Consider the following 46,864-nt stretch of genomic DNA (forward strand, 5'->3'; position numbering starts at 1 on the left):
TCGGCCTTGCGCTGCTGGCCGTTGGAGCCGTGGGCGCCTACAAGTTCCTGTCGCACGTGCAGGTGCGTTTCCAGATCTGGGCCGATCCGTTTAAGGACGCCCAGGGCCAGGGCTACCAGATCGTACAGTCGCTCTACTCGCTGGCTGACGGCGGCCTGGTTGGCGTCGGCATTGGCAACGGCATGGCAAACAACATCCCCGTCGTCGAGTCCGACTTTATCTTCTCGGCTATCGGCGAGGAAATGGGGCTTTTGGGCGGCGGCGCCGTGCTCATCCTGTTTATGCTTTTTGCCGTGCGTGGCCTCACCACGGCCGCCCGCGCCAAGTCCGACCTTGCCGCCTTTAGCGCGACCGGCCTTACGGCGGCCATCAGCTTCCAGGCATTCTTAATCGTTGGCGGCGTAACCCGCCTAATCCCGCTGACCGGCGTCACCCTGCCCTTTATGAGCCAGGGCGGCTCTTCGCTGCTGGCGAGTTTTATCATCGTCGCGCTGCTGCTGCGCGCCGGCGACGAGGCAACCGGACGCGAAGCCGAGCTCACCGGCACCGGCACCATGGCCGCCATCACCGATGACCAGGTCGCATCCGCCGCTGCCCCGACCGGTACGCGTTTTGCCAGCACACCTTCCTACAGCCACGGCAACCACTCCGCGGGTTCTCGCATGCGTCGTCGTCTGCTCGACACGCCTGAGTCCGGCGTGCTCGGCCGCGTTGCACTTGCCAACCGTCTGACTCGTGCCGTGTTTGCCTTTACGGCGCTGTTCGCCATCCTTATCGGCAACCTCACCTATGTCCAGGTCATCAAGGCAAAGGATTACCAGGACATGCCGACCAACAACCACACCATCGCCCGCTCCAAGTACATCCAGCGTGGCTCCATCATCACGTCCGACGGTGTGACACTAGCCGAGTCGCTGCAGCAGGAGGACGGCACCTACGCCCGTTCCTACCCCAACGGCAACATGGCCGCGCACGTGGTGGGCTACGTGAGCCAGCAATACGGCACCGCCGGCATCGAGAGCGTCATGAACGATACGCTCACCGGCTCCAAGGATTACTCCAGCTGGAACAACGCCATCGCGTCGCTCGCGGGGCAGACCCAGCCGGGCAATACCGCCAAGCTCACCATCGACTCGCGTATCCAGACGGCTGCCGAGCAGGCGCTCAAGGGCTTTAAGGGCGCTGTGGTGGTCATGGATCCGCGCACCGGTGCGGTCCTTGCGTGCGCGAGCTCGCCCACCTACGACAACACCAACATCGATGCGCTGCTCCAGTCGGGCGGCGGCGAGGACGGCTCTATGTACGACCGTGCCATGGACGCGCTGTACACCCCGGGCTCGACCTTTAAGGTCGTCACACTCTCCGCGGCGCTCGAAACCGGCACCGCCAGCCTTACCAGCACGTACCAGGCGCCCGGCTCCATGGATATTGGCAACGCGCCGGTCACCAACTCTGCCAACGAGAGCTACGGCACCATCAGCCTGCAGCAGGCCTTCGCCGTGTCGTCCAACGTCGTCTTTGGCCAGGTGGCAAACGAGGTCGGTGCCAGCTCGCTCGTCCAGTTTGCCAACGCCTTTGGCTACGGTCAGAAGCTCGGTCAGGATCTGACCACCGCGGCTTCCATCATGGCCGACCCGTCGCTTATGACCGAGTGGGAGACCGCTTGGGCAGGCGCCGGCCAGCCCGTCGGTATGGACCACACGCCTGGCCCGCAAACCACCGTTATGCAGAATTGCGTGATCGCTGCCGCTATCGCCAACAGCGGCGTGGTCATGGACCCGTTCTTTGTGTCCCAGATACTCGCCCCGGACGGAACCGTGGTTAAGACCACGCAGTCCCGCTCGCTGGGTCAGGCTGTCAGCTCTGCCACGGCCGACCAGGTCAAGCAGGCCATGCTCGCCGTCGTCCAGTCCGGTACCGGCACCGATGCCCAGATTCCGGGCGTCAAGGTTGCCGGCAAGACCGGTTCGGCCGAGACCGGCGGCACCAACGTCAACTCTATGTTTGTTGGCTTTGCACCTTACGATTCACCCACGGTTGCCATCTCGGTGGCCCTGGAGGATTACGACAAACACGACGTCGAGGCGGCCAAGATTGCCGGCATCGTCCTGACCGCGGCGCTCGCCGCACAGGGAGCGTGATGCCCGTGATCAAAGCGGATACTTGGGACGCGCCGCGGCCGATGAGCTAGCGGCAACGCGCCACACGGCCCCAGCGGCCATACATTTGGTACTACACACATCGTTGAGCGAATAGTTATGTTAGGAGCAGGAATGGAACAGAGGGTCCTCGGGGGAAGATACCTCCTCAAGGATAAGGTGGGAACGGGCGGTATGGCGACCGTCTTCCGTGCACAGGATCAGGTCCTCGACCGCACGGTTGCCGTCAAGATCATGCTGCCGCAGTATGCCGGCGACGCCACCTTCGCCGCCCGCTTTAAGCAGGAGGCCCAGGCAGCTGCCGGCCTGTCCTCCCCCTATATCGTGGGCGTCTACGACTGGGGCAAGGACGGCGACACCTATTACATCGTCATGGAGTACCTGCGCGGTACCGACCTTAAGAGCGGCATCAAGAGCCATGGAGCCCTCGACCCCAAAAAGGTCGCGCAGATCGGCTCGCAGATCAGCTCTGCGCTTTCGGTCGCACACAAGCACGAGATCATCCACCGCGACATCAAGCCGCAAAACATCATGGTGCTGCCCGACGGCAATATCAAGGTCATGGACTTTGGCATCGCACGCGCCAAGAACAGCCACCTCACGCAAGACAACAACGTGCTGGGAACCGCCCACTACGTCAGCCCCGAGCAGACCCGTGGTCAGGACCTCGGCCCCACCTCGGATATCTACTCGCTGGGCGTCGTGATGTACGAGTGCGCCACCGGCCGCGTCCCCTTTGACGGTGACGACGCTATCTCGGTCGCACTCAAGCAGGTCAACGAGCTGCCTATTCCGCCGAGCCAGATCAACTCCGGTGTCGACGCCGACCTTGAGCGCATCATCCTCAAGTGCATGGAGAAGGACCCGGCAAACCGCTTCCAGACCGCCGACGAGCTTCGTCAGGTGCTCAACAGCTACCTGTCGGGCCGTGCCGTCAACGTCTCGGAGCCCACGCGCATCATCGGTGCCCCCGGTGAGCTGGGCGCCACCAAGACTCGCGAGCTTTCCGATCAGACGCGCGCCATGGTGCGTCCCGTCTCGGGCGTGAGCGGCCAGAATACCGCCCGTAGCTCGGTTTCGGGCTCCACCGGCTCCTACGAGGTCGAAAAGCCCAAATCCAACAAGAACAAGATCATCGCCGCCGTGGTGGCAGCCGTTGCCGTCATCGGCATCGTGGTGGCCTTTGCCACAGGACTCTTTGGCGGCGAGCAGGTCACCGTGCCCGATGTGCTGGGCAAGGACCAGCAGACTGCCGTCGAGCTGATCAAGGAAGCCGGCCTGGAGGTCGGCACCGTCGACCAGAGCTACAACGACGACGTCGACGAGGGCAAGGTTGCCGAGCAGACCCCCAACGGCAACGCCAAGAAGCCCAAGGGCACGCGCGTGAACCTGGTGGTCTCCAAGGGCCCCAAGCCCTCCGAGAAGGTTGAGGTTCCGCAGCTCGTTGGCCTGACCAAGGACCAGGCCGAGGCAGCGCTGGCAAGCGTTGGCCTTAAGGGCAGCGCTTCCGAGGAAGCCAACGAAGCCGAGGAAGGCCAGGTCTTTGAGCAGGGCACCGATGCCGGCAAAGAAGTCGAGAAGGGCACGACCATCTCGTACAAGGTCTCGAGCGGCCCGGATACCACCTCTGTTCCCGATCTGACTGACATGACCGAGTCCCAGGCGCGCAATGCGCTCGACATGGCCGGCTTTGGCGTTAACGTGAGTTATCAGGAGAACGACTCGGTTACCGAGGGCACGGTGATTAGCTGGAACCCCAGCGGCAAGCAGAAGCCCGGCGCCACGATTACCGTCGTCATTGCCAAGAAGTCCGGCAAGGCGAGCGTTCCGGGCAATCTGTACGGTAAGAGCATCTCTGCCGCCGTCACCGCGCTCAACAATGCCGGCTTCTACAACATCGCGTTCTGCGACCAGAACGGCAACCCTGTGAGCGGCAACGAGAATGCCACCGTTACGGGCGTCTCCCCCACCGGCAAGCAGTCCACCGACAGCACGATTACGCTGACGGTTTCCATCTCCGGTTCCGGCGACGACTCCGAGTCTAGCAACTAACGTCGATCGCTTGTTGCTTCGAGCGGCTTAGACCGCAAACACATTCGCTCAGAAGCGCCCGCTTGCTCCCCCAGCAAGCGGGCGCTTTTCTTTTGACGCGGGATTGCCGCCCATGGATGAACGTGACTTTAAACCAGAAGAGCCCGGCACCATAGCGGTACCGGGCTCGATCAATCTCTGATGCCCCCGGGCGGATTCGAACCGTCGGCACCCGCTTTAGGAGATATGATTTAATGCTACCCCCTACTATTCACCAAGCATCATTGAACACCATATAACTGCAGATAAAAGACCCACTTTGCTTGCGTCCTACTGCTGGGCCTTTCATGAAAATAGGGACACCGAGCGCAACGCGTTGCGCTGAGTCCTGAGGCTGTTGCAATGAAAATGAGAATCAAGGCTTCGATAGCAGGATGACAACGCAGGCACAATTTGATTTTTGAAATATGGACGAATTCCTCGTCAGGAGGGTAAAATGGTGCCGACGGCAGCCCAAGTTGTAGAGAGCTGGGCAGAGCCGTTGCTTAATGAAGTTGGGTCATCGTCTTAGCGACGGTGGCCTTTCTTTTTGGGCTTCGAACCCTGCTTGAGTGCCTTGGAAAGGCCGACAAGGGCCGTGAGGAGCGAGACCATAGCGGTCAGGAGCTTCACGAGCTCGGTGAAATCGGTCATGGGCATCACCTCCCATCGGATGGAGGGCTCTGCCCGGCACGAGGACTGCCGACAGCGAGGATGATTTTATCAGAGTGGTTGACCCTCTCCGATCAATTCACGCTCCTCACCCTCGCGAAGAGTGCGGGCATGGCAGAATCGGCACTAAACGGCAGTGCGTTAGGGCACCGACGACGAGCTTTCAAAAACTAGCAAGGCGTATCGTCGTTGCGGTACCGGAATCGGCAAATCTCTGGTGCCCCCCGGGCGGACTCGAAAACTCCCCGCGGGGAAATTGGTGACGCGGGTGTCGACGGCCCGAATCCGCCGGCGGCCCCCACAAACCAGAAACGGCGCCGCTCTCGCGACGCCGTCATATTCCCTGGTGCCCCCGGGCGGATTCGAACCGTCGACACCCGCTTTAGGAGAGCGGTGCTCTATCCCCTGAGCTACGGAGGCATGTTGTACTAGTGTAGCAGATTTACTGCATCGCCATACACCCCATGACCAGACTTCAAAGTTGCGGTGGAATAGTTCCTGCCTAAAGCATCTAAAGCCGCATTTAAGAACTATTCCACCGCAACTTATGAGGGGCTAGTTGCCTTTGTGGAAGAGGTTTTTGATAACGGAGGGAATGCTCTTGGCACCCTTGGCGGTTACATCGATAAAGTCGGGCGAACGCACGAGCTTGTCCTCGTCAACGTACTTGCGCACCGCGCGAAGCGTCTCTTTGTCGTCGCGCGTCGAAAACGTAAAGTGACCGTTGTCCTTGGTGAAGATGGCAAAACGCGTGATCTTCTTGGTGCCGCGTAAAACCTCGGCGGCAATATAGTCGACCTCATCCCACGGGATTTGAATATAATCCTCGGGATTGCGCTCGTTGTAATACTCGAACGCCTTATTGCCCACCATCACGTTGCCGTGGCTGGTAAGCCCCATCAGGCAGGTTGCCGGCGTTGCCAGATCGACCGTGCTGTTCTGAGATTGCGCCATGCGCGCCTCGCCCTCCAAATAAAACAATCGGACCGCATCCAGTGTACCCACCGGGTGCGGTCCGTTTCAATGGCTCAAAAGCCCTTGCCTAGCAATTCTCGGTCTTAAGCCGAAACGTGCTTACATGAAGCCGCAGACGCGACCGATGATGCCGATGGCGAAGAGAGCCAGGATGATGACGATCGGGCTGACCTTCTTCTTGAGGAGCTTGCAGACCAGCAGGGTCAGGCACACGGCGGCAAGGCCGGGGATGAGCTGATCGAGGTTGGCCTGAAGCGTGGTGACCTTCACCTGATCAAGGGCGTTAGCACCGATGGAGTTATACATCGTCAGTGCTTCCTTGACACCCTCAGAACCGGAGGGCAGGTTAGCCCAGTCGATAAAGGCGCCAGCAGACTGCGTGACCTTGGAGACGACCGGGGTGAAGGAGATGGACACCCAGCGCTCGACCAGGGCGCCGATGATGAACATACCCAAGATGGAAGCACCCTCGGTGACCTTGCCCATCAGACCGCCGGAGAGGTCCTTGGCGATGGAGGAGCCGACCTTGTAGCCAAACTCCTGCGTGTACCACAGGAAGGCGTAACGGATGATGTTCCACGCAAAGAAGAACAGCAGCGGACCGGCGATGCTGCCGGACAGGGCCAGGGAAGCGCCCAGAGCACCCAGAATCGGGCGAAGGGTGAACCAGAAGGCGGGGTCGCCGACACCGGCGAGCGGGCCCATCATACCGACCTTGACGCCCTGAATGGCGACGTCGTCAATCGGGGCACCGTTGGCGCGCTCCTCCTCGAGAGCGAGGGTGACGCCAATGACGGGGGCGGAAACATAAGGGTGGGTGTTATAGAACTCCAGGTGGCGCTTAAGAGCGGCAATCTGGTCATCCTTGCTGGTGTAGAGCTTCTTGATCGCAGGGATCATTGCGAAGCACCAGCCGCCGTTCTGCATACGCTCGTAGTTCCACGAGCCCTGAAGGAACTGATGACGGAAGCAAACCTTCTTGCGGTCAGCCTTGGTGAGCTGAATCTTGTTCTCTGCCATATGTATCACTCCCCTCCTACTCGTAATCGTTCAGAATGTCGCCGAGCGGGTCACCGGAGCCGCCGCCCATGCCGCCACCCTGCTTGGCCAGATCCTTAAGGCCAAGGTAGATGAGGGCAAGGGAGATGCCGATGAGGCCAAGGGCGATCAGCGTGAGCTGAGGGATGGCAGCAAGGACAAAGCCGAGGATGAAGAACGGCCAGGTCTCCTTGGTGGCCATCATGTTGATGACCATGGCGTAACCGACGGAAGCGACCATGCCGCCGCCGACAGCCATACCGCCGGACAGCCAGTCGGGCATAGCGTTAAGCGCGTTGGTAACAGCCTCGGCCGGGATGATGCACAGAAGTACTGCCGGGATGGCGATACGAAGGCCCTGCATGAGGATAGCAGCGTACTGCCAGCGCTCGATGCCGGAGAAGTCGCCCTTCTCGGCGCAACCGTCCATGGCGTGAGCGATAGCGGTAGCCAGGGTACGGCAGATCATGGTCAGGAACAGACCAGCGACCGACAGCGGGACGGCGACGGCGATGGCGGCGGTAACGGCCTTTGCCGAATCGGTGGCGCCACCGTTGAGGGCGAGCACCATGATGATCGAAGAAGCGACCGAGGCCAGAGCGGCGTCAGGCGCGACAGCGGCGCCAACGTTAGCCCAGCCAAGGGCCATCATCTGGAGCGAACCGCCCAGGAGGATGCCCTCCTGAAGGTGACCGGTTACGAGACCGATAAGCGTGCATGCCACGAGCGGCTGATGGAACTGGAACTCATCCAGAATGCCTTCCATACCGGCAAGCAACGCGACAATCGCAACAAGCAGAATAGTGATTGCAGACATGTATCGGACCCTCCTTTACTATGCTTGAGCGGCCAGTTCGGCCTTAGCTTTCTTCAACATGGCGTCGAGATCCTCGGAGGAATCCGAAGGAACCTTGCGGACCTCGAACTTGACGCCCTTGGCCTTGAGGGCCTCGAGAGTCTTGACGTCGTCATCGCCCATAGCGACGGCGTTGGTGACGACGACCTTGCCCTTGGAGTGAGCCATGGAACCGATGTTGACTTCCTTGATGTCGACGCCGGCCTCGATGGCCTTGAGCAGATCCTGCGGGTTCTCGAAGAGCAGCATGGCCTTGGTGTCACCAAAGCGCGTGTCCTTGACGACCTCGGCCATCTTCTTGATGGGCACGACGTTGGCATGGACTCCCGGAGGGGCAGCCTGCTCGATCATGGTCTTGCGGAGCTCGTCGTGAGCAACGCCGTCGGAAACCACGATGATGCGGTTGGGGTTGATCTGCTTGGTCCACGTGGTGGCCACCTGACCATGAAGCAGACGGGTGTCGATACGGACGTGGGCGATCTTGATGTGCCCATCGCCGATGACCGTTCCCGGAGGGATGGCGCCTGCAGGAGCAGCGGCGGCCGCAGCCGGCTTCTTCTCCTCGGGCTCCAGAGACTCGGGCTTAACGCGCACGCCAGCCTTAGCCTCAGTCACGAGATGTTTTGCGATCGCATGTGCAGTGTTCTTTGCGTCAAAGCGCTGCGAATATGCCTCGATGAGCATAGGCAGGTTGACACCGGTGACGATAGCCCAGGAATCGTGGCCCTCGATGAGCCCGCTGATCTGGTTGAACGGCGTGCCGCCCCACAGATCAACGAGGAAGAGCACCTGCTCCTGGTCCTCGAAGGAAGCGATTGCTTCCTCGACCTTGGCACGGAAGTCGTCGGGGCCCATGCTCGGCTCGAGCGAGACCACGGCTACAGACGGCTGATCGCCAAAGACCATCGAGCCCGTCTGCTTGATTCCAGCAGCCAAGTCCCCGTGGCTAGCAAGAACAATACTTACCATCACATAACCTCCTTTTTGTCTACGTAATTCCTACACGACATGAAAGGAGTATACCTGTTTGCTTTGTGGAATTATAGCTAAAACTGCAAAAGGTTGGATTATTTGTTTAAACGTCAAGGTTTGTTACAAGTTGATTACTTTACTGCTTTTTGACTCATTACACGCCAAGGCGTCGCACATCAAACCATGCATTTTACAGATACAAACAGGCTGTTCATTAATATCGATTTTGGCAAGCGCGAATGCGCTTGTACTGCCGCTATTTTGTTTAAACAGACATAACTTGACTATTAGCGTGACTTATGCACTAGCGCAAGTAGTCATTGGGGACGTTCTTAAACGACTAGTCGTTGGGAACGTCCTTGATTGACTGGTCATGTAAGAGCGTCCCCAACGACTAGGGGCTAGACGATGTGGAGGGGGTTGGCGGCGTCGACGGCATCGGGGGCGTCGGAAGGGCCGTCGGGAACAGCGTCTGCCGGGTCCTCGTCGGGGGTCTCAATCTGCTTGATCATGACCTCCTGGCCCTGCAGCAGGTATGTCTCGCCGCTGCCGCAATGGGGGCAGATCTTGCCGTGCTCGACTGTCGCGTAGTCCCGGCCGCACGCCTCGCAATGCGTCACGGCCTCGACAGGCTCCACAATAAGCTCCGCGCCCTGCGTGATGGGCTTTTTATCTGCCGCCCAGCGCCAAGCGTCGAGCAGCAAGTCGGGAACGACGCCCGAGACCTCGCCCAGCAGCAACGTCACGCTCGAAACGCGACGCACGCCATTGGCGCGCGCCACGTTCTCAACATCGCGAATGATGTGGTAGACGATTCCTAATTCATGCAAGGCGGGCACCCACTACTTTCGTCCAAATTTGATCTTGATGGCGCGCTTCAGCGCGTACTTGCCCAGGCTGGGGAGCTTTTGCTCGTATTTGACCATGGTGGAGCACTCGGGGCGATCGCGATCGAGGTGGATGGCGTCGAAGGCGCACTTGGTGGTGCACAGGCCGCAGCCGATGCACTTGTTGGGATCGACGATCGAGGCGCCGCAGCCCAGGCAGCGGGCGGTCTCGGTGCGCACCTGCTCCTCGGTAAAGGTCTCGACATACTCACTGAAGGGCGCAGCCTTCTCGCGCTCGCGATCCACGCGCGCGACCTCGCGGCTCGCGTTGTCGTAGCCCTCGATCACAACATCGTCGCGGTCAAGCGCGGTGTAGCGGCGCTGGTTGCGGCCGATGGTGAGCGTGGAGCCCGGCTGCACAAAGCGATGGATGGACACGGCGGCCTCGTGGCCGGCGGCGATGGCGTCGATCGCAAAGCTCGGACCGGTGTAGACGTCGCCACCCACAAAGATGTCGGGCTCGGCGGTCTGATAGGTCTGGGGATCGGCGAGAGCGCCCTGACCGCGGCCAAGCTCAACCTTGGAACCGGCCAGCAGGTCGCCCCACACGATGGACTGACCGATCGACATGACGACACGGTCGGCGTCGACACGGCGCAGGTCGTTCTCGTCGTACTCGGGCGCAAAACGGCCTTCGTCGTCAAAGACACGCGTGCAGCGCTTGAAGGTGATACCGCACACACGACCGGCCTCGTCCAGGTGGACCTCCTTGGGACCCCAACCGCAGCTGATGTGCGCGCCGTCCTCGATGGCCTCGCGACGCTCTTCCTCGCTGGCGGGCATCTGTGCCTCGCTCTCCAGGCAGAACATCTCAACGTGCTCGGAACCCAGACGGCAGGCGTTGCGGGCAACGTCGATGGCCACGTTGCCGCCGCCCACCACGATGGTGCGGCCGGGCAGCGCGTCAATCTTGCCGCTGTTGACCTCGCGCAAAAAGTCGACGGCCACGGTCACACCCTCGGCGTCCTCGCCCGGAATGTCGGCAAGGCGGCCGCCCTGGCAGCCAATAGCCACGTAGAAGGCCTTAAAACCCTGCGTGCGCAGCTCGTCGAGCGTCACGTCGCGGCCGACTTCCACGCCATAGCGAAACTCGGCACCCATCAGGCGAATGATCTCGACCTCGGCCTCGATAACATCCTTCTGCAGCTTAAAGCTGGGAATGCCGTAGGTGAGCATGCCACCCGGGCGCTCGTTTTTCTCGAACACGACGGGCTTGTAGCCCTTCTCGGCAAGATAGAAAGCGCAGGACAGACCGGCCGGGCCGGCACCGATGATGGCAATCTTCTGGTCGAAGCCGCCAGCGCGCGTCGGCGTCACCACGGGCGGGACGTAGCGGGTCGCAGCGTCCAGATCGCGCTGGGCGATAAACTTCTTGACTTCGTCGATAGCCACGGCGGCGTCCACACGACCGCGGGTGCAGGCATCCTCACAGCGGCGGTTGCACACACGGCCGCAGATAGCGGGCAGCGGGTTCTCGCGTTTAATGAGCGCCAGGGCCTCGTCATAGCGGCCCTGCGCCGCGAGCTTCAGATAGCCCTGAACGGCGACATGCGCGGGGCAAGCCGTCTTGCAGGGCGCGGTGCCGGACTCGTGCGTCTCGATGCGGTTGTCGTTGCGGTAGTTAGGCGACCACTTGGTGTGGTCCCACTTGGTGGCATCGGGCAGCTCCTGGCGCGGATACTCGGGCACCTGTCCGCCCGCCTTTTTGCTGCAGAGCTTCTGGCCCAGCTTGGCGGCGCCGGCCGGACACACCTCAACGCAGCGGCCGCAGGCCACGCACTTGTCCTTCTCGACCTTGGCGACATAGGCCGAGCGCGACAGGTTGGGCGTGTTGAACAGCTGCGAGGTGCGCAGGGCGTAGCACACGTTGACGTTGCAGTTACAGATGGCGAAGATCTTGTTCTCGCCGTCGATGTTGGTGATCTGGTGCACAAAGCCGTTGTCCTCGGCCTGGCGCAAGATGTCGTAGACCTCCTCGCGCGTCACATAGTGGCCGCGGTCGGTCTCGACCACATAGTCGGCCATATCGCCCACGGCAATGCACCAGTCGGCGGGGTCGTCGGCGCAGCCCTCGCCCATCACACGACGGCTCGCGCGGCAGCTGCAGGTGCTGGCGGCATACTTACCCTCGTATTTGTCGAGCCAATGCTCGATATGCTCGATCGGCACCGACGTGCTCGCGGCATCGATGGCCTTCTCGACCGGAATGACATGCATGCCGATGCCGGCACCACCGGGCGGCACCATCGGCGTGGCCTTGGACAGCGGGCCCTTGGATGCCTGCTCAAAAAACTTGGCATAGACCGGATGCTCCTCGAGCTGACTCACGCGCATGTTGAGGAACTCGGCGGAACCCGGCACCAGCATGGGCAGCACCCACTGCTTGGCGCGCTCGGGATTTTCCCAGTTGTACTCGAGCAGACCCGTGTAGCTCATGTCGTCGAGCATCTTCTCGATATCGGCCTCGGGCATGCCGGTGAGCTTGACCATCTCGGGCAGCGTGTAGGGACGGCGCATCTTCATCTTGCAGAGCACTTCGGCCTGCTCGTCGGTTGCGGCCTCGGCAAACGACCAGTACTCGTAGCCCAGCAGCTCGTCGCGATGCAGCAGACGGTTGGTGCAGTGCTCGCACAGCTTGACGATTGCCTCGCGCGGATGCTCCGGCAGCGGCGGCACGAACTCCGAACCGATATCGGGCTCGGTGTAGCTAATTCCCGGTCCGTTGAGAATCATGGTTGTCCCTTCTCTTGCCGCAGCACGACAAGGCCGCAGCGCCCCTCTTTTTTTGCAGGCCTGGCATGCCCCCATGCCGTTCACCCACCATTGTTGACATTGTGTCAAAAACAGTATTGACGAACCGTCAACAATATTCAAGACTGTTAGGCGAACGGTCGAGCAGAAACGGATGAAAGGCGGCAAAAACATGAGCGACGCTTACGCAGATACCACTGTGGTCGATGCCGTCCCCGGGACTGATGCCTCGGTGCCCGACGGCGCCGCCAAGCGCCTGACGGGCGACGAGCGCCGTCGTGAGATCCTGGCGGCCGTGCGTGCCGTAAGCTCCGAGCTAGGCGTGTCGCACCTGTCGGTTTCGGCCGTAACCAAACGAGCCGGCTGTACGCGCTCGCTGTTCTACCACTACTTTGCCGACATGGACGCCGCCGTCACCGCCGTCATGGACGAGGCGATCGACGGCTTTATCTCCGAGCTCGAGCAGTGGAACGCCGGCCGCACCGTCGGCGATATCGAGGGCGCGCTCGACACCGTCGCCCCGCTCTTTAAGCGCCTGGTCGCCAGCGGCCACGAGCTGCCGAGCACGCTTACCTCGAGCAGCGGCGCGCTCTACGGCGGCTTTTTGCACAACGTGGTCCAGCGCGTGGCGCAGTATATCTGCGACACCACCGTGGTGGATTTTGTCGCCCATCATGAGCTACGCATCGACCATGTCTACGAGACGTTCTACACCCTCATCATGGGGTTGTTGATGTATATCCGCACGCACCCCGATGTGCCCGACGAGACGGTCAAGGAAATCATCGCCTCGACACTCCACATCGAGGGTTACACCGCCAAGTATCCCGAGCGCAGGCCCGGGAACTGACGACATTTGGCCAAACTGCCCGCGATCGGAAGAGGGGCCGCGGGCTTGTGAAAGGAGAGCAGCATGCTGTTCGATGTTTGGGGTAGCGATACCCTTATCCACTGGGCCGGCTGGGCCATGGTCTTTATCGGCCTGATCGTGCTCAACGAGGTCGGCCGCCGCACCAAGCTCGGCGCGGCCATCATCTTTGGCGTGGCTCCGCTTGCCATGACCATCTACTGCGTCGCCATCGCCGTCGGCGTTTCGCAGGGCGCCGAGTGGGCGCTCACCAACCCCACCCACGTGTACCAAAACAGCTGGTTCCACTACGCCAAGGTATACGCGGCACTGGCCGGCTGCTGGGGCTTCATCGCCATTAAGTACCAGTGGGGCAAGATCGGCAAGGCGCACTGGTTCCGCGCATGGCCGTTCGTGATCGTTGCCATCAACATCATGATCGCCGTCGTGTCCGACTTTGAGAGCGCCTATCACTTCTTTGTCCTGGGCGAGTCCACCTGGGTCACCTCCGAGGGCGCCACGCAGCTCGCCGGCTGGAACAACGTGTTCAACGGCATCGCCGGTATCATCAACATCTTCTGCATGACCGGCTGGTGGAGCGTCTACGCCTCCGAGGACAAGACCGACATGCTGTGGCCCGACATGACCTGGGTCTACATCATCGCCTACGATATCTGGAACTTCTGCTACACCTACAACTGCCTGCCCACCCACTCCTGGTTCTGCGGCTTTGCGCTGCTGCTGGCCCCCACCGTGGCGGCCTTTATCTGGAACAAGGGCGGCTGGATCCAGAACCGCGCCTTTACGCTGGCCATTTGGTGCATGTTTGCCCAGGTGTTCCCGTACTTCCAGGAGGAGTCCATCTTTGTGACCCACTCCACGCTCGACGCTGGCGCCGCCACCGCGGTCTCGATCGCCGCACTGATCGCCAACGTCGCCGCGATCATCTACATCGCCTACCGCGCCAAGAAGCTCGGCCGCAATCCCTACAAGCAGGATGTCTTTGAGGGCACCAGCGATTGGGAGAAGGCCACCGCCCGCCGCGCCAAGGTTGATTACGCGCACGCTGAGTAACGCGCCTGACGCAAACATCGCTTGGGTACAAAGCCGCATAGCCGGCTCCGCGCAACTCAACGCATTGCAGAGCCCCCGGAATGTGATTCGTTCGCGTTCCGGGGACTTTTTGTTGCCGCGAGGATGCGACTTAACGATGCGCTCGGGTTAAATCGGATCTTATATTTCGCATGCGCTTTATATGGCTTCATTTTTGGGTACAGTGTTGTCCCGATATTGAGCTTGGGGGATATATGAAAGATGAGACGATGAGCCAAGAGGATGCGGCCCAAGATGCAGAAGCGTGCGCCGAGGCCCTGGAGAGCCTAGACCAGATCACACTAGACGAGCTCTCGTTTAGCGATTCGGCCGTCGACGCGCAGGACGAAGCACACGAAGGCACCGAGGACGAAAACAGCGACGCCAAAGACGCTCCTGACGAAGCCGAAGCCGAAGCCGAAGAGGACGATAGCGAGGCCGACGACCAGCCCGAATCCGACACGAGCGATGAAACCATCTTGCTCGACAGCTTTCCGGCCGAAGATTCGCTGACCCGCGAGCTTCCCGGCCTGGGCTCCGCGCCTGCCGTGGACGAGACCATCGCCATGGGCAATATTCCACTACCGTCCGTTCCTTCGGCACACGAAGCCGAGGTTCGTCATCGCAAGATGTCGCCCAAGCGCCGCAACCTGATGGTTGCCGGCGCTGTGGCCGTCGCGCTCGTCGCCGGCGGCGCAGGCTACGCAGCCTGGAACGGATACCGGCAAGAGCAGGCTGCCATCACCGCCGCCAATGCCCACACGATGATGTCGGTGCAGATTGGCGTACACGCCGCGGGGCTCGACTGTTCCGCCGGCTCCAAGATTCCCGTGCAGGTGAGCGGGCAGGATTCCGACGGTTCTTCCGTGAGCGAAACACTCTATGTTGACGAGCACGGCCGTGGCATCAAACTGCTACCCGGTGACTACACGCTCTCCATTGCTGGATCCCCCATCGCGGCCGACGGCACCATCTACACTGTCCCGACCACCAAGGCGCAGGTCACCGTTAAGAGCGATGGGCAGGATTTGAGTGCCCAGGCCACCTTTAAGCTCAAGGTGCCTTCGGCCGACACGGTAACTGACGACCAGATCGATGCCGCGGCCGAGTATGCCGAGGAAGGCGGCGCGAGCTCTGCCGCCACCGCCAAGGTGCTCCAGCAGGCGGCAACCGCGCGGCGCGACGCCGCCGTCAATGCCGTGAGCGCGCAAAAGGCACAGGCGGCCCATGATGCCGACGCCCGTCACAAGGCAACCGACCTCTACCAGCTCGATATCCCCGTCGAGTGGTACGGCAAGGTCGAGACTTGGCAAAATGGCAGCACGCTATGCATCTATCTTGCCGGCGACAGCGATACGCCGATTGTGACGCTCGTCACGGTGCGCGAGGGCGAGAGCTTTACGCCCGATGCAGGCGATACGGTTTTGGGCGCGGCCAATCTAGGCAACGGTTATACCGTCTACGCCAGCGGCCCCGTCTATCCGTACGTGGTGCCCCAGACCATCAACGGACGCACGCAGAACCCCGTGTCAACCTACCCCATGGACACGGCCATTGAGCTTGTCGAGCTTACGACCGGCAACCGCTACACCTATAGCCAGATCAAGAACGTACTGGTCGGCAAAGACGGCAAAGCCGACGCCGCGACCAAACTCGAGACCGACTACCTCGCCCAGATTCTGATGCCAAGCATCAAGGCCCAGGACTAGCCGGGCGCATCATGGTGCTCCCCAACCGTGATGAAGGGGCCAGGAGGTCCTGGCCCCACAGATCCGTAGATGGTTAGGCAAGGAGCCACTTCCATGCGGGAACAACGTGTACCACACCGTGCTCGCATGGAATATCGGCCTGCTCATCCATGGTAACGATTGCCGACTCGCCAAGATCGAACTGGGCCATCGAGGCATCAAGCGCGGCAATTTCGCGCTCGCGCGTTTTCTCACTTGCCATATCCACACTCACCTGAATCAGGCTATAAGCCCGCATGAGAAGTGCGTCCCCAGCCACAAAGTCCACCTCATGGTTTTTGCTCTTCTCTTTGATCAGCAAGCGGCAGACCGATCCGACCCTCACCGCGGGAGTCCTTCTTCTTAGCGCGTTGAACACTGCGGTCTCGAGCCTCTGGCCCTGGTCCAATGCCGATGCGGGAGAGAATGCTCCAAACATCGCAGGATCGACAGCGTAGACCTTAGACGCAGACCGCATGTTATTTGCCAGTGAACGCGTGAACTCCGGCACGGAGAACAGCAGGTAGGCATCCTCATAATACTCAAGTAAGTCGCTGAGCGAATTACGACTGACGGGTATCTGCCTGCTCTTGAACTCGTTGTACACTTTGTTCACCGACAGCTCTCGTCCCGAAGATGCCATACACCGCGTCAGGAACAGAGATGCCAGGCGAGGGTTCTTGACGTCGTAACGTTCAACGACGTCCATAGCGACCGTTCGCGAAGCATATTCCTGTAGCAGCTGAATCGCGTCTGCGGGCGTCTGCTCAAGCGTCGCGATGAATCCCCCTCGTTCAAGATATCCGATCAGATGATGTCGAAGCAGCGCTGCATCGCTTGGGGAAAAGGTCGCATCTGGCTCGAAAACGTTCCCCGTCTTATATCGAACGTATTCCGAAAAACTCAACGGAAAAAGCTCCCGTATAAGAGAACGACCCCTGAACTCGCTCTTAAGCTCTGAGGACAGCATCTTGGAAGAAGATCCCGTCACATAGACGGTCGCTTTCTCCGTATCGACTACACGCCGCAGAAACGCACCCCATTCGGGAATTTCCTGGATCTCGTCAAAGAAAATGTAAGCGCCCTCGGTTCGAGCAACAGGATACAGCGCATAGAACGTGTCGAGCACGTCCGCCAGCAGCGATGGCTCATACGGGCGCAAGCGCTCATCCTCAAAATTGAAGTAAAGCATCCGGTCAAGCTCGACGCCCCGGCTCTGAAGCCGCCGCATCTCCTGATACAGGCGATACGTCTTTCCACAACGGCGGGCCCCCACAATCACATTTACGATGTTGTCGCGCTTTGGCTCCTGTGGGTTTCCTAGATCAAGGTCTCGCTCAAAGACCTGCGGAACCCCCTGCTGTTCAAAGTCCTTTATTTTCTGGGCGATCAAGTCGTTGAATGCCATGATTCTCCAATCTTGCTCTCTAGCTAATCAAAATTATAGCGATTCTTGATTAATTAGAGAGCAAGATTGTGTGTGGCTTGATTAACACTTAAGCAAGTTTTATCACCGTTATTGCTCCGAAGGATGTCGAGTGGCCAAGAGGACAACCGAGCTCGAATGCGACTCCCCGAGCAGTCAATTTGGGACGGGGCTTTTTTGACTACCCTCCCCCTGTAGAAAAATCCCTAACGCAGTTGCGGTGAAATAGGGACTGTTTTTGCTGGTCAAACCGCAAACAGTCCCTATTTCACCGCAACTTAGTGGTGGCCTTTTGGGTGACACTCAGCGCCACGGATCGGCTTCGAACATCGGCTCGCGCTCGGGGCGGCGATCGCTGTAGGGATCGTAGCCGTCGTCGTCCTCGTTCTCGGCACGGATGTAGGGGTCGCGCGGCTTGGGCACCGGCTTAGGCGCAGGCTTGGGTGCGGCGGGTGCGGCATCGGTCGCCGGCGCGCTTGTCTTGATCTCGTCTTTCATCTGCATAGCTCCTTGCCATGTACTCACGTTCAACACCATCGATTGTCGCACGAAAAAGGGCGGCGGACCCAATTGGATCCGCCGCCCTTGGCGTTTAGAGACGGCTGGCAGATTTTAAGGCATGTCCCATAAATCTACTCGGCGTCGGGGACCTCGTAGGTGGCCGCCGGCGTGTTGTCGCACACGACGGTAAAGCCGCCGTCCTTGTCGGCATCGACCGTCACCTGATCGCCCCCGCGCACCGTGCCGTCGATGATGGCGGCGGCGATGGCGTCCACGACCTCGCGCTGGACCAGGCGCTTGAGCGGACGGGCACCGAACACGGGGTCCAGGCCGCCCACGGCGAGCATCTGCTTGGCCGCCGGGGTGATGGCAAGCGTCATGCGCTCCTTGGCCAGGCGTGCGCGAACGTCGGCAAGCTGGATGTCGACGATCTTCTCGATCTGCGCCATGCCAAGCGGATGGAACACCACGATATCGTCGATACGGTTGAGGAACTCGGGGCGGAAGGTCTGAGCCATGGCGGCGTCGACCTGATGGCGCATCTCCTCCTCGTCCTTACCGGACAGATCGGCGATGGCCTTGGAGCCCACGTTGCTCGTCATGATGATAATCGTGTTCTTGAAGGACACCTGGCGACCCTGGCCATCGGTCAGACGGCCGTCGTCGAGCACCTGCAGCAGCACGTTGAAGACATCCGGATGAGCCTTCTCCATCTCGTCGAGCAAGATTACGGAGTAGGGACGACGGCGCACGGCCTCGGTGAGCTGGCCACCCTCGTCGTAGCCCACGTATCCCGGGGGCGCACCGATCAGACGCTGGACGCTGAACTTCTCCATGTACTCGGACATGTCGATACGCACGAGCGCGCGCTCGTCGTCGAACAAGCACTCGGCAAGCGCCTTGGCGAGCTCGGTCTTGCCCACGCCAGTGGGGCCCAGGAAGAAGAAGCTGCCGATGGGCTTGTCCGGATCGGAGAGGCCCGCACGGCTGCGACGCACAGCCGCGGCGACGGCGGAGACGGCCTCGTCCTGACCGATGACGCGCTTATGCAGCTCGCCCTCCAGGCCCTTGAGCTTGTCGAGTTCGCCCTGCATCATCTTGGAGACGGGCACACCGGTCCAGGCGCTCACGACCTCGGCGATCTCATCGGAGGTCACCTGTTCGTTCAGGCCTTCGCCATTCTGCTCCTTTTGCGCCTCGAGCGCAGCCTCGGACTCCTGAATCTGCTGCTGCAGGCCCGGAATCACGGAGAAGCGCAGCTCGGACGCACGGGCCAGGTCGCCGTTGCGCGTCGCGCGCTCCTCTTCGCTCTTGGCCTCGTCAAGCTGGCCCTTAAGCTCCTGCACGTGGTCGATGGCGTTCTTTTGGTTGAGCCAGCCAGCCTTTTGCACGTTGAGCTTTTCCTGGACCTCGGCGATCTCCTGGCGCAGGGCTTCCAGACGCTCCTTGGAGGCGTCATCGGTCTCCTTCATGAGCGCCTGTTCCTCGATCTGCAGCTGGGTGAGCTGGCGCGTGGTGGCGTCGATCTCGACCGGCATGCTGTCGAGCTCCATGCGCAGGCGGCTTGCCGCCTCATCGACCAGGTCGATGGCCTTATCGGGCAGGAAACGGTCGGCAATGTAGCGATCGGAGAGGTCGGCAGCTGCCACGAGCGCGCTATCGGTGATATGCACGCCGTGGAAGATCTCGTACTTCTCCTTGAGGCCACGCAGGATCGAGATGGTGTCCTCGACGGTAGGCTCGCTGACCATTACGGTCTGGAAACGACGCGCGAGCGCCGCGTCCTTCTCGATGTACTTGCGGTATTCGTCGAGTGTGGTCGCACCGATCGCATGCAGGTCGCCACGGGCAAGCGCCGGCTTGAGGATGTTGCCGGCGTCCATAGAGCCCTCGGTGGCACCCGCGCCCACGATGGTATGGAGCTCATCGATGAACAGGATGACCTTGCCCTCGGACTTCTGCACCTCCTTGAGCACGGCCTTCAAGCGGTCCTCGAACTCGCCGCGGTACTTGGCGCCGGCGACCAGCGCGCTCATGTCGAGCTCGATGAGGTCACGGTCGCGCAGCGTGCTCGGCACGTCGCCGGCCACGATACGCTGGGCGATGCCCTCGACGATGGCCGTCTTGCCGACGCCCGGCTCGCCAATGAGCACGGGGTTGTTCTTGGTGCGGCGGGACAGGACCTGGATGGTACGGCGAATCTCATCGGTACGGCCGATGACCGGGTCGAGCTTGCCGGCGCGGGCAAGGTCGCAGATGTTGCGGCCGTACTGCTCCAGCGCCTCAAACTGGGTCTTGTCCTCGGCAGATGTCACGCGGTCATCGCCACGCAGCTCCTCGTAGACCTGCTCGATGCGCTCCTTGGTCACGCCGGCGTCGCGCAGCACGCGGCCCGCCTCGCCCTTGTCCTCGGCAAGCGCCATCAGCAGATGCTCGGTCACCACAAAGCTGTCGCCCATCTTGGTGGCCTTCTTCTCGGCCTTCTCGATGACGCGGACGAGCTCATTGGAAAGACCCATCTGCTGGCCCTCGCCCGAAACCTTGGGCGCGTGGTCGATGGCATCTTGTGTGGAGCGTGCGAGCTGGGCCGGGTCAGCGCCGATGCGCTCGATGATCACGGAGATATTGCGCTCGCCGGCACCGAGCAGGGCGGACAGCAGGTGAATCGGCTCCACCGCGCCGGCCTGCGCGTCAGCAGCCGTGCTCATGGCGGTCTGCAGCGCCTCGCGCGACGTCATTGCTAGCTTATCGATTCTCATGGAATCACCTCTCTTGGGGCGGCCGCCCTACGGGGCGGCTTCACGTTGTTCGAGAAGTATTGTTGCCAGCTTTGTACGATCTTATACACAAATCTAAGTCTCTATATATAAGATTTTCTGAGTGATTGAAAGATAGGGGGCAGGCGCGCTCACCCGCTACGGCCTCTTCCCCTTACCATCTCAATCTGTAACATCTAGCGGCCGTTTTTGACCTCAGATGTTACAGATCGAGATGAAATGTTCAGCAGCTCCCGTTTATCTAAATCTGTAACAACTACTCGGCAAATAAGGGTCTACCTGTTACAGATCGAGATAAACAGAAGACGCCCGAATCGAAAATCTCAATCTGTAACACCAAGCCCACTTTTAGCGGCCCAGATGTTGCAGATCGAGACAGGCCGAGAACCACCACAAAGGGCCCCTTTGTGGTGGTCGCGGTCTCTACTCCTTCGCCGAACTCGTGCTTCCCGATTCGGCAGTCCAGGGCATCTCGTCTTCGAACAGCCATGTACGGGCAGACCCACTATCGCGTGCAGTCTGCGGGTCGGGCAGGCAGGTCTGGTCGTACGCGTCCATCACGCAACGATCCAAAAAATCGATCACCTGCTGCTGGTCGCCTTCAAGAATGTAGGTCACGCCGCCATCTTGAATATAGACGCCGTCCCCACCTCCGGCTTTTGCGTATTCCGGATTGTAGTTAACGGTGCGCATCAGTTTGCCATCAGATGAATACAACTTCAGCGTTGTATAGTAGCCACCGTTCACAAAACCACGTCGGCGCTCATAGGCATCCCAACCGTCCCAGCGTTTGAACGAACGCCCGTTTAGCAAGTCCAGTGCCTGTCGGGACAACTTCTCGTCCTTGGTATAGCGAGACGAGCCAAGTTCAATCATGGGGTAGTTGCTTATGCTTAGAATGCCCGGCGTTTCCTCGATATCGAGCGTTATCTCATCGGGCTTTGTAACGTCCGAAATCATTTGCCCGGGCATCGATGCAACAAGGGACGCCATCTCGACCGTCTGCTCAACCCCACTCGGCCCATAGAAGATAAGCGAGCCAAATAGGACCACGCCCGCAGCAGCGACGACGCAAGCCACCAACAGCAACAAAACAGAAGTGCAACGCTTCATCTTCAACTCCACAAACGAGAGTGTTTTGAGCTCACTTTAAAGCGCCAACTTCATACTGTCAATTCTAGATAGCATATGAACAAAGGCACACTCCCCCATAGAGGAGAGTTGCAACCTCGATTTTAGCGTCCCTCAAGGCCCAACGAGAACGCAGAAATGTAGCCCGGGGCTTACCCTTTCCCGAACGCGACCCTCGCGAAGCGCGTGAGCGGGCGGGAAAGGGTAAGCCCCGGGCGGACAATTATGTGCGTTACTCGGCAGCGGCCTTGAACTTGTTGTAGTTGATCAGGCAGCCGGCCTTGACGATGGCGCGCTCCTCGGCCGTCATATCGGCGATGTAGAGCTCAATCTGCTCAACCGCGCCGTCGGCACGGACCACGTAGGCAGCGATGTTCTTGAGGTCGCCATCGAGCGCGGCGCGGATGCCCGGTACAAAGACGTAGTCGCCCACCTCAAAGTTAGGCTCGGCCTCCATCTGGAAGGGCACCATGCCCCAGTTCATCACGTTGGAGCGATAGCGCTTGGTGGCGTACTCGTGGACGATGTTGGCCAGGCCGCCAATTACGCGCTGGCAGCTCGCGGCCTGCTCGCGGGCAGAACCGTCACCGGGCTTCTTGGCGTAGAGCATGGAGCCGTACTCGGTCGCCTTGGCATCGGCCGCGACACCGGCGCCGGCCAGTGCCTCAAACACGCTTGCAAGCTCGGCATCGAGCGCCGCCAGGTCGCCCGCGGCTTCACCGGCAACGCGGCGCTTCTCCACGACGTCGACCTCCTTGGAACGGCCCACGTAGGCCGGGTCGCGGCGGCTCAGCGTAAACTCGGCCAGGCCCAGCGGGTTGGAGCGGAAGGAGCTCGTCTCGCCCGAAGGAATGAGCTCGTCGGTCGTGGTGACCGGGTCCATGATCTTGGAGCACACCTTGAGCAGGATGTCGTCGCCGAGGGGCTCCATCGCGGGCCACGGCTTGATGTTGGGGCCTTCGACCAGCTCGTCGGCAGGCTCCGCCTTGCCAAAGCCCCAGTACACGCGCTTTTTGTACGGCGCGTCGTCAAAGGTGTACTCGCAGGCCTCGTCCCAAGTCTCCTCGGGCAGATCGGTCGCCGGCGTCAGGACACCGCCGTTGGCAGCCGTCGCCGCAATGGAGCGGGCGTCCATCAGGGCCACGGCGCTCAGCTGGCCATTGCCCGGCTTGGAACCCTCGCGGTTGGGGAAGTTGCGCGTGGTGTGGCGGATCGAAAGGCCGTTGTTGGCGGGCGTGTCGCCGGCGCCGAAGCACGGGCCGCAGAATGCCGTGCGCACGATCGCGCCGGCCTCCATGAGGTCGTAGATGTAGCCGCGGCGTGTAAGCTCGAGTGCCACGGGCTGGCTCGTGGGATAGACCGACAGCGAGAACTCGCCGCAGCCGGTGTTGGCGCCCTTGAGCACGCGGGCAGCCTGGACCACGGAGTCGTAGTTGCCGCCCGAGCAGCCGGCGATAACGCCCTGCTGCACGTGCAACTTGCCGTCGACGATCTTGTCGAGCAGGCTAAAGTGCGTCTTGCCCTCGCCGATCTTGGCAGCCTCGAGCTCTACCTCGTGCAGGATGTCCTCGAGGTTCTCGTTGAGCTCGTCGATCTCAAAGCCGTTGGAAGGATGGAATGGCAGCGCGATCATGGGCTTGATACTCGACAGATCGACCTCGACGCAGCCGTCGTAGTAGGCAACATCGGCGGGCTTGAGCTCGCGGTAGTCGTCGCGGCCGTGCATGGTCAAAAACGCGTGCGTGTCCTCGTCGGTGGCCCAGATGCTCGACAGACAGGTGGTCTCGGTGGTCATGACATCGACGCCGTTGCGGTAGTCGGTCGTCATGCTCGCGATGCCGGGGCCCACGAACTCCATGACCTTATTCTTGACGTAGCCCTTGGCAAAGACAGCGCGAATGATGGCGAGCGCCACGTCGTGCGGGCCGACGCCAGGACGCGGGGCGCCCGTGAGGTAGATGGCGACGACGCCGGGATAGGCGACATCGTAGGTGTCGCGCAGCAGCTGCTTTGCCAGCTCGCCGCCGCCCTCGCCCACGGCCATGGTGCCCAGGGCGCCATAGCGGGTGTGCGAGTCGGAGCCCAGGATCATCTTGCCGCAACCGGCGAAGTTCTCACGCATAAAGGAGTGGATGACGGCGATGTGCGGCGGGACGAAGATGCCGCCGTACTTCTTGGCAGCCGAGAGGCCAAAAACGTGGTCGTCCTCGTTGATGGTGCCGCCCACGGCGCACAGCGAGTTGTGGCAGTTAGTGAGCACGTAGGGCAGCGGGAACTGCTCCATGCCCGAAGCGCGCGCCGTCTGGATGATGCCGACAAAGGTGATATCGTGGCTCGCCATGGCATCGAAACGAATCTTGAGCGCCTCGGGGTCGCCGGACGTGTTGTGTGCCTGGAGGATCGAATACGCGATGGTGCCGCGCTTGGCATCCTCGGGCGTCTGCGTAATACCGCGCTCGGCAGCCTCAGCCGCAGGCACAACCTCGCTGCCGCCGCGCAGGTAGATGCCGTCCTCGTACAGCTTGACCATACTGTCTCCCACTCTGCCCGAAAGGCTCGGGCGCATAGCATACATTCGTTCAATATCGTGCCATAGAACGGTTGCGAGTGGGTTACGAATCTACACGTTCACTTTATCTCAGTAAAGTACAGGGCGAGCCCGATGTGGGCAGGCAGATTTGGTGCAAGAGCGTCCCTTTCGACTAGTCATTTAAGAACGTCCCCAATGACTACCGCATCCGGAGCAAGGCGACGCCGCAGGCAGAGGACGGACAGCGAGCGGGCCGTATTTCCAAAGTGAGGAACGTTCCCAAGTGCCGCATCCGGGCCATGGCAACGCCGATATTTTGGCGCGGACAGCGAAAGCCCGCCAGAGCGAGCAAGGCAACGCCGCAGGTAGAGGACGGACAGCGAGCGACGTCCAGAGCGAACAAGTTGGCATGAAAAAGGCAAGGCATAGACCTTCTGGTCATGCCTTGCCTTTTGAATGACAAATTGTCGCTCTGGGCGGCGCGCAGCGTCGACCGGTCCGCCGTTCGTTAGAACGGCGGAACCTAGAGATCCCCGCCGGCACCCAAAAGCTTGCGCATGACCTGCTCGGGGTTGACCGAGCCGTCGCGCGGGGCCAGGGCGGTGATCTTCTTCTGCATCTTGTACTCGTGCAGCTCTTCCTCGAGCTGGCGTACGCGGGCGCGGAGCTTCTCGTTCTCGCGCTCGCGCTCCTCAGCACGCTCCTTCATATCGAGGATGCGCACCACGCCGGCGAGGTTGATGCCCTCGTCGGTCAGTTGGTTGATGAGTTCCAGACGCTCGATATCGGCACGCGAATACAGGCGTGTGTTACCACCCGAGCGCTGAGGATTCACCAGGCCCTTGGACTCATAGACGCGCAGAGTCTGCGGGTGCATGCCGGTCAGCTCGGCCGCCACGCTGATCATGTACAGCGGTTTGTTCCTATTGTCCTCGGCCATGCTACCTGACCCCTTTCCGTCTCGTTATCGTCCATCATAAGCCCGCGGGCGCGGGCGTGCGCCGCGACCGCCCTAGTACGTCGCCTTGTAACGATTGACCTTCTCGCGATAGTCGCGCGTGTCGGCCTCGCGCAGCTTGGTCATGGCATCGCGCTCATCGTCGGACAGGTTCGTGGGAACCTGCACCTTGATCTCGACGAGCAGCGCACCCGTGCGGCCGCGATGCTTAACGTCGGGCGCACCCATCTCCTTAAAGCGGAACTTCTTGCCCGTCTGGGTGCCAGCGGGCACCTTCAGACGAACCGTCGCGCCGCCGGGCGTGGGCACATCCACCGTGCAGCCGAGCGCCGCCTCGTAGACTGAGATCGGCACCTCCATGGTCACATCGGCACCCTTGCGCTTAAACAGCGGATGCTCCTCCACATGCGTGGTCACGACCAGGTCGCCGCGCTCGCCTCCGGCAACGCCGTACTCGCCACGGCGCTTGTAACGCAGCTTGCCGCCGTCGACCGCACCCGCAGGCACCGAGACCGTGATGGTCTGCTGCTCGCCCGTCGAGGGAATGCGGTAGGTGACCTTGTGCGTCACGCCGCGGAACGCGTCCTCGGCCGTTACGTCGACAGTCAGCGACAGGTCGCCGCCCTTGCGCGCGCGATTGCGGCCCGCGCCCGCACCGGCAGCGCCCGCGGCCCCGGCAAAGCCCGAGCCCCAATCGCTGCCCCAGGCACCGTTGCCGCTAAAGATGCTGTCGAAGATATCGCCCCAGCCGCTCGCGCCAGCACCGGCACCGTAGCCGCCGCCATACGCGCCGCCCGCGCCCGGCATACCGCCAAACATGAGCATCTGGTCGTACTCTTTGCGCTTCTTCTCGTCCGAAAGCGTCTCGTAGGCCTCGCTGATCTCCTTAAACTTGGCCTCGTCGCCGCCGGCATCGGGGTGATATTTTTGCGCGAGCTTACGGAACGCGCTCTTGATCTCTTTGTCGGAGGCGCTCTTGGATACGCCCAGGATGTCATAGAAGGTTTTGCCTGCAGCCATCGTAGCTCCTCTCCTGTTACGTCCGCCGTCCCTGCGGACGACGGCTCATGCTTTCATATGGCACTAGGCCAGAAAGGGCCCCGGGTGTTGCCCCGGGGCCCTTCTCAATTACTCCTCGGTGCTCTCGGCCGTATCGGCCGCGGCATCCTCGGGCGCCGCTTCGGGCTCCGGTGCGGGGCGCTTCTCGCCACCGTAGGTCACCGTCACCATCGCGGAGCGCAGGATGCGGTCCGCCATGCGGTAGCCCTTCTGGTACACGTCGTTGACGGTCTCGTCGTACTGCGATGCGTCCTCGACACGCCCCACGGCCTGGTGCTCGAGCGGATCGAACGCCTCACCCTTGGGGTCGATGGGCTCAACGCCCTCGTGCGCAAACACATCGAGCAGCTTGGCATGCACAGCGTCAACGCCATCGACGAACTGCTTAAAATCGTCGGAAAGCTCCTGGCTACGGGCATGGTCGATTGCACGCTCGATATCGTCAACCACCGGCAGCAGCGCAGTGACGAGCTTCTCGGTCGCGCGCTCGCGCTCGGCGATGCGCTCGTTGGCGGTGCGGCGACGGAAGTTCTCCCAGTCGGCCTGTAGACGGGCGGTGCGCTCGGTGGCGTCCTTTGCCTTGTCCTCGGCGGCCTTCTGAGCCTCTGCCGCAGCATCGAGCTCGCTGCGCACGTCGGCGAGCTCCTTTTGGGCCTGCTCAAACTTGAGCTTAAAGTCGTTGTCGGCGGCTTCCTCACCGGCGCGGATAGCAGCTTCCACCATCTCGTCCTCGGTCATCGTCGCCTCCTTGTTGGAATCCTCTACCTGGTTCTCGGCAGCCTCGGCGGCCTCGGCCTCGTTGGCCTCGGTATCGTCGACGGCCTCTACGGGAATCTTCACGTCCTTCTCCTCAGAGTCAACGGGGGCGGCGCCAGCGGCAGCCGCCTCCGTGCGAGCTTTACGGGCGGACATGATTACTTGTCCTCGTCGTCCACAACCTCGTAGTCGGCGTCGACGACGTCATCGTCGGCAGGCTGGGCACCGGCGGCGCCGTCGGTCTGCTGCTGAGCGTCGGCGTAGACAACCTGAGCCAGCTCGTAGGCCACGGACTGCAGGGACTCGCCAGCGGCCTTGATGGCCTCGACGTCAGAGCCCTCGAGCGCCTTCTTGGCATCGGCGATAGCGGCCTCGGCCTTGGACTTCACGTCGGCGGAAACCTTGTCGCCCAGCTCGTTGAGGGTCTGCTCGGTGGAGTAGCACAGGCTGTCGGTCTGGTTGCGGACCTCGACCTCTTCCTTCTGCTTCTTGTCCTCCTCGGCATGAGCCTCGGCGTCCTTGACCATACGATCGACTTCGTCGTCGGACAGAGCGGTGGAACCGGAAATGGTGATCTGCTGCTCCTTGCCGGTGCCCTTGTCCTTAGCGGAGACCTTGACGATGCCGTTGGCGTCGATGTCGAAGGTGACTTCGATCTGCGGCACGCCGCGGCGGGCAGCCGGGATACCGGTCAGCTGGAACTTACCGAGCGACTTGTTGTCGCGGGCAAGCTCGCGCTCGCCCTGGAGCACGTTGATCTCGACGCTGGTCTGGTTGTCGGCTGCGGTGGAGTAGACCTCGGTCTTGGAGGTCGGGATCGTGGTGTTGCGGTCGATCATCTTGGTCATGATGCCGCCCATGGTCTCAACGCCCAGCGACAGCGGGGTTACGTCGAGCAGCAGGATGCCCTCGACGTCACCGGTGAGCACGCCGCCCTGGACGGCAGCGCCGTCGGCAACGACCTCGTCGGGGTTCACGGACATGTTGGGCTGCTTGCCGGTCATGGTCTTGACCAGATCCTGGACAGCGGGCATACGGGTGGAACCGCCGACGAGGATGACCTCGGTCAGATCGGAGAGCTTGAGCTTAGCGTCGCGCAGGGCGTTGGTGACAGGCTGCTTGCAGCGCTCGAGCAGGTCGCGGGTGATCTTCTCGAACTCGGCACGGGTCAGCGTGTAGTTGAGGTGCAGCGGGCCGGACTGGTTCATGGTAATGAACGGCAGGTTAATGGTGGACTGCTGCGCCGCGGAGAGCTCCTTCTTAGCGTTCTCGGCGGCCTCCTTCAGACGCTGCAGGGCCATGGGGTCCTGACGCAGATCAACGCCGTTCTCCTGCTGGAACTTATCGGCCATCCAGTCGATGACGCGCTGATCCCAGTCGTCGCCGCCCAGGTGGTTGTCGCCCGAGGTGGACAGAACCTCAAACACGCCGTCGGCGAGGTCGAGGATGGAGACGTCGAAGGTGCCGCCGCCCAGGTCGAAGACCAGGATGCGCTGGTCGGTGCCCTGCTTGTCCAGGCCATAGGCAAGAGCAGCAGCGGTCGGCTCGTTGACGATACGCTTGACGTTGAGGCCAGCGATCTTACCGGCGTCCTTGGTGGCCTGACGCTGGGCGTCGTTGAAGTAGGCCGGGACGGTGATGACGGCGTCGGTAACGGTCTCGCCCAGATACTTCTCGGCGTCGGCCTTCATCTTGGCGAGCGTCATGGCGCTCACCTGCTCGGCGGTGTAATCCTTGCCCTCGATATCGACGACGGCACGGCCACCCTGGCCCTCCTTGACCTCGTACGGCACGGTCTTGATCTCGGAGGTGCACTCGGAGTACTTGCGGCCCATGAAGCGCTTGATGGAGAACACGGTGTTCTTGGGGTTGGTGACAGCCTGGTTCTTAGCGGCCTTACCCACGACGCGGTCGCCGTCAGCACGGAAGCCAACAACGGACGGGGTGGTGCGGTCGCCCTCGGCGTTCACGATAATGGTCGGAGAACCGCCCTCGAGGACGGCCATAGCGGAGTTAGTAGTACCAAGGTCGATACCAAGAATCTTACTCATTAGAAATTCCCTCTCTCTTTTGCGTTCGCGCCGCCTCGATGGTCTGTCGCGCGGCGCTTCGGCTTGTCTTTCAGGATGTAGTGTATCCCCTTATGGGCCGGAATATACAAAATCTAAGTCAATTCATATAAGATTTCTTATCTCTGAGAGTTTAGGTTCTCAAATGCGCAGGTAGATACACTGTTTGAGTTCTCGGTAGATCTATTGAAATCTATGTAGAGTTGACTGAGGTGCGAGCCTGAAACTGTGTCCCGTTTTGGACGTGGATTACGGGATGCCCTTTCCGCAAGCACGCTCAATCGCCCTATATTTCAAGTCACCTATAGCTAACATTTGCGCAGCTCAGCGGCCTCACCTGCATGTTTTTTAGTAAGCCGCGGCATACTCGGCGAACGGTATGAAGATGCCGGTCAGAGGGTATTGCAAACGGTCGCTCCCGTGGTATGTTTTTGCCCGAATCAAACCGACGCGCATCGCCTGTAGCGTCGGTCAACAGAGAGGAAACTACCATGGCTCATCCCGTAATTGATGCCGACGAGTGCATCGCTTGTGGCGTTTGCGTCGACTCCTGCCCCGCTGGCGTTCTGGAGCTCCAGGACGTCGCTACCGTCGCTGACGAGGATTCCTGCGTCGCCTGTGGCGCTTGCCAGGACGCTTGCCCCGCCGGTGCGATCACCGAGATCGTCGAGGAGTAACAACTCCCCCACTTGCACACTCACAAGTACACCGTGCACAAAAAGGAGGCCTCCGCATCGCCGCGGAGGCCTCCTTTTGCATGTGTGCTAGGACAAATCATCCTCGTAGGGCATTAAATCGGCAAGGTAGCCCTTCTCCTTGAGTATGGCCTCGATCTCGTCGAGGGTTTGCTCGTCTTCTGCCGCAATGCGGTGAAAGTGATAGCCGCTGGTTACCGTCAGCAGCGGAAAGCTCTTGCCGCTGGCGATGTCGTGCAGGTAGCGCTCGATATCGCGGCGGTTGCGGATATCCAGATCGGCCGTGATCTTGCCGTACACGCGGTGGTTGACGATCACGTTAAGCACGGCACCGCCCGCGTCGACGATACTCGTGAGCTCATCGCCCGCCTGCTCCACGTTGTGGCGCACCTTGACCAGACGCGTGGGCACAGCCGGGCTGCTCGCCGCCTCCTGCAGTACATAGCCGCGATTGGTGGCGACGATATCGTGCCCGTCGGCACGCAGCAGGGCGATGTCCTGCACGACGACCTGACGGCTCACACCCACCTCGCGGGCAAGCGCACTGCCCGAGACGGGATCTTTGGCTCCCTCGAGCACGGCCATGATGGAACGGCGACGCTCGCGGGCATCCATTATTTACCGTCCAGCAGACGCAGGTGCTTGAGCGAGAGGTCGAGAATCGGCGCAGAGTGCGTCAACGCCCCCGAGCTGATAAAGTCAACGCCCAGGTCGGCGAGCGCGCGGATATTGTTGGCGTCCACGTTGCCCGAGCACTCGGTCTTGGCGCGACCGGCGATAAGCTCAATCGCGGCAGCCATATCGTCGTGCGTCATGTTGTCGAGCATGATGATGTCGGCACCGGCCTCAACGGCCTCGCGCACCATATCCAGGTTCTCGCACTCGATCTCGACCGTCGTGGTAAAGGACGCATGGGCACGCGCCATCTCGATCGCGCGCGCCACGCCACCGGCGGCGTCGATGTGGTTGTCCTTGAGCATGACAGCCGTCGACAGGTTATAGCGGTGATTGCTGCCGCCACCGATCTCGACTGCGGCCTTCTCGAAGACACGCATGCCCGGCGTGGTCTTGCGCGTGTCGACGAGCACGGTCTTGGTGCCCTCGAGCGCCGCGGCCATCTGGTGCGTATAGGTGGCGATGCCGCTCATGCGCTGCAGGTAGTTGAGCGCAACGCGCTCGCCCGAAAGCAGCACGCGCGCGTCGCCGCGCACTTGGCCCACATGGTCGCCGGCATGCACTTCGTCGCCATCCGCGACATCGAACAGCACGGAGCTCTGCGGATCCAGCAGCTCAAAGGTGCGGGCGAATACGTCCAGGCCGGCGATGATGCCGTCGGCCTTGGCGATGAGCTCAACGGTAGCGGGGCGCGCCGTGGGGCACACGCTCGCCGTGCTCACGTCCTCAAAGGTGATGTCCTCGCGCAGGGCCTGCAGAATCAGATCATCGACGACGAGCTTCATGGTAATGGGATTCATGGTCTACTCCTCCACGGCCTGCGTGCCGGCGGCACGGGCCAAATCATCGATTGCAAGGGTATCGGCGCTCAGGGCGCGGTGACGTCCGTCGAGGGCGGGCTCGCCGGCCTGCTCCACGGCCAGCGACTCGCCGGTACGCATGTGCCACGCGGCGCGGCGGCCCCAGACGAGGGACTCGAGCAGGCTGTTGGAAGCCAGGCGGTTCTTGCCGTGCACGCCGTTGCAAGCCGTCTCGCCGGCGGCGTAGAGCTCGGGCATCGAGGTGCGGCCGTCCTTGTCAACCCACACGCCACCCATAAAGTAGTGCTGCGTGGGCGTAACGGGGATGGGCTCGTCCAAGATGTCGCGGCCGTCCTCCAGGCAGCGTGCGCGGATGTTGGCAAAGTGCCCGGTCACCACGTCGCGCTCGACGGGGGCAAAGCTCAGCCACTCATGCTCGGTGCCGTCCTGCTTCATCTGCTCGCGGATGGCGGCGGCGACCACGTCGCGTGGCTGCAGCTCGTCGGTAAAGCGCTCGCCGGCGGCATTGAGCAGGATCGCGCCTTCGCCGCGGCAGCTCTCGCTGATCAGGAAGGTGCGGCCCGGCTGCGGCGAGAACAAACCCGTGGGATGGATCTGCACGTAGTCCAGGTGCTCCATCGTAATGCCGTGCTCCTGGGCGATGTAGCAGGCGTCGCCCGTGAGCTGTGGGTAGTTGGTCGAGTGGTCGTACACGCCACCGATGCCACCCGTCGCCCACAGCGTATGGCGGGCGTGAATCTCAAACGGCTTACCGGCATGCACGCCCTCGGCGGCATTTGCGAGCTCATCGGCGGGGCGGACCGAGTCGTCCTCGTCCACGGGCACGGCAACGATGCCGGTGCATACCGTGGCGCCGTCGCGCTCGTCGGTCAGGATATCGGTCATCGCCACGTGCTCAAGAATCTGCACGTTGTCCAGCTTGCGGACGGCCTGAAGCAGCTTGGTCGTGATCTCCTTGCCCGTAATATCGGCATGGAAGGCGATACGCGGGCGGCTGTGCGCGCCCTCGCGGGTAAAGTCGAGGCTGCCATCGGCCTTGCGCTCAAAGTCCACGCCCATGGCCAGCAGGTCGTTGATGACCGACCGGCTCGAGCGGATCATGATGTCGACGCTCTCGCGGCGGTTTTCGTAATGACCGGCGTGCATGGTGTCCTCAAAGAAGGCGTCGTAGTCCGAGCCCTCGGGCAGCACGCAGATACCGCCCTGCGCGAGCATGGAATCGCACTCGTCGACGGCGCCCTTGGAGAGCATGACCACGCGCGTGCTCGTCGGCAGATTGAGAGCCGCGTACAGGCCCGCCACGCCGCAGCCAGCAATGACGACGTCGCATTCCATATCGGGGTATTGCTTGGTTTCCACAGGAATCCTCTCCCTTGAATGTGACAAAGGGGCTGTCCCTTTGTCACATTGTTCTAGCGCGCTGCGTACTCGAGCATGCGGTCGAGCGTGAGTTTGGCCTGGTCGGCGGCCTCGTCCGACACGCCGATTTGCACCTCGCCCTCGCCGGTCTCCAGGCAGTGCACGAGTTTTTCGAGCGTGATGAGATCCATGTTGACGCAGGTGGGCTGCACCGCAGGGAAGTAGAACTTCTTGCCGGTGCCCTGGCAGCGGCGCTCGAGCTCGTAGAGCACGCCGCGGACCGTCACGATAATGAACTCGCTCGCGTCGGACTCCTCGGCATACTTGATGATGCCGGCAGTGGAGCCGATGTAGTCGGCCTCGGCCAGGACGTCGGCCTTGCACTCAGGATGCGCCAGCACGAGCGCATCGGGATGGGCCTCCGTCGCGTCGACGATCTGCTCGACGGTGATGATGTGGTGGCGCGGGCAGTAGCCGTTGTTGAGGATGACGTGCTTTTGCGGCACTTGCTCGGCCACAAAACGGCCCAGGTTCTGGTCGGGAATAAACAGAATGTGCTGCTGCGGCAGCTCGGACACGATCTTGACGGCGTTGGAGCTGGTGACGCACACGTCACTCCAGCTCTTAATCTCGACCGTCGAGTTGACGTAGCAGACCACGGCCAGGTCGTCGCCGTACTCGGCGCGGGCCGCGTCGACTGTCTCGCGTTTGACCATGTGCGCCATGGGGCAGTCCGCACCCGGCTCGGGCAGCAGCACGGTCTTGGTGGGATTGAGCAGCTTGGCGCTCTCGCCCATAAACTCCACACCGCACAACACGATGGTCTGCTGCGGCAGGCTCTTGGCGAGCTTTGCCAGGTAGAAGCTGTCGCCGACGTAATCGGCAACGGCCTGGACCTCGGGCGCCACGTAATAGTGAGCCAGGATCACCGCGTCACGTTGGGTTTTTAGTTGCTGAATGGCCTCGACGAGCTCTGCGGGCACCAGTGCCGCGCGCTCCGTTGCCGTCGTTGCCGATGCCAGGCCGGCCGCAATATCGCGTGCAAGCTCCGATGCATCCATGTTCGCGCTCTGTGCCATCAAGGCCCCTCTCTTTTGGCGAATCTTGGGGCTTTAGTATGACACCTAGGTTTACAGCTGACAAGACAGCTGTAAACCTAGGTGTAAAGTTGAAATAAAGATTCAATCATGCAGCAGGTCCATTTTCGGACTGGAAAGCTGAGGATAGCCGAGCTCTCGATAGCGCAGGAGGCATCTTTCGCCACCGCAATACCGCTCGGCGCGAGTTGCACGCCGTGGGGCGCAAATGGGATACGCCTCCGCGAGCGGTACGCACCCAATGTGGCAAAATCGAACTACTAAGGGGGCTCAGAATGCTCAAGATTATTGCCTGCGACGATGACGTCGCTTTTCTAGATAGACTGCACCGGATGATCGACCGCTGGTCGAGCGAGACGGGCACGGCGGTCGACGTTGCGCTCGTCACGCGCGGCGAGGATCTGCTGGCCCGCCATGCCGCATCGCGCGCCGACATCATCCTGCTCGATATGATCATGCCGCTCGTCAACGGCATGGACACCGCGCGCGAGCTGCGCCAGTCCGATACCGCCGTGCGCCTGGTGTTCCTCACCTCGTCGCCCGAGTTTGCGCTGGAGTCCTACGAAGTCCGCGCCTTCGACTACCTGCTCAAGCCCGTGGCCTACGAACGTCTGGCAAAGCTACTCGACGAGCTTTCGAGCATGCGCCCGTCGGCGACCGACGAGCTCGTCATCAAGACATCCTTTGGCTACCACGCCCTGCGCCTGTCCGATATCGAGTATGCCGAGGCGCGCAACAAGCACGTGGTCTTCCACCTGCGCGACGGACGCGACATCGAGGCGTTCGAGTCGTTCCGCAGCGTCGAGGACCGCCTGGCGCAAAACGCGGTCTTCTTTAAATGTCATCGCAGCTACCAGGTCAACCTGCGCAACATCGATCATTTCGATCGGACGGAGATCGTCATGCGCTCGGGCGCGAGCATTCCGCTTTCGCGCAGCAGCAAGCAAGGATTCCAAGATGCCTACTTTGCGGTGCGCTTTGAGGGCGGGAGACACTGATGCCCGCAGCGGTCGAAATAGTTCTTTGGGCGATTCACCACGCCACGACGCTGCTCTTTGGCGTTTTTGCCTCGGCGGCGCTATGCGGTGTCGAGATCAACCGGCGCCATGCGCTCGAATTGCTGGGGGTCGGCGCCGCTACCGGTGCCGCCTTCTCGATCGCCAATGTCATTGGCGGAGAACTGTTTGCCCGTCAGGCGTATCCGCTCGTCGTTCACCTGCCGCTCATCATCTATCTATGCGCGCGCTACCGCCTGAGCCCGCTGCTTGCGGCACTGGGCCTCACCAGCGCCTATCTGAGCTGCCAGTTTAGCAACTGGATGGGTATCGCCGCATTTGCCGCGACCGATTCACAGATCGCGTACTATCTGGCGCGCATCGCGACCACGCTCGCCGTCTTTGCCATCCTGCTGCATTGGGCCCGCGACATCGGCCCGCGCCTGGCGATTAAAAGCCCCACAGAGCTCGGCATTCTTTTAATTCTGCCGCTCGTCTACTACATCTTTGACTACGCCACCAACGTCTACACCACGCTGTTCCACTCGGGCTCGGTGGTGACCGTTGAGTTTTTGGCCTTTGCCCTTTGCGCCTTCTACATTATGTTTCTCGCCGTCTACCTGCGCGAATACGAGGCAAAGGAAGTCGCCGAGCGTGAGCGCTGGATGCTCGAGACGCGCGACAACTCCGCCATCAAAGAGCTCGAGGCCTGGCGCCAATCTGGACGCGAGCTGTCGATCCTTCGCCACGACATGCGGCACTTTTTGCGCGGTCTGGCCATTCTTGTTGAGGAAGGGCACATCGACGAGGCGCTCGATCGCATCGATGAGCTCTGCGAGGCCAACGACCGCACCGCCGTGCGCCGTTACTGCGCCAACGAGACCGTCAACATCGTGCTTTCGTCATTTAGTTCGGATATCAACAAGCACGGCATCACCGCCGACCTGCGTGCCGCCGTGCCCGAAACCGTTCACGTGGGCGATGCCGACCTGTTCAGTGTGCTTTCGAACGCCCTGGAAAACGCCATCATCGCTGCAAGCGCCGCCCCCGAAGGCAAACGCTTTGTCGACCTTGACCTGCGGCTTGAGGACGGCCAGCTGCTGCTTTTGGTTTCCAACACGTTTGGACGCGCGCCGCGCATGGTCGACGGCATGCCCGTGACCCAACACGCCGGCCACGGTTTTGGCACCAAGAGCATTAAGCTTGCCGTGGAGCGCATGAGCGGCAACTGCCAGTTCCGCATTAACGGCGACCGGTTTGAGCTGCGCGCTGTGATGTAGGGGCGCGACACTGGACTCGTGGCGCGACTCAACCGCCCGGGCCGCCTTGCCGGCGCAAGCCCGCTACAGCGGCGCGGCCGCCGGGGTCAGCTGCTTAATGTAGGCCCACATGCGCTGCTTGGCCACCTTGTCGGTGAGTGCCGCCTCAAAGCCGTCGAGCGCGAGTACGCGACGTCCCTGCACGTGGGCGACCAGGCCGGGCTTGAGCATGGCGGTGTCAAAGTCGTCGATCGCCACGAGCATGTCGGCGTAGGTTTCGCGCATGACATCGGCCGCGCTGTTGTCCAGCAGCAGCACTGCCTCGGGGTCCAGGGCCTCCAGCGCCTCGCGGAACAGGTCGCACGGCAGGGCCTCGCCCACCGCGACCGTCCCATTGCCCGCGCCGGCAACGCTTGCCAGCGCGCAGAAATCCTCAGGCGCATAACCGATGGCCCCGAGCGCCTTGCGCAGCGCGGCGCCATCCGGGCCGGCGGCAAGCTCGCCGCCCGAGCGCTCGGCCTCATCCAAATCGCCTTTGACCAGCACGATCGGCGAGCACGCATTGCCCGCGATGCGCACGCCACGCGCCGCAAGCGACGCGAGCTCCTGCTCGGTGGCCTGGGCGATGGCTTCTTTTTTCTGGCTTTGTGACGTGGACATGCGCTCTCCAATCGTTTGCGTGCCCACCATTATATAAAAGAGCCGCCCGCGAGTGGTTGCTTTGCGGGCCGCTGGGTATAAGCACGGTCGTACTGAGTTTTACGCGGCCGAGCCGCGTCGCATTATGGAGGTCACCATGGCTGACATTAAGCAGATTACCCCCGAGAACTTCGATTCCATCGTTAACGACAGCCTGCCCGTGCTGGTTGATTTTTGGGCTCCGTGGTGTGGGCCGTGTCGTTCACTCTCGCCCATCGTGGACGAGGTCGCCGACGAGCTGGCCGGCAAGCTGGCCGTGGCCAAGTGCAACGTCGATGACAACCAGGACCTGGCCATGAAGTTTGGCGTCATGAGCATCCCCACGCTGATCGTCTTTAAGAACGGCGAAGAGGTTGACCGCTCGGTCGGCGCACTGCCCAAGGCGAGGCTTCAGGCGCTGCTGGAGAAGCATCTGTAATACGCTTGTTACGTATCTGCCGTCCATGAGCGGTTTTGCACCGCTCGCCGGAGCGCCGGGTGCAGGGTGCGCGACCATGGATAGTATGGTAGACACAAACAGCCCCCAGTGAACGGGTGCGGGTCAGACGGACTCGCACCCGTTTTCTTATGCGGCGGTCTAGAAGGCGGCGTCAAGGCGTCCGAACGCGCGCTTCTTAATGCTGGAGCTCAACCATTCGAATCTCTGCATATGTCCAACCTGCGGACTCAAAAACGTCCAACTTGCGGATTTCAAACGGTCCAACTTGCGGAATCAAAACGGTCCAACTTGCGGACTTTAGAGGTAAAATAGGCGTGGAAGAGGGAGGTTCAAATGACGTTGTCAAGCACGCGCTATTTACCCCGTATCGCGGATCAAATACTTGCTCGAAAGCTCAAATCGTCGGGAGCCGTTCAGATTAAGGGTCCCAAATGGTGCGGGAAAACAGCGACTGCTGAACAAGCTGCAGCGAGCTGCATCTATATGCAGGACCCTGACAATGGACACAGCTATATGCAGCTTGCAAACTCTAAGCCATCAATTCTGCTTAGAGGGGACAAACCCCGTCTAATCGACGAATGGCAAATGGCTCCACAACTATGGGATGCTGTCCGTTTTGCCGTCGACCAGGAACACGGACGAGGGCAATTTATCCTAACCGGCTCCGCCACGCCACGGAAAAGTGAGATGCCAGCTCATTCTGGTGTTGGACGGATCGCGCGCATGAACATGCGCCCCATGTCGCTGTTCGAATCGCAGGAATCCACTGGGTCGGTCTCGCTTACATCCCTTTTCGATGGTCACATGGACGTGGCCGACCTCGTCGATTTTGATATCGAGCGCATCGCCCATGTCCTCTGCAGGGGAGGATGGCCGGAATCCGTAACCGAAGGTAACCAGGATGCAGCGCTTGAAATGGCAAGCAACTACATTGAAGAGCTGCTCGACGCCGACATTGACGAGATCGATGGGGTGCGCCGCAATAAAACCTGGATGGCTCAAATTGTTCGTAGCTATGCACGCAACGTTTCATCCGAAGCATCGTTATCGACCATTGCGGCCGATATGCAAGGGGAGCCGCCCTCAAGAGACACCGTCTCTGAATACGTCGACGCCTTGACCCGCGCTTGTGTTTTTGAAGATCTCGAAGCATGGGCGCCGCGGCTTCGCTCAAAAACCGCTGTACGAACGAGTCCAACGCGTCATTTCTGCGACCCGTCCCTTGCCGCTGCCGCCCTGGGAGCGACTCCTCAAAAGCTTCTCGAAGACTTCGAGACCTTTGGCCTCCTGTTTGAATCCATGTGCATTCGCGACCTGCGCACATATATGGATCAACTCGATGGCAAGGTATACCACTATCGAGACAAGACAGATCTTGAAGCCGATGCCGTACTTGTGCTGAATGACGGAAGGTATGCTCTGGTCGAGGTCAAACTGGGCTCAAAGCCCATAGACGTCGCGGCCGCCAACCTCAAGAAGCTTGCATCGAAAATCGATTCCACCCACCAAGGCGAAGCGTCCTTCTTACTCGTCCTAACTGGAACCGCAACTGCTTATCGACGGGAAGACGGCGTCATAGTCGCGCCGCTAGCCTCACTGGCACCGTAGGACAACTGGCATACAACGCCGGTCATGGGAGCCCTCCGTAGTAGAATCTGAACCACTGGATTGCCCCGTACAAAAGGAGATTCCCATGCATGACGTTGGAATGAACATGAGCCAGCTTGCCATGAGCGTCAAGCAGGTCGACGACACCATCGAGCTCGCCCACGAGTGGAGCCATCAGCTGCTGCATGCGACCGAGAATTTTGACATGGAGCGCATCGGCGCCAAGCTCGAGGCTGCCATGGCCGCGCTGCACGAGGCGCATGCCGCGCTCGAGGGCTACGAGGACGCCATCGAGGCCGACCACAACTCCGTCGGCTCCGTAAAGCTGGTGTAGCGTGGCCGAGCACGAGCACGCGCACGGCTGCGAGCACGCACATGTTCACGGCGCGGGTGCCGAGGCGAGCTGTCGATGCAGTGGCTCCAGCTCCGAGCTGGTCCGCTTTTCGGTCACCGCGCCCGATGACCTGCTTCGTCACTTTGACGAGCAGATCGCGCGCCGCGGTGACGTGGCCAACCGCTCCGAGGCCGTGCGCGACCTGATTCGCGCCTCGATCGCCAAGGAGCAGATGCGCACGCCCGACGAGCAGGTCATCGGATCGCTCACCATGATTTACGACCACCACACCGGCGACTTGACGCGCCGCCTGGACGAGGTACAGCACGACTACACCGACGAGATCGTCTCGACCATGCATGTGCATCTGGATCACCACAACTGCTTGGAGATTCTGGCGCTCAAGGGTCGCGGCGAGCGCGTTTACGAGCTGGCCGACCGCCTGCTGGGCCTTCGCGGCGTTAAGCACGGCGAGCTCACCTGCGCCGCCACCGGGCAAAGTCTAGGACTGTAGCGCACCTGCCAAAAAGGGACAGGTTTGTTTTGGCAGGTTTAGAAGTTTTACCTACCAAAATAAACCTGTCCTTTTTTGGTCGGTTTTGATGAGGAGGGTCGCATGCGGCATGTGCATATTCATGTGACGGGCATTGTGCAGGGCGTTGGCATGCGGCCGTTTGTGTATCGCGAGGCCATGGCGTACAGCATTTGCGGCTGGGTGCTCAACGCGGGCGACGGCGTGCATGTCGAGGCGCATGCTTCGGGTGCAGCGCTCGACAGCTTTGTCGCCGCGCTGTCGGAGCACGCGCCCGCGGCGGCTCGCGTGGAGCGTATTGACGTTGCGGATTTGGAGCCTGGCGCTTGGGATACCGCCGATGAACAGGGCTTTCGCATCGTGGCGTCGCAGGACCAGACCGCGCATACGACGCTCATCTCGCCCGACATCGCCACCTGCGATGACTGCCTGCGCGAGCTGTTCGACCCCGACGACCGACGCTTTCACTACCCCTTTATCAACTGCACCAACTGCGGACCGCGCTTTACCATCATCCGCTCGCTGCCCTATGACCGAGCGGCCACGTCCATGGACTGCTTTCCCATGTGCCCCGCGTGCGCCACGGAGTATGCCAACCCACTTGACCGGCGCTTTCATGCGCAGCCCGATGCCTGCTTTGACTGCGGGCCGCATATTACGTGGCGCGAGGCGGCGCGCGGCGTGGAGCTCGGAAACTCGGGGGCGACGCCGGCTGTCGGCGACACGCGCGAGGCCAGCGATGCCATTATTGAGCGCTGTGTTGAATTACTTGCAGCCGGCGGCATTGTTGCCATCAAGGGCCTGGGCGGATTCCATCTGGCCTGCAACGCCGCCAACGAACAGGCGGTGACCGAATTGCGCCGTCGCAAGCGCCGCAGCAACAAGCCGCTTGCCGTTATGGTGCGCAGCCTTGCCGACGCTGAGTGCCTGTGCCATGTCGATGATGCCGAGCGCGACCTGCTGGCCGGCAGCATCCGCCCCATCGTGCTGCTGCGCCGGCGTGGTGCTGGCGAGGGAGATTTCTCCGATGCTCTCGAACTCGCACCGTCCGTTGCGCGCGATCTGCCCGAACTCGGCGTCATGCTCCCCTATACCCCGCTTCAGCATCTGTTGCTTGCCGCGGCAGAAACCCATGGCATGCACGCACTTATCATGACCAGCGGAAACTTGAGCGAAGAGCCTATCGAGACCGACGACGATCTTGCTTGGAAGCACCTCGTTGCCGCCGGTATCGCCGATGCGCTGCTCGGCAATGACCGCGCGATCCTCTCGCGCTACGACGACTCCGTAGTACGCGTGGTCGACGGTGCCGTTATGCCCGTACGCCGTGCTCGCGGGTACGCCCCGCAGCCGTTGCCGTTGCCGGCACTCGCCGGCGCCGCGCCTTGTGTGCTCGCCTGCGGCCCGCAGCAAAAGGCCACGATCGCACTCACGCGTGAGGACACGAACGCCGCATCGACCTGTTTTGTGTCGCAGCATATCGGCGATGTCGAAAACGGCGCGACTTTCGATGCGTGGAACGCCGCGCGCACGCGCCTGGAAGACCTTTTTGACCTGACGCCTGCCGCGCTGGCCTGCGACTTGCACCCCAGCTACCTATCGAGCCAATGGGCGCGCGAGCAGGCGCGGGAACAGGGCCTGCCACTTATCGAAGTCCAGCACCATCATGCGCACATCGCGAGCGTGATGGCCGAGGCCATCGCCGCAGGGCGGCTTGTGCCCAATACGCGCGTTCTGGGTATCGCCTTCGATGGCACGGGCGCCGGCACCGACGGGACCATTTGGGGCGGCGAATTTCTTGTCGCCGGCCTTGCCGATTTTGAGCGCGCCGCACACCTGCGTACCTGGGCACTTCCCGGCGGGGCTGCATCCGTGCGCGATGCCCGACGCAACGCCTTTTCCCTGCTGAGCGAACTCGGCCTGCTCGAACATCCGGGTGCCACCCCGCTTTTGGATAGCATTGACGAGCAAACGCGTAGCGTGACGACCACGATGATCGAGCGGAGCATCAACAGCCCACGCACGAGCAGTATGGGCCGCCTGTTTGACGCCGCAGCCGCGATTTTGGGCATTTGCGGACAGGCAACCTACGAGGGAGAACCCGCCATCGAACTCGAGGCCGCCGCCTGGCGCGCACTTGACGGAGAAAACGCCTCCTCCACCGATAGCCAGGCTGGTGCATCAACGCCTGCTGACGGCTCCCCGATTTTGGATCCTCAGCCGCTTTTTGAGGCGCTTTTGGAGGGAATTGAGGCCGGCACGCCGGCCGACAAGCTCGCGCTCGGCTTCCATATCGCCATTGCACGCGCATCGGCACGTATCGCAAGCGAGATTTGCGCCCGCGAGGGCATCGACACCGTCGCACTCTCGGGCGGCGTGTTCATGAACCGACTTTTGCTTCGGCTCCTCGCGTGCGAGCTCAAAGACGCCGGTCTTGCCGTCTTGGTTCCCCACACCGTGCCCGTCAACGATGGCTGTATTTCCTACGGCCAGGCGGCGGTCGCCCGCGCTCGGCTTGCGCAGGTCATACCGCAGTAGGCTGTCTGGCCAGCCCATACGCCGCCGTCTCACAGGTGTAACGCGTTTGCCCGCAACCCCCGCGAGCGCTACCATCAACTGATGGATTATTAAGCGCCCATCCAGCGCAAAGCGTATAAAAGGGGAACATTATGTGCCTTGCCGTTCCCGGTAAAGTGGTCAAACGCGACGACGACCTAAAGGCGACCGTCGACATGATGGGCATCGAGCGCCCCGTGTCGCTGCGACTTGTGCCGACGGCGCAGGTAGGCGACTATATTCTCGTACACGCCGGCTTTGGCATCCAGATTGTCGACGAGCAGGAAGCGAAAGAGACGCTCGAGCTCGTCAATACCATGACCGAGCTGGTCGAAGAGGACCAGCTCGCCACCAACCCGGCCGAGGCATACTAGTGGCGGCGGCGCAACCGGTTCACTCCGGTATCGACTTTTCGGCATTCCGCGACCCACGGCTCGCTCGCGAGCTCATCGACCGCATTCATGAGCTTGTCGGCGACCGTAGCATCAACCTTATGGAAGTCTGCGGCACGCATACCGTGAGCATTGGCCGCTATGGCTTTCGTTCCATTATGCCGGCGGGGCTCAAACTGTTGAGCGGCCCGGGCTGCCCCGTCTGCGTTACCGCGAACCGCGACATCGACCACGCAATCGCACTCGCCAAGATGGACGGCGCCATCATCACTACCTTTGGTGACATGATGCGCGTGCCCGGATCGTCTACCTCGCTTGCCGCGCAAAAGGCAGCCGGACGCGACATCCGCATCGTCTACTCGCCACTCGACGCGCTCGATATTGCCGAGCACAACCCCGACCGCCCGGTCATCTTTATGGGCGTGGGCTTTGAGACCACGACGCCCACTATTGCCGCCGCCATCCTGGAGGCAGATGCGCGCGGGCTCCAGAACTTCTCGGTCTATTGCGCCCACAAGACCACGCCGCCGGCGCTGCGCGCGATTGCCAACGACCCCGAGACGACCATCGACGGCTTTATCCTGCCGGGCCATGTCGCCACCATCGCAGGCCTGGCGCCCTTTGGTTTTTTGGTCGACGAATTCAGCACCCCGGGCGTGGTTACCGGATTTGAGCCGGTCGATATTCTGCAGGGCATCTGCATGCTGGTGCAGATGGTTGTTGAGGGGCAGCCCGCGATCGACAACGCCTACCGTCGCGGCGTCAACGTGGACGGCAACCCCGTGGCGCGCCAGCTGGTCGAGCAGGTGTTTGAGCCGTGCGATACCACGTGGCGCGGGCTGGGACCGATTGCCGCCTCGGGCCTTTCCATCCGCCCCGAGTTCTCGCGCTTTGACGCCGGCACTCGCTATGACGTGCCGATCGAACCGACGGTTGAGCCGCGCGGATGCCGTTGCGGCGACGTGCTGCGCGGGGCCATAGCGCCAAGCGACTGTCCGTTGTTCGGCCACGCCTGCACGCCCGAGCATCCTGTTGGCCCGTGCATGGTGAGCTCTGAAGGCAGCTGCGCTGCGTACTTTAGATACCAAATCTAGCCCGAACGCCCCCACGCACCAGACGCACCACGATTGGAGTTTTCGATATGTCCCATAGCGTCACCGATAGCACTGTCCTGCTGGGCCACGGCTCCGGCGGCCAGATGATGAAGCGCATTATCGACGAGGTCTTTCTGGATGCCTTTGGGTCGCCCGAGCTGCTCGAAGGCAACGATGCCGGTGTCGCCGCCCTGCCCGCGAGCGGGCGCATTGCCATGTCGACCGACAGCTTTGTGGTGACGCCGCAGTTCTTCCCCGGCGGCAATATCGGCAGGCTCGCCGTGTGCGGAACCGTCAACGACGTCGCGACCTCGGGTGCCAACGTTCGCTATCTGTCGTGCGGCTTTATCCTCGAAGAAGGCTATCCCATGGATAAGCTGCGCCAGATTGTGCAGACCATGGCCGAGACGGCGCGCGAGGCGGGCGTCAAAATCATCACCGGCGACACCAAGGTAGTCGAGCGCGGCGGGGCCGACGGCGTCTACATCAACACCGCCGGCGTGGGCGAGGTTCCCGCGGGCGTGACGCTCAGCGGCGCCAGCTGCCAGCCCGGCGACGTCATCCTGGTATCGGGCACGCTGGGCGACCACGGTATCGCCATCATGAGCCAGCGCGAAGGTCTGGCGTTCTCGAGCAGCATCGAGAGCGACGCCGCGCCGCTCAACCACCTGATTGCCGACGTGCTGACCGCCGCCCCCGACACGCGCTGCTTCCGCGACCCCACGCGCGGTGGCCTGGCATCCACGCTCAACGAGTTTGCCCAGGCCAGCGGCGTTGCCATGGAGATTGACGAGGACGCCGTACCCGTGCGCCCCGATGTACAGGCCGCCTGCGAGATGCTCGGCTACGACGTGCTGCAGGTTGCCAACGAGGGCAAGATGGTCGCCGTGGTGCCAGCCGAGCAGGCCGATGCCGCGCTAGCAGCCATGCGCGCCGCCCGCTACGGCGAGAACGCCGCCATCATCGGTCGCGTGATGCCGCTTGCCGAAGGCGCTCGACCCGCCGTTCGCGTGCGCACCGGCTGGGGATCGACCCGCATCCTCGACATGCTCGTGGGAGAGCAGCTGCCCAGGATCTGCTAGCGGCAAGACTTGCGCCGGCGCGATGCGCCCCGATGCCGTTAAAGATGTTCAGATTCCAGGCACGCCCGACGCGCAAGCCCAGTATCATGGGGTGCGCTTTACAACTCAAACGGCAGGAGCACCCATGGCAGCAGCCTATTCCCATGTGATCTTTGATCTGGACGGCACCATCCTCAATACGCTCGAGGACCTGGCGGCAGCCGGCAACCATACCTGCGAGCTGCACGGCTGGCCCACGTTTGCCGTGGACGAGTACCGCTACAAGGTGGGAAACGGCATGCTCAAGCTGGTCGAGCGTTTTATGCCCGCCGAATACGCGGGCGACGGCCGCATGTTTGAGCAGACGCTTGCCGAGTTTAGGGCTTATTACGGCGAGCACAAGGAGGACCACACCGCGCCCTATGCCGGCACGGTCGAGATGCTCGACCGCCTGCGCGCCGCGGGCGTTGAGCTTGCCGTGCTCACCAACAAGGACCATATTTCGGCGGCTCCGCTTATCGAAAAGTACTTTGGCCCCGATCGTTTTGCGCTGGTGCAGGGTCGTGTCGACGCGTTTCCACCCAAGCCCGAGGCTCCCGTCACGCTGCATGTAATGGAGGAGCTGGGCGCCGACCCGGCGACCACGCTCTACGTTGGCGATTCGAATGTCGATGTTCTGACCGGCCACAATGCCGGCCTTAAGAGCGCCGGCGTCACCTGGGGCTTCCGCGGCCGAGCAGAGCTCGAAGCCGCCGACGCCGACTACGTAGTGGACACCCAAGACGAACTCACTTCGCTGATCTTGGGCGACTAGCGAGCCGCCCACCAATAAGTTGCGGTGAAATAGGGACTGATTGCCGGCCTACTGCCCCCAAACAGTCCCTATTTCACCGCAACTTAGATGGGCACGGGGTAGCTAATTCGGGACGGGACTCTTTTAGCTACCCCAAGGAGTGTCCCCAACTGCCGGCAGAAAAGGAACGTCCCCATCTGCCACCTTCCAACAATGACAACACCGCAGGTAGAGGACGGACAGCGAGCGCCGCCCAAGCCGAACAAGTTGGCATGAAAAAGGCGAGGCATAGACCTTTTGGTCATGCCTCGCCTTTTTCATGACAAATTGTCGGCTTGGGCGGCGCGCAGCGTCGAGCAGTTACGGCGTTTGGTAAAACGCCGTAACGAACTAGCTCAGCATCGCATCCATCATCTCGGAGTTGACGGAGTCGTCAGCAGACCACTCGCCGTCATCGTTGCAGGTGTACTTGAAGATAACCGTGGTCTTCCTGGGCTCGGTGGCCTTGGTCACATCGACCATCACCTGGCCGGCCATCTTGTACAGCTCATCATCGGAAGGAACAGTGTCAAGTGCGGCGACCTTCTCCTGATACTGGGTGGAGAAGTCCTCGACGATCTTGTTCATGGACTTGCAGGTGATGGAGACCTCGGCGGTTGCAACGCCCTTGTCCTCGTCGACCGTCACGTCGCCGATCTCGTAATCAAAGCCCTCGAGATAGGTCTTGGCATACTCCTTGGGATCGATGCCCAGCTGCTCGAACTCGTCGCCCGAAGCCTCTTCCAGACCAGAGAGGAAATCGTCGCCACCGTTTTTGACCTCATCGAACTGAGTCGTAAGGTCCTCGGTGATGAGCTCTTCGATCGAGGGGCCTCCGCAGCCGGAAAGCACGACCACACATGCGACCAAAACGGCCATGAGGGGCGCAAGCAGCAGCTTCTTTTTCATGATGTTCCTCCCAATGAGCGGCACCGCGCTTCCCAGACACGGCGCACGTTGTGATAGTAAGCACATACTATCCACTTATGAACACCCTCGGCAGCACGAAGGCGCGGTCGGTTCGTTTTAGCGTCCGAACGGTTTGCAAGCCCGCCCAACGCGCAATAAAACGCTCCCCTGCGGTGCAATCAGAACCACCCTTAAAAAGGGTGGTTTGCTCTTAGGGTATAACCCACGGGCCCCGGGCTCGCGTCTAAAGGCGC

The 46,864-nt window shown here is 61.5% G+C and carries 39 protein-coding genes and 1 tRNA gene; 17 read left to right on the top strand and 23 right to left on the bottom strand.

Annotation, left to right across the window (positions count from 1 at the left end):
• Both AB5Z14_RS08065 and pknB read left to right on the top strand, forming a co-directional pair.
• Positions 1–2,141, top strand: a 2,141-nt coding sequence (locus AB5Z14_RS08065; RefSeq protein ID WP_368131002.1) for a penicillin-binding transpeptidase domain-containing protein, incomplete at its 5' end; no start/stop codon positions are given.
• A gap of 132 nt (positions 2,142–2,273) precedes the next feature.
• A complete protein-coding gene (pknB, locus tag AB5Z14_RS08070; RefSeq protein ID WP_368131003.1) occupies positions 2,274–4,211 on the top strand; it encodes a Stk1 family PASTA domain-containing Ser/Thr kinase in 1,938 nt (645 codons plus the stop codon).
• A 546-nt stretch (positions 4,212–4,757) separates the two neighbouring features.
• Here pknB and AB5Z14_RS08075 read toward each other — a convergent pair.
• The 8 genes from AB5Z14_RS08075 to AB5Z14_RS08110 all read right to left on the bottom strand — a co-directional run bounded on the left by AB5Z14_RS08075 (position 4,758) and on the right by AB5Z14_RS08110 (position 12,362).
• Positions 4,758–4,883 carry a hypothetical protein gene (locus AB5Z14_RS08075; protein WP_255413117.1) on the bottom strand — a complete coding sequence of 42 codons (126 nt, stop codon included), beginning with the start codon at positions 4,881–4,883 and terminating at the stop codon, positions 4,758–4,760.
• A gap of 362 nt (positions 4,884–5,245) precedes the next feature.
• A tRNA-Arg gene (locus AB5Z14_RS08080) sits at positions 5,246–5,321 on the bottom strand.
• A gap of 135 nt (positions 5,322–5,456) precedes the next feature.
• A complete protein-coding gene (locus AB5Z14_RS08085; RefSeq protein ID WP_006235193.1) occupies positions 5,457–5,855 on the bottom strand; it encodes a DUF956 family protein in 399 nt (132 codons plus the stop codon).
• A gap of 120 nt (positions 5,856–5,975) precedes the next feature.
• On the bottom strand, positions 5,976–6,896 hold the full coding sequence (locus AB5Z14_RS08090; RefSeq protein WP_022094170.1) for a PTS system mannose/fructose/sorbose family transporter subunit IID: 921 nt from the start codon (positions 6,894–6,896) through the stop codon (positions 5,976–5,978).
• Between the two features lie 16 nt (positions 6,897–6,912).
• Entirely contained in the window at positions 6,913–7,731 is an 819-nt protein-coding gene (locus AB5Z14_RS08095) for a PTS mannose/fructose/sorbose transporter subunit IIC (protein WP_055285302.1), read from the bottom strand.
• A gap of 18 nt (positions 7,732–7,749) precedes the next feature.
• Complete coding sequence (locus AB5Z14_RS08100) at positions 7,750–8,739, bottom strand: PTS sugar transporter subunit IIB (protein ID WP_006235196.1); 990 nt, start codon at positions 8,737–8,739, stop codon at positions 7,750–7,752.
• A 404-nt stretch (positions 8,740–9,143) separates the two neighbouring features.
• A complete protein-coding gene (locus AB5Z14_RS08105) occupies positions 9,144–9,572 on the bottom strand; it encodes a hydrogenase maturation nickel metallochaperone HypA/HybF (RefSeq protein ID WP_368131004.1) in 429 nt (142 codons plus the stop codon).
• A gap of 12 nt (positions 9,573–9,584) precedes the next feature.
• Complete coding sequence (locus AB5Z14_RS08110; protein ID WP_368131005.1) at positions 9,585–12,362, bottom strand: FAD-dependent oxidoreductase; 2,778 nt, start codon at positions 12,360–12,362, stop codon at positions 9,585–9,587.
• A 190-nt stretch (positions 12,363–12,552) separates the two neighbouring features.
• On the opposite strand from AB5Z14_RS08110, the gene AB5Z14_RS08115 reads away from it, so the two are divergent.
• The 3 genes from AB5Z14_RS08115 (at position 12,553) to AB5Z14_RS08125 (ending at position 16,028) form a co-directional block, all read left to right on the top strand.
• The gene (locus AB5Z14_RS08115; RefSeq protein WP_368131006.1) at positions 12,553–13,230 is read left to right on the top strand and encodes a TetR/AcrR family transcriptional regulator; all 678 of its coding nucleotides are present in this window, start codon (positions 12,553–12,555) and stop codon (positions 13,228–13,230) included.
• Positions 13,231–13,293: 63 nt separating this feature from the next.
• Positions 13,294–14,301, top strand: coding sequence for a DUF5692 family protein (locus AB5Z14_RS08120; RefSeq protein ID WP_368131007.1), 1,008 nt, complete (start codon positions 13,294–13,296; stop codon positions 14,299–14,301).
• A gap of 233 nt (positions 14,302–14,534) precedes the next feature.
• Complete coding sequence (locus AB5Z14_RS08125; protein ID WP_368131008.1) at positions 14,535–16,028, top strand: hypothetical protein; 1,494 nt, start codon at positions 14,535–14,537, stop codon at positions 16,026–16,028.
• 73 nt (positions 16,029–16,101) lie between these two features.
• Here the strand turns inward: AB5Z14_RS08125 and AB5Z14_RS08130 are convergent, their stop codons facing one another.
• The 9 genes from AB5Z14_RS08130 to dnaK all read right to left on the bottom strand — a co-directional run bounded on the left by AB5Z14_RS08130 (position 16,102) and on the right by dnaK (position 29,235).
• Positions 16,102–17,454 (bottom strand): ATP-binding protein, encoded by a 1,353-nt coding sequence (locus AB5Z14_RS08130; RefSeq protein WP_368131009.1) that lies wholly within the window; start codon positions 17,452–17,454, stop codon positions 16,102–16,104.
• Positions 17,455–17,775: 321 nt separating this feature from the next.
• Positions 17,776–17,970 carry a hypothetical protein gene (locus AB5Z14_RS08135; protein WP_368131010.1) on the bottom strand — a complete coding sequence of 65 codons (195 nt, stop codon included), beginning with the start codon at positions 17,968–17,970 and terminating at the stop codon, positions 17,776–17,778.
• Between the two features lie 134 nt (positions 17,971–18,104).
• Positions 18,105–20,732 (bottom strand): ATP-dependent chaperone ClpB, encoded by a 2,628-nt coding sequence (gene clpB / locus AB5Z14_RS08140; RefSeq protein WP_368131011.1) that lies wholly within the window; start codon positions 20,730–20,732, stop codon positions 18,105–18,107.
• 441 nt (positions 20,733–21,173) lie between these two features.
• On the bottom strand, positions 21,174–21,863 hold the full coding sequence (locus AB5Z14_RS08145; protein WP_368131012.1) for a hypothetical protein: 690 nt from the start codon (positions 21,861–21,863) through the stop codon (positions 21,174–21,176).
• Positions 21,864–22,113: 250 nt separating this feature from the next.
• Entirely contained in the window at positions 22,114–24,411 is a 2,298-nt protein-coding gene (locus AB5Z14_RS08150) for a hydratase (RefSeq protein WP_368131013.1), read from the bottom strand.
• Positions 24,412–24,934: 523 nt separating this feature from the next.
• Positions 24,935–25,351, bottom strand: a complete 417-nt coding sequence (locus AB5Z14_RS08155) for a heat shock protein transcriptional repressor HspR (protein WP_195535675.1) — start codon at positions 25,349–25,351, stop codon at positions 24,935–24,937.
• A gap of 72 nt (positions 25,352–25,423) precedes the next feature.
• Complete coding sequence (locus AB5Z14_RS08160) at positions 25,424–26,389, bottom strand: DnaJ C-terminal domain-containing protein (RefSeq protein ID WP_368131014.1); 966 nt, start codon at positions 26,387–26,389, stop codon at positions 25,424–25,426.
• Between the two features lie 108 nt (positions 26,390–26,497).
• Positions 26,498–27,340 (bottom strand): nucleotide exchange factor GrpE, encoded by an 843-nt coding sequence (locus tag AB5Z14_RS08165; protein WP_089573641.1) that lies wholly within the window; start codon positions 27,338–27,340, stop codon positions 26,498–26,500.
• A gap of 2 nt (positions 27,341–27,342) precedes the next feature.
• Positions 27,343–29,235 carry a molecular chaperone DnaK gene (gene dnaK / locus AB5Z14_RS08170; protein WP_117564548.1) on the bottom strand — a complete coding sequence of 631 codons (1,893 nt, stop codon included), beginning with the start codon at positions 29,233–29,235 and terminating at the stop codon, positions 27,343–27,345.
• 443 nt (positions 29,236–29,678) lie between these two features.
• Here dnaK and AB5Z14_RS08175 point away from each other — a divergent pair, with 443 nt between their 5' ends.
• A complete protein-coding gene (locus tag AB5Z14_RS08175; protein ID WP_158564522.1) occupies positions 29,679–29,930 on the top strand; it encodes a ferredoxin family protein in 252 nt (83 codons plus the stop codon).
• Between the two features lie 87 nt (positions 29,931–30,017).
• On the opposite strand, the gene AB5Z14_RS08180 is transcribed toward AB5Z14_RS08175, so the two are convergent.
• From AB5Z14_RS08180 to nadA, 4 genes are all read right to left on the bottom strand, one after another.
• Complete coding sequence (locus tag AB5Z14_RS08180; protein WP_368131015.1) at positions 30,018–30,563, bottom strand: transcription repressor NadR; 546 nt, start codon at positions 30,561–30,563, stop codon at positions 30,018–30,020.
• Positions 30,563–31,423 carry a carboxylating nicotinate-nucleotide diphosphorylase gene (nadC, locus tag AB5Z14_RS08185; RefSeq protein WP_368131016.1) on the bottom strand — a complete coding sequence of 287 codons (861 nt, stop codon included), beginning with the start codon at positions 31,421–31,423 and terminating at the stop codon, positions 30,563–30,565. Before nadC ends, AB5Z14_RS08180 begins: the two co-directional genes overlap by 1 nt.
• A 3-nt stretch (positions 31,424–31,426) precedes the next feature.
• Positions 31,427–32,779 carry an L-aspartate oxidase gene (locus AB5Z14_RS08190; RefSeq protein ID WP_438265666.1) on the bottom strand — a complete coding sequence of 451 codons (1,353 nt, stop codon included), beginning with the start codon at positions 32,777–32,779 and terminating at the stop codon, positions 31,427–31,429.
• Between the two features lie 77 nt (positions 32,780–32,856).
• The gene (gene nadA, locus AB5Z14_RS08195; RefSeq protein ID WP_117778740.1) at positions 32,857–33,882 is read right to left on the bottom strand and encodes a quinolinate synthase NadA; all 1,026 of its coding nucleotides are present in this window, start codon (positions 33,880–33,882) and stop codon (positions 32,857–32,859) included.
• 293 nt (positions 33,883–34,175) lie between these two features.
• Here nadA and AB5Z14_RS08200 point away from each other — a divergent pair, with 293 nt between their 5' ends.
• Positions 34,176–34,898 (top strand): LytR/AlgR family response regulator transcription factor, encoded by a 723-nt coding sequence (locus AB5Z14_RS08200; RefSeq protein WP_368131018.1) that lies wholly within the window; start codon positions 34,176–34,178, stop codon positions 34,896–34,898.
• The gene (locus AB5Z14_RS08205) at positions 34,898–36,175 is read left to right on the top strand and encodes a GHKL domain-containing protein (RefSeq protein WP_368131019.1); all 1,278 of its coding nucleotides are present in this window, start codon (positions 34,898–34,900) and stop codon (positions 36,173–36,175) included. The genes AB5Z14_RS08200 and AB5Z14_RS08205 overlap by 1 nt, the downstream gene beginning before the upstream one ends.
• A 63-nt stretch (positions 36,176–36,238) precedes the next feature.
• Here AB5Z14_RS08205 and AB5Z14_RS08210 read toward each other — a convergent pair whose 3' ends face one another.
• The gene (locus tag AB5Z14_RS08210; protein ID WP_368131020.1) at positions 36,239–36,814 is read right to left on the bottom strand and encodes a hypothetical protein; all 576 of its coding nucleotides are present in this window, start codon (positions 36,812–36,814) and stop codon (positions 36,239–36,241) included.
• 136 nt (positions 36,815–36,950) lie between these two features.
• Between AB5Z14_RS08210 and trxA the strand changes: the two genes are divergently transcribed.
• The 9 genes from trxA (at position 36,951) to AB5Z14_RS08255 (ending at position 45,683) form a co-directional block, all read left to right on the top strand.
• Positions 36,951–37,271 carry a thioredoxin gene (trxA, locus tag AB5Z14_RS08215; RefSeq protein WP_117776407.1) on the top strand — a complete coding sequence of 107 codons (321 nt, stop codon included), beginning with the start codon at positions 36,951–36,953 and terminating at the stop codon, positions 37,269–37,271.
• 354 nt (positions 37,272–37,625) lie between these two features.
• Complete coding sequence (locus AB5Z14_RS08220) at positions 37,626–38,900, top strand: ATP-binding protein (protein ID WP_368131021.1); 1,275 nt, start codon at positions 37,626–37,628, stop codon at positions 38,898–38,900.
• Between the two features lie 85 nt (positions 38,901–38,985).
• Positions 38,986–39,234 (top strand): hypothetical protein, encoded by a 249-nt coding sequence (locus tag AB5Z14_RS08225; RefSeq protein ID WP_368131022.1) that lies wholly within the window; start codon positions 38,986–38,988, stop codon positions 39,232–39,234.
• A 1-nt stretch (position 39,235) separates the two neighbouring features.
• Positions 39,236–39,748 carry a nickel-responsive transcriptional regulator NikR gene (gene nikR, locus AB5Z14_RS08230; protein ID WP_368131023.1) on the top strand — a complete coding sequence of 171 codons (513 nt, stop codon included), beginning with the start codon at positions 39,236–39,238 and terminating at the stop codon, positions 39,746–39,748.
• 102 nt (positions 39,749–39,850) lie between these two features.
• Positions 39,851–42,304, top strand: coding sequence for a carbamoyltransferase HypF (gene hypF / locus AB5Z14_RS08235; RefSeq protein WP_368131024.1), 2,454 nt, complete (start codon positions 39,851–39,853; stop codon positions 42,302–42,304).
• A 131-nt stretch (positions 42,305–42,435) separates the two neighbouring features.
• The gene (locus tag AB5Z14_RS08240; protein WP_368131025.1) at positions 42,436–42,696 is read left to right on the top strand and encodes a HypC/HybG/HupF family hydrogenase formation chaperone; all 261 of its coding nucleotides are present in this window, start codon (positions 42,436–42,438) and stop codon (positions 42,694–42,696) included.
• On the top strand, positions 42,696–43,808 hold the full coding sequence (hypD, locus tag AB5Z14_RS08245) for a hydrogenase formation protein HypD (protein WP_368131026.1): 1,113 nt from the start codon (positions 42,696–42,698) through the stop codon (positions 43,806–43,808). The genes AB5Z14_RS08240 and hypD overlap by 1 nt, the downstream gene beginning before the upstream one ends.
• Before the next feature lie 47 nt (positions 43,809–43,855).
• Entirely contained in the window at positions 43,856–44,890 is a 1,035-nt protein-coding gene (gene hypE, locus AB5Z14_RS08250) for a hydrogenase expression/formation protein HypE (protein WP_368131027.1), read from the top strand.
• Between the two features lie 124 nt (positions 44,891–45,014).
• Positions 45,015–45,683: an HAD family hydrolase gene (locus AB5Z14_RS08255; RefSeq protein ID WP_368131028.1), complete on the top strand. Its 669-nt coding sequence runs from the start codon at positions 45,015–45,017 to the stop codon at positions 45,681–45,683.
• Between the two features lie 369 nt (positions 45,684–46,052).
• Here AB5Z14_RS08255 and AB5Z14_RS08260 read toward each other — a convergent pair whose 3' ends face one another.
• Positions 46,053–46,610, bottom strand: a complete 558-nt coding sequence (locus tag AB5Z14_RS08260) for a hypothetical protein (protein WP_055310036.1) — start codon at positions 46,608–46,610, stop codon at positions 46,053–46,055.
• Positions 46,611–46,864: the final 254 nt, after the last annotated feature.

The sequence above is a fragment of the Collinsella aerofaciens genome (assembly GCF_040910265.1).
GTDB classification, from domain to species: Bacteria; Actinomycetota; Coriobacteriia; order Coriobacteriales; family Coriobacteriaceae; genus Collinsella; species Collinsella aerofaciens_BK.

Excerpts from the sequence above, each read along its gene's own strand:
- pknB (WP_368131003.1), top strand. The coding sequence starts at position 2,274 with ATGGAACAGAGGGTCCTCGGGGGAAGATACCTCCTCAAGGATAAGGTG.
- AB5Z14_RS08075 (WP_255413117.1), bottom strand. The coding sequence starts at position 4,883 with ATGACCGATTTCACCGAGCTCGTGAAGCTCCTGACCGCTATGGTCTCG.
- AB5Z14_RS08085 (WP_006235193.1), bottom strand. The coding sequence starts at position 5,855 with ATGGCGCAATCTCAGAACAGCACGGTCGATCTGGCAACGCCGGCAACC.
- AB5Z14_RS08090 (WP_022094170.1), bottom strand. The coding sequence starts at position 6,896 with ATGGCAGAGAACAAGATTCAGCTCACCAAGGCTGACCGCAAGAAGGTT.
- AB5Z14_RS08095 (WP_055285302.1), bottom strand. The coding sequence starts at position 7,731 with ATGTCTGCAATCACTATTCTGCTTGTTGCGATTGTCGCGTTGCTTGCC.
- AB5Z14_RS08100 (WP_006235196.1), bottom strand. The coding sequence starts at position 8,739 with ATGGTAAGTATTGTTCTTGCTAGCCACGGGGACTTGGCTGCTGGAATC.
- AB5Z14_RS08110 (WP_368131005.1), bottom strand. The coding sequence starts at position 12,362 with ATGATTCTCAACGGACCGGGAATTAGCTACACCGAGCCCGATATCGGT.
- AB5Z14_RS08115 (WP_368131006.1), top strand. The coding sequence starts at position 12,553 with ATGAGCGACGCTTACGCAGATACCACTGTGGTCGATGCCGTCCCCGGG.
- AB5Z14_RS08120 (WP_368131007.1), top strand. The coding sequence starts at position 13,294 with ATGCTGTTCGATGTTTGGGGTAGCGATACCCTTATCCACTGGGCCGGC.
- AB5Z14_RS08125 (WP_368131008.1), top strand. The coding sequence starts at position 14,535 with ATGAAAGATGAGACGATGAGCCAAGAGGATGCGGCCCAAGATGCAGAA.
- AB5Z14_RS08130 (WP_368131009.1), bottom strand. The coding sequence starts at position 17,454 with ATGGCATTCAACGACTTGATCGCCCAGAAAATAAAGGACTTTGAACAG.
- AB5Z14_RS08135 (WP_368131010.1), bottom strand. The coding sequence starts at position 17,970 with ATGAAAGACGAGATCAAGACAAGCGCGCCGGCGACCGATGCCGCACCC.
- clpB (WP_368131011.1), bottom strand. The coding sequence starts at position 20,732 with ATGAGAATCGATAAGCTAGCAATGACGTCGCGCGAGGCGCTGCAGACC.
- AB5Z14_RS08145 (WP_368131012.1), bottom strand. The coding sequence starts at position 21,863 with ATGAAGCGTTGCACTTCTGTTTTGTTGCTGTTGGTGGCTTGCGTCGTC.
- AB5Z14_RS08150 (WP_368131013.1), bottom strand. The coding sequence starts at position 24,411 with ATGGTCAAGCTGTACGAGGACGGCATCTACCTGCGCGGCGGCAGCGAG.
- AB5Z14_RS08155 (WP_195535675.1), bottom strand. The coding sequence starts at position 25,351 with ATGGCCGAGGACAATAGGAACAAACCGCTGTACATGATCAGCGTGGCG.
- AB5Z14_RS08160 (WP_368131014.1), bottom strand. The coding sequence starts at position 26,389 with ATGGCTGCAGGCAAAACCTTCTATGACATCCTGGGCGTATCCAAGAGC.
- AB5Z14_RS08165 (WP_089573641.1), bottom strand. The coding sequence starts at position 27,340 with ATGTCCGCCCGTAAAGCTCGCACGGAGGCGGCTGCCGCTGGCGCCGCC.
- dnaK (WP_117564548.1), bottom strand. The coding sequence starts at position 29,235 with ATGAGTAAGATTCTTGGTATCGACCTTGGTACTACTAACTCCGCTATG.
- AB5Z14_RS08175 (WP_158564522.1), top strand. The coding sequence starts at position 29,679 with ATGTTTTTGCCCGAATCAAACCGACGCGCATCGCCTGTAGCGTCGGTC.
- AB5Z14_RS08180 (WP_368131015.1), bottom strand. The coding sequence starts at position 30,563 with ATGGATGCCCGCGAGCGTCGCCGTTCCATCATGGCCGTGCTCGAGGGA.
- nadC (WP_368131016.1), bottom strand. The coding sequence starts at position 31,423 with ATGAATCCCATTACCATGAAGCTCGTCGTCGATGATCTGATTCTGCAG.
- AB5Z14_RS08190 (WP_438265666.1), bottom strand. The coding sequence starts at position 32,779 with ATGGAATGCGACGTCGTCATTGCTGGCTGCGGCGTGGCGGGCCTGTAC.
- nadA (WP_117778740.1), bottom strand. The coding sequence starts at position 33,882 with ATGGCACAGAGCGCGAACATGGATGCATCGGAGCTTGCACGCGATATT.
- AB5Z14_RS08200 (WP_368131018.1), top strand. The coding sequence starts at position 34,176 with ATGCTCAAGATTATTGCCTGCGACGATGACGTCGCTTTTCTAGATAGA.
- AB5Z14_RS08205 (WP_368131019.1), top strand. The coding sequence starts at position 34,898 with ATGCCCGCAGCGGTCGAAATAGTTCTTTGGGCGATTCACCACGCCACG.
- AB5Z14_RS08210 (WP_368131020.1), bottom strand. The coding sequence starts at position 36,814 with ATGTCCACGTCACAAAGCCAGAAAAAAGAAGCCATCGCCCAGGCCACC.
- trxA (WP_117776407.1), top strand. The coding sequence starts at position 36,951 with ATGGCTGACATTAAGCAGATTACCCCCGAGAACTTCGATTCCATCGTT.
- AB5Z14_RS08220 (WP_368131021.1), top strand. The coding sequence starts at position 37,626 with ATGACGTTGTCAAGCACGCGCTATTTACCCCGTATCGCGGATCAAATA.
- AB5Z14_RS08225 (WP_368131022.1), top strand. The coding sequence starts at position 38,986 with ATGCATGACGTTGGAATGAACATGAGCCAGCTTGCCATGAGCGTCAAG.
- hypF (WP_368131024.1), top strand. The coding sequence starts at position 39,851 with ATGCGGCATGTGCATATTCATGTGACGGGCATTGTGCAGGGCGTTGGC.
- AB5Z14_RS08240 (WP_368131025.1), top strand. The coding sequence starts at position 42,436 with ATGTGCCTTGCCGTTCCCGGTAAAGTGGTCAAACGCGACGACGACCTA.
- hypE (WP_368131027.1), top strand. The coding sequence starts at position 43,856 with ATGTCCCATAGCGTCACCGATAGCACTGTCCTGCTGGGCCACGGCTCC.
- AB5Z14_RS08255 (WP_368131028.1), top strand. The coding sequence starts at position 45,015 with ATGGCAGCAGCCTATTCCCATGTGATCTTTGATCTGGACGGCACCATC.
- AB5Z14_RS08260 (WP_055310036.1), bottom strand. The coding sequence starts at position 46,610 with ATGAAAAAGAAGCTGCTGCTTGCGCCCCTCATGGCCGTTTTGGTCGCA.